Source organism: Niabella beijingensis (genome assembly GCF_020034665.1).
GTDB lineage: Bacteria > Bacteroidota > Bacteroidia > Chitinophagales > Chitinophagaceae > Niabella > Niabella beijingensis.
This window is the reverse complement of record NZ_JAIQDI010000001.1, coordinates 1,722,412-1,780,082: the sequence shown is the minus strand read 5'-3', so window position 1 is coordinate 1,780,082 and position 57,671 is coordinate 1,722,412. Positions and strand designations below refer to the sequence as shown.

The 57,671-nt window shown below is 48.3% G+C and carries 52 protein-coding genes (2 of these 52 only partly in view); 21 read left to right on the top strand and 31 right to left on the bottom strand.

Features of this window, described 5'->3' with window-relative positions; translation table 11 throughout:
- From K7B07_RS07465 to nadB, 4 genes are all read right to left on the bottom strand, one after another.
- A protein-coding gene (locus K7B07_RS07465) for a sensor histidine kinase (RefSeq protein WP_223708635.1) crosses the window boundary here: on the bottom strand, positions 1–577 show its start. 1,031 nt of this gene lie to the left of the window's left edge; 577 of the gene's 1,608 nt are visible here — the first part of the coding sequence; the start codon lies at positions 575–577; the stop codon falls past the left edge of the window.
- A gap of 4 nt (positions 578–581) precedes the next feature.
- Positions 582–1,721 carry a transglutaminase domain-containing protein gene (locus tag K7B07_RS07460; RefSeq protein ID WP_223708634.1) on the bottom strand — a complete coding sequence of 380 codons (1,140 nt, stop codon included), beginning with the start codon at positions 1,719–1,721 and terminating at the stop codon, positions 582–584.
- A gap of 91 nt (positions 1,722–1,812) precedes the next feature.
- The gene (locus K7B07_RS07455) at positions 1,813–2,691 is read right to left on the bottom strand and encodes a lysophospholipid acyltransferase family protein (protein WP_223708632.1); all 879 of its coding nucleotides are present in this window, start codon (positions 2,689–2,691) and stop codon (positions 1,813–1,815) included.
- A gap of 91 nt (positions 2,692–2,782) precedes the next feature.
- A complete protein-coding gene (gene nadB / locus K7B07_RS07450; RefSeq protein WP_223708630.1) occupies positions 2,783–4,399 on the bottom strand; it encodes an L-aspartate oxidase in 1,617 nt (538 codons plus the stop codon).
- A 138-nt stretch (positions 4,400–4,537) separates the two neighbouring features.
- Between nadB and K7B07_RS07445 the strand changes: the two genes are divergently transcribed.
- On the top strand, positions 4,538–5,428 hold the full coding sequence (locus K7B07_RS07445) for an alkaline phosphatase family protein (protein WP_223708628.1): 891 nt from the start codon (positions 4,538–4,540) through the stop codon (positions 5,426–5,428).
- 3 nt (positions 5,429–5,431) lie between these two features.
- Here the strand turns inward: K7B07_RS07445 and K7B07_RS07440 are convergent, their stop codons facing one another.
- Positions 5,432–5,839 (bottom strand): winged helix-turn-helix transcriptional regulator, encoded by a 408-nt coding sequence (locus tag K7B07_RS07440; RefSeq protein WP_223708626.1) that lies wholly within the window; start codon positions 5,837–5,839, stop codon positions 5,432–5,434.
- 97 nt (positions 5,840–5,936) lie between these two features.
- On the opposite strand from K7B07_RS07440, the gene K7B07_RS07435 reads away from it, so the two are divergent.
- The gene (locus K7B07_RS07435) at positions 5,937–6,317 is read left to right on the top strand and encodes a nuclear transport factor 2 family protein (protein WP_223708624.1); all 381 of its coding nucleotides are present in this window, start codon (positions 5,937–5,939) and stop codon (positions 6,315–6,317) included.
- Positions 6,318–6,328: 11 nt separating this feature from the next.
- Complete coding sequence (locus tag K7B07_RS07430) at positions 6,329–6,685, top strand: TfoX/Sxy family protein (RefSeq protein ID WP_223708623.1); 357 nt, start codon at positions 6,329–6,331, stop codon at positions 6,683–6,685.
- 658 nt (positions 6,686–7,343) lie between these two features.
- On the opposite strand, the gene K7B07_RS07425 is transcribed toward K7B07_RS07430, so the two are convergent.
- Both K7B07_RS07425 and K7B07_RS07420 read right to left on the bottom strand, forming a co-directional pair.
- Positions 7,344–7,724: a DoxX family membrane protein gene (locus K7B07_RS07425; protein WP_223708621.1), complete on the bottom strand. Its 381-nt coding sequence runs from the start codon at positions 7,722–7,724 to the stop codon at positions 7,344–7,346.
- A 27-nt stretch (positions 7,725–7,751) separates the two neighbouring features.
- Entirely contained in the window at positions 7,752–8,123 is a 372-nt protein-coding gene (locus tag K7B07_RS07420) for a nuclear transport factor 2 family protein (RefSeq protein ID WP_223708620.1), read from the bottom strand.
- Positions 8,124–8,148: 25 nt separating this feature from the next.
- On the opposite strand from K7B07_RS07420, the gene K7B07_RS27595 reads away from it, so the two are divergent.
- The 8 genes from K7B07_RS27595 (at position 8,149) to K7B07_RS07385 (ending at position 17,436) form a co-directional block, all read left to right on the top strand.
- Positions 8,149–8,277 carry a hypothetical protein gene (locus K7B07_RS27595; RefSeq protein ID WP_262903498.1) on the top strand — a complete coding sequence of 43 codons (129 nt, stop codon included), beginning with the start codon at positions 8,149–8,151 and terminating at the stop codon, positions 8,275–8,277.
- Positions 8,278–8,301: 24 nt separating this feature from the next.
- A complete protein-coding gene (locus K7B07_RS07415) occupies positions 8,302–8,691 on the top strand; it encodes a DUF1801 domain-containing protein (RefSeq protein WP_223708619.1) in 390 nt (129 codons plus the stop codon).
- Between the two features lie 52 nt (positions 8,692–8,743).
- Positions 8,744–9,310: a hypothetical protein gene (locus K7B07_RS07410; protein WP_223708618.1), complete on the top strand. Its 567-nt coding sequence runs from the start codon at positions 8,744–8,746 to the stop codon at positions 9,308–9,310.
- A gap of 239 nt (positions 9,311–9,549) precedes the next feature.
- Complete coding sequence (locus K7B07_RS07405) at positions 9,550–12,354, top strand: outer membrane beta-barrel protein (protein ID WP_223708617.1); 2,805 nt, start codon at positions 9,550–9,552, stop codon at positions 12,352–12,354.
- A gap of 53 nt (positions 12,355–12,407) precedes the next feature.
- Entirely contained in the window at positions 12,408–13,355 is a 948-nt protein-coding gene (locus K7B07_RS07400; RefSeq protein ID WP_223708616.1) for a helix-turn-helix domain-containing protein, read from the top strand.
- A 94-nt stretch (positions 13,356–13,449) separates the two neighbouring features.
- The gene (locus tag K7B07_RS07395; protein ID WP_223708615.1) at positions 13,450–14,214 is read left to right on the top strand and encodes an SDR family NAD(P)-dependent oxidoreductase; all 765 of its coding nucleotides are present in this window, start codon (positions 13,450–13,452) and stop codon (positions 14,212–14,214) included.
- A gap of 252 nt (positions 14,215–14,466) precedes the next feature.
- Positions 14,467–16,383: a RecQ family ATP-dependent DNA helicase gene (locus K7B07_RS07390; protein WP_223708614.1), complete on the top strand. Its 1,917-nt coding sequence runs from the start codon at positions 14,467–14,469 to the stop codon at positions 16,381–16,383.
- 354 nt (positions 16,384–16,737) lie between these two features.
- Positions 16,738–17,436 carry an SMI1/KNR4 family protein gene (locus tag K7B07_RS07385; RefSeq protein WP_223708613.1) on the top strand — a complete coding sequence of 233 codons (699 nt, stop codon included), beginning with the start codon at positions 16,738–16,740 and terminating at the stop codon, positions 17,434–17,436.
- On the opposite strand, the gene K7B07_RS07380 is transcribed toward K7B07_RS07385, so the two are convergent.
- The 6 genes from K7B07_RS07380 to K7B07_RS07355 form a co-directional block, all read right to left on the bottom strand.
- Positions 17,433–18,143, bottom strand: a complete 711-nt coding sequence (locus K7B07_RS07380; protein ID WP_223708612.1) for a lysoplasmalogenase — start codon at positions 18,141–18,143, stop codon at positions 17,433–17,435. The genes K7B07_RS07385 and K7B07_RS07380 overlap by 4 nt on opposite strands.
- 74 nt (positions 18,144–18,217) lie before the next feature.
- Positions 18,218–19,165 carry a 2-dehydro-3-deoxygalactonokinase gene (locus tag K7B07_RS07375; RefSeq protein ID WP_223708611.1) on the bottom strand — a complete coding sequence of 316 codons (948 nt, stop codon included), beginning with the start codon at positions 19,163–19,165 and terminating at the stop codon, positions 18,218–18,220.
- A gap of 12 nt (positions 19,166–19,177) precedes the next feature.
- Positions 19,178–20,485: an MFS transporter gene (locus tag K7B07_RS07370; protein ID WP_223708610.1), complete on the bottom strand. Its 1,308-nt coding sequence runs from the start codon at positions 20,483–20,485 to the stop codon at positions 19,178–19,180.
- A 10-nt stretch (positions 20,486–20,495) separates the two neighbouring features.
- Entirely contained in the window at positions 20,496–21,644 is a 1,149-nt protein-coding gene (gene dgoD / locus K7B07_RS07365; RefSeq protein WP_223708609.1) for a galactonate dehydratase, read from the bottom strand.
- Positions 21,645–21,654: 10 nt separating this feature from the next.
- Complete coding sequence (locus K7B07_RS07360) at positions 21,655–22,278, bottom strand: bifunctional 4-hydroxy-2-oxoglutarate aldolase/2-dehydro-3-deoxy-phosphogluconate aldolase (protein ID WP_223708608.1); 624 nt, start codon at positions 22,276–22,278, stop codon at positions 21,655–21,657.
- Between the two features lie 24 nt (positions 22,279–22,302).
- On the bottom strand, positions 22,303–23,280 hold the full coding sequence (locus tag K7B07_RS07355; protein ID WP_223708606.1) for an SMP-30/gluconolactonase/LRE family protein: 978 nt from the start codon (positions 23,278–23,280) through the stop codon (positions 22,303–22,305).
- Between the two features lie 251 nt (positions 23,281–23,531).
- Between K7B07_RS07355 and ispG the strand changes: the two genes are divergently transcribed.
- Entirely contained in the window at positions 23,532–25,553 is a 2,022-nt protein-coding gene (ispG, locus tag K7B07_RS07350; protein ID WP_223708605.1) for a (E)-4-hydroxy-3-methylbut-2-enyl-diphosphate synthase, read from the top strand.
- A 76-nt stretch (positions 25,554–25,629) separates the two neighbouring features.
- Here ispG and K7B07_RS07345 read toward each other — a convergent pair whose 3' ends face one another.
- Positions 25,630–27,789, bottom strand: coding sequence for a heavy metal translocating P-type ATPase (locus K7B07_RS07345; protein WP_223708603.1), 2,160 nt, complete (start codon positions 27,787–27,789; stop codon positions 25,630–25,632).
- A gap of 385 nt (positions 27,790–28,174) precedes the next feature.
- Between K7B07_RS07345 and K7B07_RS07340 the strand changes: the two genes are divergently transcribed.
- From K7B07_RS07340 to K7B07_RS07325, 4 genes are all read left to right on the top strand, one after another.
- Entirely contained in the window at positions 28,175–29,494 is a 1,320-nt protein-coding gene (locus K7B07_RS07340; RefSeq protein WP_223708602.1) for a hypothetical protein, read from the top strand.
- Between the two features lie 41 nt (positions 29,495–29,535).
- Complete coding sequence (locus K7B07_RS07335; protein WP_223708600.1) at positions 29,536–31,800, top strand: hypothetical protein; 2,265 nt, start codon at positions 29,536–29,538, stop codon at positions 31,798–31,800.
- Positions 31,801–31,813: 13 nt separating this feature from the next.
- Complete coding sequence (locus K7B07_RS07330; protein WP_223708598.1) at positions 31,814–32,110, top strand: DUF1360 domain-containing protein; 297 nt, start codon at positions 31,814–31,816, stop codon at positions 32,108–32,110.
- A 467-nt stretch (positions 32,111–32,577) separates the two neighbouring features.
- Positions 32,578–32,856, top strand: coding sequence for a CBU_0592 family membrane protein (locus K7B07_RS07325; RefSeq protein ID WP_223708597.1), 279 nt, complete (start codon positions 32,578–32,580; stop codon positions 32,854–32,856).
- On the opposite strand, the gene K7B07_RS07320 is transcribed toward K7B07_RS07325, so the two are convergent.
- Complete coding sequence (locus K7B07_RS07320) at positions 32,834–33,445, bottom strand: TetR/AcrR family transcriptional regulator (protein WP_223708596.1); 612 nt, start codon at positions 33,443–33,445, stop codon at positions 32,834–32,836. The two genes, K7B07_RS07325 and K7B07_RS07320, sit on opposite strands and share 23 nt — an antisense overlap.
- 313 nt (positions 33,446–33,758) lie before the next feature.
- Here K7B07_RS07320 and K7B07_RS07315 point away from each other — a divergent pair, with 313 nt between their 5' ends.
- The 4 genes from K7B07_RS07315 to K7B07_RS07300 all read left to right on the top strand — a co-directional run bounded on the left by K7B07_RS07315 (position 33,759) and on the right by K7B07_RS07300 (position 41,430).
- Positions 33,759–36,908: a SusC/RagA family TonB-linked outer membrane protein gene (locus tag K7B07_RS07315; protein ID WP_223708595.1), complete on the top strand. Its 3,150-nt coding sequence runs from the start codon at positions 33,759–33,761 to the stop codon at positions 36,906–36,908.
- 18 nt (positions 36,909–36,926) lie between these two features.
- The gene (locus K7B07_RS07310) at positions 36,927–38,450 is read left to right on the top strand and encodes a SusD/RagB family nutrient-binding outer membrane lipoprotein (protein ID WP_223708594.1); all 1,524 of its coding nucleotides are present in this window, start codon (positions 36,927–36,929) and stop codon (positions 38,448–38,450) included.
- Positions 38,451–38,516: 66 nt separating this feature from the next.
- On the top strand, positions 38,517–39,764 hold the full coding sequence (locus K7B07_RS07305) for an alkaline phosphatase family protein (protein WP_223708593.1): 1,248 nt from the start codon (positions 38,517–38,519) through the stop codon (positions 39,762–39,764).
- A 118-nt stretch (positions 39,765–39,882) separates the two neighbouring features.
- Entirely contained in the window at positions 39,883–41,430 is a 1,548-nt protein-coding gene (locus tag K7B07_RS07300; RefSeq protein WP_223708592.1) for a TPM domain-containing protein, read from the top strand.
- Between the two features lie 15 nt (positions 41,431–41,445).
- Here K7B07_RS07300 and K7B07_RS07295 read toward each other — a convergent pair whose 3' ends face one another.
- The 6 genes from K7B07_RS07295 to K7B07_RS07270 form a co-directional block, all read right to left on the bottom strand.
- A complete protein-coding gene (locus K7B07_RS07295; protein ID WP_223708591.1) occupies positions 41,446–41,919 on the bottom strand; it encodes an RDD family protein in 474 nt (157 codons plus the stop codon).
- A gap of 51 nt (positions 41,920–41,970) precedes the next feature.
- Complete coding sequence (locus tag K7B07_RS07290; RefSeq protein WP_223708590.1) at positions 41,971–42,447, bottom strand: hypothetical protein; 477 nt, start codon at positions 42,445–42,447, stop codon at positions 41,971–41,973.
- A gap of 160 nt (positions 42,448–42,607) precedes the next feature.
- Entirely contained in the window at positions 42,608–43,084 is a 477-nt protein-coding gene (locus K7B07_RS07285; RefSeq protein ID WP_223708588.1) for a hypothetical protein, read from the bottom strand.
- A 109-nt stretch (positions 43,085–43,193) separates the two neighbouring features.
- A complete protein-coding gene (gene flxB, locus K7B07_RS07280; RefSeq protein WP_223708587.1) occupies positions 43,194–43,922 on the bottom strand; it encodes a flexirubin biosynthesis SDR family reductase FlxB in 729 nt (242 codons plus the stop codon).
- Positions 43,923–43,986: 64 nt separating this feature from the next.
- The gene (gene flxA / locus K7B07_RS07275; protein WP_223708586.1) at positions 43,987–45,522 is read right to left on the bottom strand and encodes a flexirubin biosynthesis tyrosine ammonia-lyase FlxA; all 1,536 of its coding nucleotides are present in this window, start codon (positions 45,520–45,522) and stop codon (positions 43,987–43,989) included.
- Between the two features lie 228 nt (positions 45,523–45,750).
- Positions 45,751–46,248 carry a hypothetical protein gene (locus K7B07_RS07270; RefSeq protein ID WP_223708585.1) on the bottom strand — a complete coding sequence of 166 codons (498 nt, stop codon included), beginning with the start codon at positions 46,246–46,248 and terminating at the stop codon, positions 45,751–45,753.
- A gap of 243 nt (positions 46,249–46,491) precedes the next feature.
- Between K7B07_RS07270 and K7B07_RS07265 the strand changes: the two genes are divergently transcribed.
- Positions 46,492–46,893: an RDD family protein gene (locus K7B07_RS07265; RefSeq protein ID WP_223708584.1), complete on the top strand. Its 402-nt coding sequence runs from the start codon at positions 46,492–46,494 to the stop codon at positions 46,891–46,893.
- Between the two features lie 40 nt (positions 46,894–46,933).
- On the opposite strand, the gene flxY is transcribed toward K7B07_RS07265, so the two are convergent.
- From flxY to murA, 10 genes are all read right to left on the bottom strand, one after another.
- Entirely contained in the window at positions 46,934–48,229 is a 1,296-nt protein-coding gene (flxY, locus tag K7B07_RS07260) for a flexirubin biosynthesis putative acyl-CoA ligase FlxY (RefSeq protein WP_223708583.1), read from the bottom strand.
- Positions 48,230–48,404: 175 nt separating this feature from the next.
- Positions 48,405–50,315 carry a DUF5123 domain-containing protein gene (locus K7B07_RS07255; protein WP_223708582.1) on the bottom strand — a complete coding sequence of 637 codons (1,911 nt, stop codon included), beginning with the start codon at positions 50,313–50,315 and terminating at the stop codon, positions 48,405–48,407.
- A gap of 464 nt (positions 50,316–50,779) precedes the next feature.
- Positions 50,780–52,525, bottom strand: a complete 1,746-nt coding sequence (locus K7B07_RS07250; protein WP_223708581.1) for a tetratricopeptide repeat protein — start codon at positions 52,523–52,525, stop codon at positions 50,780–50,782.
- Positions 52,526–52,595: 70 nt separating this feature from the next.
- Positions 52,596–52,970 carry a holo-ACP synthase gene (gene acpS, locus K7B07_RS07245; protein WP_223708579.1) on the bottom strand — a complete coding sequence of 125 codons (375 nt, stop codon included), beginning with the start codon at positions 52,968–52,970 and terminating at the stop codon, positions 52,596–52,598.
- A gap of 58 nt (positions 52,971–53,028) precedes the next feature.
- Positions 53,029–53,259 (bottom strand): membrane protein insertion efficiency factor YidD, encoded by a 231-nt coding sequence (yidD, locus tag K7B07_RS07240; protein WP_223708578.1) that lies wholly within the window; start codon positions 53,257–53,259, stop codon positions 53,029–53,031.
- Complete coding sequence (gene rnpA / locus K7B07_RS07235) at positions 53,243–53,644, bottom strand: ribonuclease P protein component (RefSeq protein ID WP_223708576.1); 402 nt, start codon at positions 53,642–53,644, stop codon at positions 53,243–53,245. The genes yidD and rnpA overlap by 17 nt, the downstream gene beginning before the upstream one ends.
- A gap of 76 nt (positions 53,645–53,720) precedes the next feature.
- Positions 53,721–55,973, bottom strand: coding sequence for a glycosyl hydrolase family 95 catalytic domain-containing protein (locus K7B07_RS07230; RefSeq protein WP_223708575.1), 2,253 nt, complete (start codon positions 55,971–55,973; stop codon positions 53,721–53,723).
- 133 nt (positions 55,974–56,106) lie between these two features.
- On the bottom strand, positions 56,107–56,262 hold the full coding sequence (gene rpmH, locus K7B07_RS07225) for a 50S ribosomal protein L34 (RefSeq protein ID WP_026309617.1): 156 nt from the start codon (positions 56,260–56,262) through the stop codon (positions 56,107–56,109).
- Positions 56,263–56,464: 202 nt separating this feature from the next.
- Positions 56,465–57,370, bottom strand: a complete 906-nt coding sequence (gene murI / locus K7B07_RS07220) for a glutamate racemase (RefSeq protein ID WP_223708573.1) — start codon at positions 57,368–57,370, stop codon at positions 56,465–56,467.
- Positions 57,367–57,671, bottom strand: partial view of a UDP-N-acetylglucosamine 1-carboxyvinyltransferase gene (gene murA, locus K7B07_RS07215; RefSeq protein ID WP_223708572.1) — the final stretch only. 1,006 nt of this gene lie beyond the right edge of the window; 305 of the gene's 1,311 nt are visible here — the last part of the coding sequence; its start codon lies off the right edge, out of view — the gene reads right to left on this strand; it ends in the stop codon at positions 57,367–57,369. The genes murI and murA overlap by 4 nt, the downstream gene beginning before the upstream one ends.

Genomic DNA, 57,671 nt, shown 5'->3' with positions numbered 1-57,671 from the left:
GGAGGGTATCTGCTGTGGTGATGAATTTCAGAACAGGTTTGGGAAATGTGTAATTGAAAATAAATGTTCTTGCTTTTCTTCTGCCTCCCGGTGCTTCCAAACGAAACCGGACAAGAAAAGGATTGAGTAAATGCACCGTGGTGTATTTTATTTCTTCCTTTGTTGTAGTATAACTTACTAAAAATGGTGCTGTAACCATATTAGTAAATGCTGACGCAAAACCAATCAAATCCTTTCTTTCATAATCGAAATTAGTGCCATATCCATCTGCGATCTCCGTTCTTACCAGATATACGGCTTTTGCGGGATTATTAATAAAGATTTCATAAGTACTGTCGTTGATCTGTTTGTACGTATTGTCTAATGTGGTGTCTGCAAATTTGTTGAAACGAATGGCATTATAAGGGTCGGTATGCTTTGTTAAAAGAACATTGAAGTCACTGCCGTCTATTTTATCTTTTGCAACCCGGATGGCAGTAGATGAATCAAGCGTAATATTGTTCTGTGCTGCCGAATGGGGCGGCCCTGCAGCTGCACATAAGATGAGAAAAAGAATTATTACAGATTGACCCCGCATCTTTTTAGTTTGGCATTTTTTCAGGCCTGGCCCAGAATAAATCAGGGTTGTTGGTTTTGTAATGCGTAAAAGTAACACCGGTTACGTTATTGGTCGACTCTTTTTTTTGCGGGGATTGCTCAATCCCATCTAACGGGAGCAATTCCACATAGGCTACTGTTTTTCCTTTTTTCCAGGTTTCTGTATCATATTCGCTCACAAGCGGGGTTTCCAGCCGGTATAAATTTTTCGCCATATACCCTTCAAGATATCCTTCTTTGGTCTGTGTGTTTTTACGGTTCCAGTTGGCATCTGCATTCAGTACCAGAGGTTGTGCTTTCACCAACCGTTCCCTGACTTCCTGTATCCCCAAAAGGTTTCCGTTCTCATCCATCACGTACGCGTCGAAGGTGGGATCTATCCATATCCACTTATCCAGCTCCTTACTGTATACCATATTTATGACATGGCAATCATCAAAATTTGTTTCTTTGGGCATACAGGTTATATATCTCGACCTGATACCCATGGACAAATAACATTCATTGAGAATTGTTGCCAGCATTCTGCAATTCACGCCCCGGTTTTCGGCTTTACAGACTTTAATTAAATCAATTGCATTTTTCAGTGTGGGGTTATTGCTGCCGCCATCATGCCGGATAAGGTTGTGTACCCAGTGCAGGAGGTTGAATATTTGCGATAATTCAGTGCCTTTACCGGCTATAGAGTCCAGTTGCAGGTCTTCCCGGATCTTTTTTAAGTCGGGATTGTCTGCGGACTGATAGGTGAATTGAGGAATAAAACGATTGTCGCCGGCATTATATTTTCCGGCGCCTTTCAATATATCTAACCTGGAAGGCTGGTACCTGATCCGCGTTTTGGCTGAATCTTTTCCATTCAGGAGAATGATAAAATCGTATTGTTTCCGGGGATCAATTTTAAAAGAAATAGAATCGATGTCCGTATAAAAGGTCACTTTTTTGGCGGAAGTGGTGTATACATCTAGTTTTTCTTCAGGAACAATACGCCATACGTTCTTTGCCAGTTTATCATCATTTTTTATATCGACACTGGTGGAAGTGGCTTTTATTATTGGCAGTTTTTGTGCCGGAACAACCGAGCTCAGTAAAAGGGAACAGAGGAATACAAGCGTTTTTGTTTTCATTGTAGTTTTTTTTCTATAACAAATGTAGGCGCTTTGTATAACGGCAGGACCGGTTATTGTGTGGTTGGGTGCTTCTGTTGTGTAACCGGCATCATTCGCCCATTACATCACCTTCCTTCCATTCGTGTTTCCATCTGCGGTGGGTCCAGAGCCACATATCCGGGTTTTTGCGGATGGTGGTTTCCAGGAAGTGCACGAACTTTTGGGTGAGCCGGTGCTCGTCCGTATCGTTTTTCGGATGTTCTTCGGCCACGGTAAAAGTAACCTCATAATAGCCTCTTCTCCGGCGTTCGATGGCGGCAAATACCACCACGGCATCGTTGGTGATGGCGCCTTTTGCCGGCCCAACGGTAAAAGCAGTCCTGCGGTTGAAGAAATGGAACCACCGGGCTTTTTTTAGGTGCCCCGGACTTTGATCGGCCACCAGTCCCAGGCAATACAGTGTGCGGCGGTAGGGCAGGAATTCCCGGGTCATATGGTGTGCGCTCAACAGGACGGCCCCGCTGCGTGACCGCAGTTTTTTAAAGACCCGGTTGAGCGGTTTGCTGCTGATGGGCATATAGACGCCGAGGAACGTATGCCGGATCTTCCGGACGATCTGCACATTGCCCCATTCCCAGTTGAATGTATGTCCCAGGATCAGTTGTACACTGCGTCCCTGATCGTAATAGCGGTCTACCACCTCCCAGTTTCCGGTAAAGCGTTTTTCAAAAAAAGCATCGGAGGCTGAAAGCAGTTTGACCGTCTCTACAAATGAGTCGATGAATTTATGGTAAAAATCCCTGGCAATGCGCGTCCGCTCCCCGATCGTTTTTTCAGGAAATGCGATGGCCAGGTTGTCCATTACCACTTTTTTCCGGTACCCGATGCCATAATAAACTATTGCGTAAAAGAAATCGGACAGCAGGTAGAGCACCGGCAGCGGCAACAGGGAACAGAGGTATAAAAAAGCGTAAATGATGTAATACATTAAAATCTAAATAACAAATCTCAATTCTCAAATCTCGAGTCTGAATTCTCAAGTATCAATTCTGAATTCTCGAATCTCAATTCCCCAAATATTACAGCACCACATTCTGTACGAGCACACTCTTTTCAGGGTAATCGGTATTATAATTCAGCCCGCGGCTTTCCTTGCGGAATATGGCACCTTTTACGATGAGGTAACCGATGGTGATCAGGTTACGCAATTCCAGCAACTGGGGCGATACCTTACTCGACCGGTATAGCTGTTCTGTTTCTTCCCACAGGAGATCCAGGCGCTTTGAAGCCCGCTCCAGGCGGATGTTATTACGCACGATACCCACATAATCTGACATTACCTGCCGCAGCTCTTTCAGGCTTTGGGTGATTAGGATCATTTCCTTGGGCTGCATTGTGCCTTTGGCATTCCATTCCGGTATCTCACCCTCATAGTGATGTGCATTCAGTTCCCCGTTCAATGCTTTTTTTGATACCTGCTCAAAACAGCGGTGCGCAAATACCATCGCTTCCAGCAGGGAATTACTGGCCAGGCGGTTGGCGCCGTGTAACCCGGTGCTGCTGCACTCGCCCACGGCATAAAGGTTCCGTATGGAGGTCTGCCCCCATTCGTTGACCTTGATACCTCCGCAGCTGTAATGAGCGGCCGGTGAAACCGGGATCATGTTCCGGGTAATGTCAATACCGATGCTTTTACATTTTTCATAAATATTGGGGAAATGTTCCAGGAATTTTTCGAGCTCAAAATGCCGGCAGTCCAGCCACACATGTTCGGTACCCGTTCGTTTCATCTCGCTGTCGATGGCACGTGCCACAATATCCCGCGGCGCCAGATCTTTGCGCGCATCATATTTTTCCATGAATGCTTCTCCGTCCTTATTGCGCAGGATACCGCCATCGCCGCGTACCGCTTCTGTAATTAAAAACGCCTGGCCGGTAAGTCCGGCTTCGAACAGGGCCGTGGGATGAAACTGGATGAACTCCATATTTTCGATACGGCCTTTTGCGCGGTATACCATGGCCACGCCGTCGCCGGTGGCAATGCCGGGATTGGTAGTGGTGCGGTACACCTGTCCGTTTCCTCCGGAGGCCAGGTAAGTGGTTTTGGCAAGGATGGTCTCGATCCCGTTGGTGCGGAGGTTGAGCACGTACACCCCGTAACATTCAATATCGGGTGTGGCCTTGGTGACCAGATAGCCCAGGTGGTGCTGGGTAATCAGGTCAATAACAAAACAATGCTTGACGATCTCAATATTCGGGCAGGTGCCGACCGCTTCCAGCAGGGCCCGCTCCATTTCCCAGCCGGTAACGTCTTTATGGTGCAGGATGCGGAATTCGCTGTGTCCGCCTTCCTTACCCCGTTTGTAATCCCCATCGGCCTCTTTATCAAAGTTGGTCCCCAGAGCGATCAGTTCATTGATGCGGTCCGGTCCCTCCGTAACCACGATCTCAACGACCTTTTTATTACAAAGGCCATCTCCCGCGATCAATGTATCTTCTATATGTTTTTCAAAACTATCATGCTCCGTATCGTTCACTACGGCTACGCCGCCCTGTGCGTATTTGGTATTGGTTTCATCCGCTGCGGCCTTGGTCAGCACCAGTATCTTCCGTTCAGGAAACTGCTGTGCCATCTTATAAGCGTAGGTAAGGCCCGCGATACCCGTTCCGATCACCAGAAAATCTACCTGCTGCATGTACTCTGTTTAAACAGTAAAAATAGGATTTATTTGGTTCTGGGCATAACTGTGCAACCGGTTGTTCTGTTTCAGGAGGGTGCTGACAGGGCTTCTGGTGTATCTTCGTCGTTCCGGTCATTCAAAATAAAAACGATTATGAGCAATATGCGTAAAATGATCATTGCGTTGAGCATCTGGCTGCCGCTCGCAGCACTGGCACAACCTTCAAAAGTGAAACATGTCATCCTGATCGGGTGCGACGGGTTTGGCGCCTATGCCGTGCCGGATGCGGAAATGCCGCAGCTGAAAAAACTGATGCAGGACGGTGCCTGGTCGCTGACCGCCCGTTCAGTGCTGCCTTCATCCAGCGCGGTGAACTGGGCTTCGCTGCTGATGGGCGCCGGACCGACGGTACATGGCTATACCGAGTGGAACAGTGCGGTTCCGGAGATCCCTTCGGCCGATACCAGCCGCTTTGGATTGTTCCCTTCTGTTTTTTCATTGCTGAAGGAACAGCGGCCGGAAGCGGTATCCGCACTGATCTACAGCTGGCAGGGTATCGATCCGCTGGTGGAAAAAGCAGCAACCACCCTGCGTGTTGCTGCAAAGGACAACGATGATTTTTGTGTGGACACAGCGGTGGCGATCATCCGGTCGCAGAAACCGGTGCTTACCTTTATACACCTGGATCAGCCGGATGGGGTGGGCCATAACATCGGCCATCGCACACCCGAATACTATAAAGAACTGCAACAGGTGGATGCACGTATCGGAAAGATCGTGAAGGCCGTGGAGGATGCGGGCATTGCCGGCGAGTCGGTGATCCTGGTAACAGCGGATCATGGCGGAAAAGGAAAAGGGCATGGTGGTAAATCCCTGGACGAAGTACAGATCCCTTGGGTGGTATACGGAAGAGGTGTGCAGAAAGGGAAAGCGTTACAGCAGCCCATCATTACCTACGATACAGCTGCTACCATCGCCTGGCTGCTGAAACTGAAGATGCCGGCAAGCTGGCGGGGTATTCCGGTTAAAGAAGTATTCCGGTAACGGCTACCTGATTTCACTCTTAAGCCGCTGTGTATATTCTCTTATCACAGCGGCCTTATCTTTTTTGATCTTTTTACCCAGTTCCTTTCGGGGGCAATTGACATCATACCGGGCACCCCAGTCCATCAGTTCTACAATGATGGGCAGCAGGTCGATGCCTTTTTGTGTAAGGCGATAGATGAATTTTGACCGGTTGGCCGGGGAAACCGTTTTTGATACGATCTGCGCCTCTTCTAGAAGGGAAAGCCGGCTGGTAAGTATGTTGGTGGCTATTTTCTCTTCCGATTGCAAAAACTCACTGTAGGAGGATTTGCCGCGCAGCATTACATCGCGGATAATTAAAAGGGACCATTTGTCGCCAAAAATATCCAGCGAACAACTAATCGGACAATCTGATCTTCTTTTGTTCATAATTTTTTACTTGCAAATTGCAATAACTTTCCTAATTTAGTGCTTGCAAAATGCAAGTGCAAAGATACGGATTGCAATAACTTTAAAACGAAAAACGATGGCAAATACAGCTACTACAAAACAACTTTTGGAAAGTTATTATAAAGGATTTGCTCAAAAGGAAGGATGGGAGTCGGTCCTTGCCGAGGATTTTGTATTTACGGGCGGTGATATGACGCGGCCGGAACCAATTGTAGGGAAAGCGGCTTACCGGCAGGTGATCGACCGCTTTTCCCGGGTGTTCAATTCCATGCAGGTAAAGCAGATGATCGTGGAAGGAGACAAAGCCTGTGTGATCGGCAGGTACAGCTATACGTTTCCTAATGGTGCCGGCATGACGGGGGATGTTGCCGAAATATGGGAAGCGCGCAACGGGAAATTGCAGGCACTGACGATCTTCTTTGATACGCTGACCTTCCACAAAAATACACCTGCATAAATTTCAGTAACATGGCATATAATGACTTGCTCGCGCAGCGCATGCGCCAGGCCCTGACAGAGCTGCCGGACGTGACAGAGAAAAAAATGTTTGGAGGTCTGGCATTCATGGTCAACGGGAAAATGTGTCTTACGGTCGGAGCAGGAAGGATCATGTGCCGGATAGACCCTGGCATACACGATGCCCTTATTGCCCGGGAAGGATGCCACACGGTCGTTATGAAAGGGCGCGTTTACAAAGGCTATGTACATGTAGATGAGGACCGGCTCCATACCCCGGCAGCGCTTAACTACTGGATCAGCCTGGCCCTGGAGTTTAATAAAACGATAACGGGTGCCGGCAAAGCGAAGAAGACCCCGAGGGGCTGATGGATCATTACGCTGGTTTTGAGGGATACCTGTTGCAGTATTTTAAACCATTGAGTTAAGGATCGTTAAGGTTTTTTCTGCTTAATGTCCCTTAATGGCTTAATGGTTCTTATGGTTGTAGGGGCATCTGGTGAAGTGTTTTTGAACCATTAAGGAGTTAAGGATCATTAAGTTTTTTTCCGCTTAATGTCTCTTAACGGCTTAATGGTTCTTGTGATTGTAGCGGCATTTGGTGAAGTGTTTTTAAACCATTAAGGAGTTAAGGATCGTTCAGGTTTTTTCCGCTTAATGCCCCTTAATGGCTTAATGGTTCTTGTGATTGTAGCGGCATGTGGCGGAGTGTTTTTAAACCATTAAGGAGTTAAGGATCGTTAAGGTTTCTTCCGCTTAATGTCCCTTAATGGCTTAATGGTTCTTGTGATTGTAGCAACATGTGGTGAAGTGTTTTTAAACCATTAAGGAGTTAAGGATCGTTCAGGTTTTTTCCGCTTAATGCCCCTTAATGGCTTAATGGTTCTTGTGATTGTAGCGGCATGTGGCGGAGTGTTTTTAAACCATTAAGGAGTTAAGGATCGTTAAGGTTTTTTCCGCTTAATGCCCCTTAATGGTGGTTGTAACCGGCATGTTTTGCGTCACGACGGGCTGTATATACATGCTGCTAACGGGCGATAAGACCAAGATACTGCCGGCGTTGTTCAATAATGCTCCAGATCATTACAAACGTCATCAGCACGGGCATGAACCACCCTCCGGGGTTAACGCTGATATGCGTCAGAAGGATACCGGCCATCACAGGGGTCAGTATCAAGGCTCCCAGCGCCCGGTACCGGGGAATGATAAATAAAACACCTCCTGCAATCTCTGCAATGCCCACCAGCGACATCAGCCAGGGGATCTGCACCATTGCTGTAAATAATTTTAATGAAGCCTCCGGCATTTTTTCAGGCATGGGAAGGTAGTTCAAGAATTTGTTCAATCCGGCATTGATGAACAGAAGGCCTGTAAGCAGGCAGGCGGTAAAGAGTAGTTTCTTTTTCATATCGTATTTTTTTATAAAGTTGATCAATTAGTTCCCGCAGGCTGCTGCCACCCGCGGCTGTTCAAATACCATATAGCTTTTGAGACGGATGACCTTTCCGTTCTCCAGTTCATATACATCACAGAAAAAACTGTTTTTGAGGGAGCCATCCTTATCCCTGCTGGTAACAGTACCGGTACCGGCAACGGTGTTTCCTTCTGCAATCAGATCGATCACCTGACTGGATACCAGTTCGGGCACATTCGTAAAGAAGCTGCGTACGGCTTCTTTTCCCGCGGGCAGGTCAAAGAATCCGGGCCAGCCTATCTGAACGTCTTCGCTCATATAGGCCAGTGCCCGTTCTGTATCTTTGTTTAAAAAGGCGTCGATCACCTGTTGTACGATTTCTTTGTTGTTCATGATTATGATTGTTTTAGATTAAAAAATGATACCTGCAAGATACGTTGCCGCAAAAGCGGAATTAGATGTGGTTTGCGTCAATTCCTGGTGCGGATCGCGGCAGACCGTCAGCAACCGGGAATTAAAACGGAAGACAGATCAGAAAAAGAAATAGAGTATCTTCCAAAAAAAATCAACGATGAACCCGGATATCCAGGCGTATAACGATGCCCGCCCGCCCGCTGATAAGGCCATTTGTGATTTGCTGGCGCAACAGATCTGTCTCCAGCTTCCCGATGCGGAAAACAAGATCTGGCACGGACATCCGGTGTGGTTCCTGGAAGGCAATCCCATTGTGGGTTACAGTAAACTGAAAGACAGTGTGCGCCTGCTTTTCTGGAGCGGCCAGTCGTTTGATGAGCCGGATCTGCAGCCCGGGGGAAGCTTTAAAGCAGCAGAAATACGGTATACGGTTGTTACGGCTGTTGATATAAAAACATTGAAACGCTGGCTGAAAAAAGCAACGATCATCCAGTGGGATTACAAAAACATTGTAAAACGCAAAGGGATACTGGAGCGGCTCCGTTGACCTCATCAGTGTTGGCAGCGCATCAGGATCATCCCCTCTAAACCTTATAGCTATGGAGGAAACATTTACCCATGTACGGACGATGATCAGCATCATCCTGGGCTTTGGGATTGCACAGCTGTTAAAGAACGCTGTAAAGCTGATCGATCATAATAAGGGTGTAAAACCCTATCCGTTGCACCTCCTGTGGGTGTTTTATACTTTTATCCTGATCATTCATTTCTGGTGGTGGGAAGCCCGGCTAACCGGGGTGGGCAGCTGGAATTTCCTGGAATACGGATTTCTTATCTTCTATACGACGATGTATTATGCACTGACGGTATTAATATTCCCGGATGGTATCAATGACTACAAAAGCTTCCGGGATTATTTCTTTTCCCGGAAGAACTGGTTCTTTGCCTTCCTCATTGTGATCTTTGCGGCCGACTTCGCCGATACATTGCTGAAGGGGCGGCAATACTTCCGCTCCCTGCATTGGGAGTACCCGGTGCGCAACCTGGTGCATATTGTCTTATGCGTGCTGGGCATACGCATCAATAACCTGCGGTTCCAGTACATCCTGGCAGTCCTCTTCATCCTCTATGAAATTTCCTATATCCTCCGGCATTATTTTGTTTAGTACGGCCCGGCACAGCAATGATGATCGCCGCAGACCGGGTATGACGCATTTTTACCCGGATGGCCCCGTTTATCTCCTGTGAAGTTTTTTAAAAAAAACATTCTACGATTTTTTAGTACGAATAATATCGTATAATTTCGCCCAAAACTTTTCTCCTTTTATACCATTGTTTTATGGTTTCGTCACAGCGACCCGGCAGGAGCAATGTTTTTAAATCATCTTGCTTCAAAATAATGCTCATGAAGAAAATCGCAACGCTTGTCCTCTTATTGTTCTATACCGGTTGGGCGGGGGCGCAGGGAATGGTGAACGGAAAACTGCTGGATACCCAAACCAAAAAAGGGCTTTACCTGGCCACGGTTACGATCTACAAGGCTGCAGATACCAGTATCGTTACCTACCGGCTGTCGGCAGAAGACGGCACGTTTAAAATTCCCGGCCTGCCGCTGAACGTGCCGCTGCGGGCCATCGCCACGTTTACCGGTTATAAGGTGATGCGTACAGATTTTACGCTTACCCAGGCTGCACTGAACATGGATACGCTGTGGATGAGCCCGGACAGTACCTCCCTGGATGAAGTACTGGTGGTGGCGGAACGGCCGCCGATGACCGTCCGGAAGGATACGATTGAATTTAATGCAGCGGCATTCAAAACGCTGCCCAATGCCCTGGTGGAAGACCTGCTGAAGAAACTGCCGGGAGTACAGGTGGACCGCGACGGGAATATTACAGTAAACGGGAAACCGGTAAACCGCATCACCGTGGACGGAAAGGCGTTCTTCGGCGATGATCCGAAAATGGCCACACGCAATCTTCCTTCAAATGTGATCGACAAGGTTCAGGTAACCGATGACAAGGAAGAACTTCTGCGAAGGGGCGATGACAATCTTAACAATGTAGGGAAGGTCATCAATCTTACTTTTAAAAAAGGGGTGAAAAAAGGAATGTTCGGCAAAGCTTATGCAGGCGCCGGTACGGAAGGTACCTATGAAGCGGGGGCCATTGCCAATATATTCCGGGATACGCTGCAGGTAAGCGCCCTGGGCTATATCAATAACCTGAACCGCCCGGGATTCAGCTTTTCCGAACTGATGCAAACAGGCGGCATGCAGCGGAATACGGACGTGAACACGAACCGCAGTGTGAGTATCTGGCGCAACTCCTCCGGAGGTACCGGTATCCGGATCAACGATATCAATTTCGGCGGCATCACGGAGTATGGAGGCCTGAGCACCAGTTCAGGTCTGGGACTGAACATCAATCATTCGCCCAGCAGTAAGCAGTCCATCTTCGGACAGTACTTCTACGGCAATGTAAAGGTGGATGTAAAGAATGACGGATATACGACATACAATAATGCCGACACCCTGCTGCGGAGGAGTGAGAAGGAGACCGCCAAAATACTCATCAATGCTCATAACATTGGCCTGGGCGCAAAGCTTCGCCCGGATACCCTTACCAATATCCTGGCAGGAATCAACTATATGGCGGGAACTACTGTCGATGACCGGTTTACACTTGTGCAAAATACCAATTCCGTATTGGGGCCACTAAGTGACGGAGGTGTGGATCTTGATCGGGATAATGTGAGCCGGAATTACCGGCATTATATCAATTACAGCCGCTTGTCCCGGACCAAAAAGGGGAGGAGGCTGAACCTGAACCATCAGCTTAGCTGGCAGCTGCGCGACAATGAAGCGACGACGCATTCGCTGATCAATTATCAGTACCCGCAGCCCAAAGACAGCCTGTTCGACCAGCTGCGAAATGAAAAAGTACCTACCCTCAATGTCAGTATTTACGGCAATTACAGCGAACCGGTGATCAAAAATCTTTCCGTGCGTATGGACGCCCGGTATGAATATGAACAGCTGACCAACACCATTCGTACCTACGCCCGGGATGGCTCGGGCGGGTTTACTGTGCTGAACAATGCACTCAGCAACCGGTTCGAACGTACCAGCAATAGCTTTTCCACGGCGGCAGGACTGGAATACAAGAATAAAAAGCTGACCATAACACCCCGGGTGCGGTACCAGTCGCAGCGTTTTGTGAACCGGCTGGTCTCGCTTCCGCAGGATGTGGTACAGCAGCTGAATACCTTTTTGCCGGAACTGGGTATTGTATATGGAAAACTGAATATCGATTACCGCAAGGAAGTGATCCTGCCCGGTTACCGCTACCTGATCCCGGTTTTTGATAATACCAATCCCTACGTGATCAACAATGGCAACCCGGACCTGTTGCCGGCCATCCGGCACAGCCTCCAGCTGAATATGTATACCTATGATCCCAAACTCAGCCTGAATGTGTGGGGATGGGCCCGGGCGGCCACCATCAGGAACGATGTGATACAGAACATCCTGCAGCAGGACAATGGTACGCAGCTTGTATTGCCGGTAAATGCCGGTGAAGGGAAAAGCATTTCCGGTAACGGGGGGATCAACAAACAGAATAAATTCTCCCAGCGGTTTACGATGAATTCGAATATCGGGTTCTATTATGAGTACAATGAGAATTATTTCAGCTATAACAATCAGCTGAGTAAACAATACCGGAACAATGTCAACCTCTGGGCGGGTATTGGTCTTAACTGGAATGATGTGTTTGAATGGAATAATAATGCCAGCTATGGCGGCCAGAAAGTAAGGAACTCCAACAAGACCCTGTTCCAGTCCTACGATGTTACCAGCTACGAGATCAGCTCAGAACAAATACTCCGCTGGCCTAAACACATCATCCTGGAAAACAATATCGCATTTATCCGGAACAGTGCATTCGTGGACCCTTCATTGCGGGAATATGTACGGTGGAACGCTGCGGTGAACATTACGATGTTCAAAAATGAAGCAGGGGTACTGCGCCTGGGGGTGAATGATATTTTGAAAAAGATCAACAACACACAGGTCATTCTTTCGCAGAACATGCTGAAATACAGTAACGGAAATGTGCTGGGCAATTATTATATGGCTACCTTCACCTACAATATACGTCCCACGGGGGCGAAGAAGAAAGTAGGTGGGCAGTCACTGTTGCTGTTCTGAGCCGGCGGGCGTTTGATGGCAGATCCGTAACTTTGATTTTTGCAAGCATTGTTATGGAGCCTACAAAACGCATTAAAAGCACTTCGCTCGACGAGTTTTACCAGGAAGCATCCGGTTTTACGGGAAGAGATATCAGCCTGTTGTTACCGCCCGGTATTCATAAGGAGATCGGGCATTTTAATGTATTTGACCTTGCCGCCACTATCCGGGAGGTAAAACGCAGATCGGTGATGCCCTACAGCCGCAGGGCCTATTATAAGATCAGTCTTATCCGCGGAAGAAGCACTGCCGAGTATGCCGATAAAGTGATTGAAATAGAAAAGAATGCCCTCCTTTTTGCCACACCTCGGGTACCGTATCACTGGTTGCCAAAGGATGATGCGATGCATGGATATTTTTGCATTTTCACACATGAATTCCTGATGAAACAAAAAACCGGTGTGAATCCGGATGAGCTGCCGGTTTTTATGCCGGGCGGCTACCCGGTATTTGAGATCAGCGACAGGGAAGCGGATGCGGTTGCGCTGGTGTTCCGCAAGATGCAGGAAGAGATCGGTTCTGATTATGCCTACCGCTACGATCTGCTGCGCAACTATGTTATGGAGCTGATACATGCAGGACAAAAGCTGCAGCCCGCTGCTGTACAGCATTCGGGCGCTACCGCAGCGGTCCGTGCGGTCAGTTTGTTCGCGGAGCTGCTGGAACGCCAGTTCCCCATTGAGTCGCCCCTGCAGCGTTTACAGCTCCGCACGGCAAAGGATTATGCAGACCGGCTGGCCGTTCATGTAAACCACCTCAACAAGGTATTGAAGGAAGGTACCGGTAAGACCACTTCTCAGCTCATTCACCATCGCATCACACAGGAAGCGAAAATGCTGCTGAAGCAAACGGGCTGGAGCGTTTCTGAGATCGCCTATTCCCTGGGGTTTGAAGAAGTGGCGCATTTCTCCAATTTTTTTAAAAAGCAGACCTCCATGGCGCCGGCAGCATTCCGCGCCTGATCCCGCTTATTTGAATTTTGCAACAAATGGATTGATGCATGCAAACGGCTATCCGCCCTTTCAGCGGAACTTTGTGTAATAAAATTCAATGACCATGCGTTCAAAAACAACAGTTGCATTAATTACAGGCGGCAGCCGCGGACTGGGTCGGGATATGGCCCTGCGGCTTGCTGAAAAGGGGATCGATGTGATCCTTACCTATAACAGTAATAAAACAGAAGCCGATCATGTGGTTGCGGCTATAAAAGCTGCGGGACGGCAGGCTGCGGCCTTTCAGCTTGACACCGGCGATACCGCATCTTTTGATGCGTTTATCCGGCAGGTAACCGGTTATCTGGAACAGGAGACCGGCAGTCCGAACATTGATTTTCTGATCAATAATGCGGGTATTGGCCTGAATAAACCATTTGCAGAAACCTCCGAGGAAGCGTTTGATACCATTGTCAATATTCATTTTAAAGGCGTTTATTTCCTCACACAAAAGGCCCTGCCCTTTATCAATGACGGGGGACGCATTATCAATATTTCCTCGGGGCTCGCCCGTTTTTCGTTCCCCGGAAATTCCGTTTATGCTGCTGCGAAAGGAGCGGTGGAAGTGCTGACCCGTTATCTGGCGAAGGAGCTGGGCGCACGCCGGATTGCCGTAAATACGGTAGCCCCCGGCGCCATCGCTACGGATTTTGGAGGCGGACGTACCCGGGATAACAAAGAAGTGAATGCACAAATAGCGGGGGTTACCGCCCTGGGGCGTGCAGGCGAGGCAGAAGATATCGGCGGTGTAGTGGCTTTTTTGTGCAGTCCGGAAGCAGGGTGGATCAATGCCCAGCGGATCGAGGTGTCCGGTGGCATGATGATCTGATGTGGTCTGCCGTTGCAGCGAAGAAACCCCGTGATACCCTGTTACAGGTTTGCTGCCGGATAACGGCGGTAAGCCTGTAATTGCGGTAACGCCTGAAGGGTAAAAGATCCGGTGAAAAACAGCCCTGTACATTTTATAAAAATATTAAGGGGTGTCAGATAAGGGGACTTTTGCCATTTGAAAAATCCGTGTAACTTTGGATGACAAACGAACGGGGCTCATCAATAAAGGTTATACGGAGGTGAAAAATCTATGGAACAGGCGTTGCGGGAAACTTTAAAAGGGTATTTTGGTTTTGACCATTTTCGTCCGTTGCAGTCAGAAATCATACAGGCGGCCGTAGAGGGAAAAGATGTTCTGGCACTCATGCCCACCGGTGGTGGAAAATCACTTTGTTACCAGATCCCGGGATTGTATAAGAAAGGACTTTGCCTGGTCATCTCCCCGCTGATCGCATTGATGACCGACCAGGTGCAGCAGCTTCGTAAAAAGAACATTACCGCCTTTGCCATTCATACGGGAATGTCGCGCAAAGAGGTGGTCAATGTACTGAAAACAGCCACACACAGCAATTGCAAATTTCTATATGTATCTCCCGAGCGGCTTGAAACAAACCTGTTTAAAGAGTTCCTGCCGGCCCTTGGAGTGAATTTTATTGCAGTGGATGAAGCCCATTGCATTTCCCAGTGGGGTTATGATTTCCGGCCTCCCTATTTACGCATTGCCCGCCTGAGGGAAGAACTTCCCGGAGTGCCGGTGATCGCGCTTACTGCCTCCGCCACACCCAGGGTACAGGAAGATATCTGCGAAAAGCTCTCGGGGGAAGGAGAGAACCGGTTTACCGTCTTCCGTCAGTCCTTCGAAAGATCCAATCTTTCCTATAGCATCTTCAAGGTTGCCAGCCGCATTACCAAAATAACAGAGGTATTAAAAAATGTTCAGGGATCGGCGATCATTTATTGTAAAACCCGCAAGCACACAAAGGAATTGAAAGACCTGCTGCTGATGGAAGGAATAGCTGCGGATTATTATAATGCCGGTTTGCCTGCGGAGGAGCGTAACCGGAAGCAACAGGACTGGATTCGGAACAAGACCCGCGTTATTGTTTGTACCAATGCGTTCGGGATGGGGATCGACAAGCCGGATGTGCGTGTGGTAATCCATGCTGATGTACCGGACTGTCTTGAAAACTACTACCAGGAAGCAGGGCGTGCCGGACGCGACGGAGAAAAATCCTATGCGGTGCTCCTGTACAATGAAAATGACCTGACGGCCCTGGAACAATTGCCGGAGCAACGCTTTCCTTCCATGGAAACCATCCGCCAGGTATACGGCAGCGTGGTGCATTACCTGCAATTACCCGAAGGGGAAGTACCGGGGGAATATTATGATTTCGATCTGAAAGATTTTATAAAAAAATTCGGACTGGACATCACTACTGCGATCTACAGCCTGAAAGCGCTGGAACAGGATGGATGGCTCAGTTTTAATGAACAGGTCTTTGTGCCCGCCACCGTGCGTTTTACAGCCTACAAGGAAAGCCTGTATGAATATGAGGCCAGTCATGCAGACTCGGAGCCGCTGATCAAAACATTGCTCCGGACTTATGAGGGCATCTATGATTATCCCATTGGTATTTCCGAGAGCTATGTGGCTTACCTGATGAAAACGGAAGCGGCTCTTGTAAAGGAACAACTGTTCCGGCTACATGCGGATGGGATCATCGATTACCAGCCCCGCAAGGAGGATCCGCAACTGATGCTGACGCGAACCCGTATCCGTATCGCTGAACTGCAGATCAACATGAAAAATTATACGGCCCGTAAACGGCTCTTTACGGAGCGCGTGACGCAGATGAAAAATTACATTGCGGAGAATTACCAGTGCCGGAGCAAAATGATCGGCAATTACTTCGGGGATATCGAAATAAAGGATTGTGGTGTATGTGATAACTGCTTGAAAAGAAGAAATAACCAGCTTACACGGGAGTCCTTTGAAACCATCCGGCTGCGTATCCGGGACACACTTACCGAACCCTGTACCATTCCGCAATTGATGACGCAGCTGCAGGGAACAGACAAGGATCATGTCTGGACAGTGATCAATTTCCTTACCCGCGAAGAAAAGATACAGATGCAGGAAGACGGGAAGATCTGCTGGAAAAAATAATACCGGAAACCTCCCGGGAATAAGGTCCCGTGCACGCTGAAGCTCATCAAGAAGGTCTGAAGATTTTCTTAAAAAAAAGCCAAATCTTATGCGTTCCCTTTATATAAAATCCCCGGTTTGTTTCAGGGATGCGGCGGCCCCGTAAAAATGCGCCGGTTGTTTCCTTTGTGTTCTAGGCGATTAGCGCCTCCCGTAAACAATGATCCGGAAAACTGCGGTCGTAACAACGGTTCCGGGCGGTCCGGAGCCTGCGCCGGGGCAAATGCAACGGGTAAAAAGATACGGCAGTGGCCTGGTTCTTGATGGTTTTAAAGGGACAAGTATCCTCTATTATTTATAATGTCCTTCTATTACATGCAACAACAATTAGAGCGTATCCGTGCGAAGCTCGGTCGGCTCAGTGATTTAGATTCAAAACGACAATTATTCGGCGCAGCAGTACACAACTATCATATGAACCCGGTATTGAGACCCCAGCAGATACAGCTGTTTGAAGCAAAACACCGGGTGCAGCTGCCGGAAGAATACGTGGCCTTTCTTACGGTTATCGGCGACGGAGGTGCCGGCCCCTTTAATGGTCTGCACCGGCTGGAGCGGGGCAGGATCTGTTTTTTTGATCCCGGAGAAAAAGGGGCCCATATCTATTTCGATCTATCAAAACCGTTTCCGCATACAGAAAAATGGAATATGGATGCAGAGATGGAAGGGCTGGATGCCCGGCTGGAAGCGGCGTTGATGACGGGCGATGAAAACCTGGAGCAACAGCTTTTTGAAAAAAAATGGGAACTGATTGATGGCTCAGAACATGACCACGGCCGGCTTTTTATTGCAGACTATGGCGGCGGGGCACAGATCAGCCTGATCGTAAACGGCCAGGAAAAAGGAAATATATGGACCGATGACCGGATCAATAACAGAGGGATCTATCCTTCAATGGAGCTGGGAAACACGGGTACGATTTCTTTTCTGAACTGGTATGAATTGTGGCTGGACAAGGCGCTTACAAAAATGGAACATTCCACTCATTTATCGGGGCGGCGGGTGGCCGTTTAATCCGTTATCGTTGTGTGACCGTGATCACTGTTCTCCGTTGTGATCAACCGGACCATTCCCCTGATAAGCAGTAATTGTGCGGCCACATAGGTGATCATAATCGCCCACCCACCCCATTTCACCGGGTGGTAGAATTTATTGATGGCAAGTATTGAATCGGAAACCACAAAGCAGATGGCTCCGGTGAGGAGGTAGCGCGCAGTGGTATTGTCCCTGAGGTCATACAGCTGCATCGCCAGCAGCAGCATAAAACTGATCACGATTCCGTATACCAGTACCGGTATCTTTAAAGGGCCCAGGTGCGGAATTAAAAAACTCATTATAAAAAAATAATAAATGCCGACGATGATGGCCGTGTACCATTTTCCCGGAAGGGCGTTTTTTATTTTGATCTGATGAAAGCACAGGATATAAAAAATATGAGCGACCAGGAAAGCGACCAGGCCCAGTATAAAATACAGCTCCTTATTGTTGGCAAACAATAATAGGGTATCCCCGGCAATGGAAAAGAGCAGCGCACCGATGGTCCGTTTTCTAACGGATGCGGTTGCTTTCGTTGTTTTTGTTGCTGCAATAAAATAGGCCAGCAGGGAGCCGATCAGCAACGGTTTGAAAACAACCTGGAGCCAATCGTTTTGCAGCGCCATGCCGGTAAAATATACAATTGTAATGCAGCAAAAAATGCTGTACCCTGTTGCCGGTTTCATCAGCTATAAAAATAGCGAATAAGAAATCAGGAGCCGGTATTTTTTTGAATGCCCTGTAAAGAAGTGCCGGTAGCTTATCCCGGGTGGTTTAATAAAAGCCGCTGCTGGCCGGCTATTAAGGCCTCATCGGCATCCATCAATGCTACTGAAGGGAGTCCCAATGTTTCACAGGCCTGCAGGTACAGGGGCAGGTGTGCCGCGCCTCCCAGCAGGTATACCGGGACGCCGGGTGGTAAGGCCCTCAGTTCTTCACCGATAAGCAGGCCACTGAGGTAATAATAGTTCTGTTCCGGGGATACGTTATGGAGAAGTTGACTGGTACGCACCCTGAAAGCATGACGCAGGACCGAAATGCTGCGGCTTTGTTGTACCGCTTTTATGAAGTAGTCCCTGTTAACGGTGTCTGTAAAATCTGCACCGGTGGCAACGGATCCCGCGAGAACACTGTTACGGGATAAGAGCGCAAAAAACTCACCGGTCATAAAAGTTTGAAAAGAAATCACCTGCCGGTTGCAGATCCGCAGGTGTTTGGAATGGGTTCCGGGCAGCAGCAGCAGTAATTCCTGATCTGTTTCCGGCAGTATTCCGGCAACGCCAACGATCTTGGTTTCTTCCCCCCGCATCACATCAGTTGCAGAGCAGGCGCCGGAGACGATCCGTAATGGATGATGATCATCCGGAATCGACCGTACTATCAGATCGGTGCCATCAACAGCAAACGGAAGTTCTTTGTAGGGAAGTTCCAGGAATCCGATGGAAGAGGATGCCATACCGGACAGCACAACAGGAAGACCGTTTAATGGGTAACCAGACTGTTGCTGCAACAAATGGATCTGTTGTTTTAGAAACCCTGTGTAATATTCCATCCGGCTGATGCCGGAACCTGCTTGCTCCCAGGCGGTAAATGCCTGTGCAATCCCCTGCTGGTGTCGCACGGTTGCCAGCACCGCCAGGTCACTGATCCGCACCAGCCGCAACCGGAACGTACTGGTTCCCCAATCACAACTTAAAAAAGTATCCATACGTTTTAACAGTTATTGATCTATCGGTGTTCTTGAAGGAATGCGCTCTACATTGCCTACCAGGAAGAGGTAGGAGCAGGAGCCCAGTCCACCCAGTACCGCAATAAAAATAAGTGCCGGTGCAAAATTACCTCCGCTTGCAAGGAAGCCGATTGCGATCGGTACTACAATGCCGGAAAGCTGACCGATAAAATTAAAGACACCGCCGGTTACATCGATCAGGTGTTTGGGTGCGAGGGTGGATACAAAGATCCAGGTGATAGACGCAAAGCCCACTCCAAAAAATGATACGGACATGAACAATATGATCCATCCCGGAGTGTGCACATAGTTGGCCCCGATAATGCTTACGGAAAGCAGCAATCCGGCAATAATAGGCCGTTTGCGCGCCTTTGCAGCAGGGATACCCTTCCGGATGAGATGGTCGGAAAGGAAGCCGGAACAAAGCACACCCGCAAATGCCGCCAGGTAAGGTATGGAAGCCCAGTAACCCGACTGGATAAAATCCAGGCCTCTGTAGTCGACCAGGTATTTTGGAAACCAGGTAAGGAAGAACCACAATGCGCCGTTTACGGCAAATTGCCCCAGGTAAATGCCCCACAGTTTCCGGTGTGATAATACCTCGCTGAGATCGGCCCATCGAAACGCTTTTTTACCGGGGTCTTCAGCCGGGTTGTTCAGTAATCCGCCTCCTTTTTCAATGTGCTCCAGTTCGGCTTTGTTTGTTTTTTTATGCTGCAACGGATCACGGTAAAAAAAATACCATACGAGCCCCCAGATAATGCCGATCAGCCCGGTGATCACGAACAATCCTTTCCAGCCGGCCTGCAACTGGATCTTCGAAAGCACCGGCATCAGGAATGCCAGTCCGAGGAACTGCCCGGAAGTGTATACCGCAATGGCCGAGGCCCGCTCCTGGATCGGGAACCAGCTGCTGACCACGCGGTTGTTGATCGGGAAGGCAGGCGCTTCGAGCGCACCGGTGGCCATCCGCAACCCGAACAGGGAAACAAAGCCTCTGGCAAAACCCTGTAATACGGTGGCCAGCGACCAGGTTACCAGACTGACCGTATAGAGGATCCGTGGCGTGATCCGTTTTACCAGGATGCCGCCGGGGATCTGGAACAACAGGTAGGTCCAGCTGAATGCGGAAAAAATAAGCCCCATCTGCACGGAAGAGAACCGGAACTCCTTTCCGATTGCTGAAGCGGCCACTGCCAGATTGCTGCGGTCCATATAATTGATGACCACGTTCACAAACAGGAGGAATAACATCTGGTACCGGACCCGGGTAGGTGCCGCTGCGCTTTCTCGGTTCATATTTTTTGTTTTACCATTCAGCAATACTTCCGTCTTTGTGCCGCCACACCGGGTTGCGCCAGTTGTGGCCCTCAGCAGCCATTTTGCGCACATGTGCTTCGTTGATATCAATACCCAACCCCGGCTGGTCCGGTATAGTTACATACCCGTTGCTGTATTCGAACACTGTTTTATCATTGAGATAATCCAGCAGGTCACTGCCCTGGTTGTAATGAATGCCCAGGCTCTGCTCCTGTATGAAGGCATTGTGACAGGTAGCATCCACCTGCAGGCAGGCGGCCAGGGCAATGGGACCCAGCGGACAATGCGGCGCAGCGGCTACATCAAAGGCTTCTGCCATGGAGAGGATCTTTTTGCATTCCGTGATGCCCCCGGCATGTGACACATCCGGCTGGATGATATCTGCATAGCCGGCAGTCAGCAGGTTTTTGAATTGCCATTTGGAAAACATCCGTTCGCCGGTGGCAATGGGGATGGCTGTATGCCGGGCAATTTCCCGGAGAGCCTCATTATTTTCCGGCAACACCGGCTCTTCTATGAACATAGGCCGGAAAGGCTCCAGTTCCTTTGCCAGTATCTTCGCCATGGGTTTGTGTACGCGGCCGTGAAAGTCGATGCCAATACCAAAAGCCGGCCCTGTGGCCTCCCGGACGGCAGCAATACGCGCCACGGCCTGGTCGATCTTATCATAGCTGTCCACATATTGCAGTTCTTCCGTGGCATTCATTTTCACCGCAAGGAACCCCTGGCGGGCCAGTTGTTGTGCAGCGGCGCCCACTTCGGCCGGCCGGTCGCCACCGATCCAGGAATAGACTTTCATCGTATCCCGTGCTTTGCCTCCCAGCAGCTGATGCACAGGGGCATTGTAATATTTGCCTTTAATATCCCAGAGCGCCTGATCAATACCGGATATAGCACTCATAAGGACAGGCCCTCCGCGGTAAAATCCTGCCCGGTACATCGTGTTCCAATGATCTTCAACCGGCAATGGGTCCCTTCCCGTCAGGTATTCCATCAATTCCTCCACGGCGGTTTTCACCGTAGCGGCCTTGCCCTCAATCACCGGTTCGCCCCAGCCCGTGATCCCTTCATCGGTTTCGATCTTTAAAAAGAGCCAGCGCGGCGGCACCTGGAACAATTCATAACTTTTAATCTTCATAACGTGCTGTTTATTGTTGAATGGCGGCTACAAGTTGCCGGGCATTTTCTTTCAGTTTTTCCAGGTAGGCATCCGTTACCGGCTGTTTGGTATCTACCAGCGCACTTCCGATGCCAAATCCAACAGCACCTGTTTTAAGGTAGGCACCAATGTTCTCCAATGTGATGCCCCCCGTAGGCAATAGGGGAATATGCGGCAGGGGCGCCCTGAGTTCTTTAATATAAGCAGGAGAGTTGGCCGGAAACACCTTTACGATATCGGCACCGGCGCGATGTGCTGTAAAGATCTCGGTGGCCGTATAGGCACCGGGAATGCTTACCGCACCCAGTTTCTTTGTTTCTGCAATAACGCTTTCTTCCACCACGGGCGACAGGATAAAGCGGGCTCCGGCACTGACGGCGTCTGCAGCCATTGCCGTGCTGAGCACGGTTCCTGCCCCGATCACCATATGATCTCCCAGCTGAAGGGCCACCTGCTCTATGGCCTGTAATGGCGCGTCCGAATTCATGGTGATCTCCAGCAACCGGATGCCGCCTTTATATAATGCAGTAGCAATGCGGACCACATCCGTGGGATGGGCACCTCTTAAAATGGCAATGAGCTTGTTGTTGTTTATTTCCTGGTAAACTGACATATTGAATGTATAAAATTTGCTTCTTTATTTTAGTGCAACGCGTAATACGCAATGATCCGCAGTGATGAAGAGGGTGCGCTGATCGCCGGAAAAAGCACAATTGGAAGTGATGAGGGTTGTCTTTATCCGGCCCAGCGGCAGGCCGTCTTTGTTGAAGATCCATACACCGCCGGGACCTGGTGCAAAAACGATTCCTTTGTTGCTGATCTTGATGCCGTCCGGCGTACGGTGCTCTTTCCCGAAGATCGCAGCGCCGTCAAAGAAGATACGTCCATTGGCAAGAGCTCCTTTACCGGTCAGGTCATAAATATACCAGTGTGGCTTTTGCGGATCCGAATTGGCGATAAGGAGTTGTTTTTCTCCGGGGAAGAATGCGATGCCATTAGGGCGGGTCAAACTATCAGTAAGCAGGGATACCGTTCCGTCTCTTGCAATACGATACACGCCGTGAAAAGCTAATTCCCTGACCGGGTCTTCCGGTCCTTTTTCCAGGCCATAGGGAGGATCGGTGAAATAAATGTCACCATTGCTTTTAATGGCCAGGTCATTCGGACTGTTGAATTTTTTATTGGTATAACGGCCGGCGGCTGTAATAAATGCCGGGCGGGGATCTGAAAGAGACGCACTCATTACAGCGATGCGGCGATCGCCATGCTGGCAAATAACCAGTTGGCCCTGCGGATCAAGCGCCAGACCGTTGGAGCCCAGCTCCTTTCCCCGCGGCACGGCAGCGGTATAACCCGACGGCTCCAGGTAAACACTGGTGCCCTTTTCTGCGGTCCATTTATAGATCCTGTTTTTCATTACATCTGAGAACAGCAGCATTTTTTCCTGCTCCACCCACAGGGGACCCTCTACCCATTCGAAGCCATCGGCAATTACGTTTATAGCCGTATGCGCGTCAACGACCGCGTCCAGGTCCGGGTGCAGTTTTTCTATTACGGCTACCGGTGTGTCCGCAGGAGGAAACAAAAACATTAAAAGAGAAACAAGGGCAATCATGCTGAAAATTATTACAAACTGTAAGCATCGTAAACGAGGGGGAAAGATAAACAGAAAAGATGGAAATGCCAATGTACTGTTCCCGCGGATAAAAACGCGGCAGCTGCAATCAGGTGCATGACATGCTTCCGTTCCGATAACTATCGGAACGTGGGGAGAACCGGTGCTTTGCACCATCCCGGGCAAAAATGTTATGTACCTGCTGCAATCCCATAAATGATGCGCACCCAAACATTGGTTATCTTTGCAGTATGGAATTATACGCAGCAGCGCTCACTTCATATAAAAGACTGTTAACCAAAGAGGTAAAGATCGGAGATCTGTTATTAGGCAACAATCATCCCATCCGGGTACAAACCATGACCACCACGGATACGATGGATACGCTGGGGACGGTGGAACAATCGATCCGGTGTATTGAAGCAGGAGCCGAACTGGTACGCATTACGGCACCTTCCAAAAAGGAAGCTGAAAACCTGCTGAACATTAAGAATGAGCTGCACAAAAGAGGATATAACACCCCGCTGGTTGCTGATATTCATTTTACACCCAATGCTGCAGAAATTGCTGCACGCATCGTGGAAAAAGTACGGGTAAATCCAGGTAACTACGTTGACAAAAAGAAATTTGAACAGATCGAATACACCGATGCGGAATATGCAGAAGAAATTGAGCGCATCCGCGACCGTTTTACACCCCTGCTTAAAGTATGCAAGGAGTACGGTACTGCCATGCGCATCGGCACCAACCACGGCAGTCTCAGCGACCGGATCATGAGCCGTTACGGAGATACCCCGATGGGAATGGTGGAAAGCGCTATGGAGTTCCTGCGTATTGCAAGGGATGAGAACTACCATCAGATCGTACTAAGCATGAAGGCCAGTAACCCGATCGTTATGGTACAGGCCTATCGCCTGCTGATCAAAACCATGGACGACGAGTTCGGAGAAATTTACCCGCTGCACCTGGGAGTGACCGAAGCAGGTGACGGGGAAGATGGCCGGATCAAATCTGCCATCGGCATTGGTACTTTAATGGAAGACGGTATCGGCGATACGATCCGTGTTTCATTAACAGAGGATCCCGAGCTGGAGATCCCGGTGTGCCGGGACATTGTAAAGCGGTATGAAGGGGATCCGTTTACGGGTTTACAAGTGGATAAGGCTTCGTCCCTGTCAACCGATCAGCCGATCAATGTATCAGCTGCCGGATACAACCCCTTTCAATCGCAGAAAAATAAAACGGTCCCTGTCGGGAATATTGGCGGAGAGCATGTACCCGTGGTAGTGGCGGATCTTAGCAAGCTGGAGATCATCACGCCCGCATCATTAAAAGCAATCGGCTATACGTATGATGCGGATAATGATAAATGGCATATTGCCGATGCAGCTGCAGATTATATTTATACAGCTAAGCCCGAGCTTGATTTTCCCCTGCCCGGAACCCTGAAAGTGATCACCACCCCGGAATATTGGGCGGCTGCCGGCGACAAAACAAAATATTTTCCGATATATGAAGCTGCTGCATTCATCAGTGCTGCTCAAACAGGTGCTGTTATGAATTTTGTGATGCTGGATGCCGGCGATAGGGAATACCTTGATGCCCTGGCCGGGAAGAAAGATATCGTGCTTTGTCTGAGCAGTTCCCGGAAGAATGCCCTGCAGTCTGTACGCCGCATGTGTATTGAATTACAGGAGCGGAACATCCAACACCCGCTGCTTTTTATTACCGACAGTAACTGGAGCACAGCAGATGAGCACCTGATCCATTTTGCAACAGAAACCGGTGCCCTGTTCCTGGATGGTTATGGAAACGGCATCTGTCTGGGCATGAGCCCCCAGGCTTATACCGCGTTCAACGATGCGCAATTGAGCGGCCGCCGTTATACCTCCGCAACGGCTGCCGGCGCTGCGGAACAGTTCATGAATAACACGGCCTTTAGTATTTTGCAGGCTACCCGTACGCGTATTTCCAAAACGGAATATATTTCCTGTCCCTCCTGCGGGCGCACCCTGTTTGATCTCCAGGAAACCACCACGAAGATCCGTTCCGTTACCAATCATCTCAAAGGCGTAAAAATCGCCATTATGGGTTGTATTGTAAACGGACCGGGAGAGATGGCCGATGCCGATTTCGGATATGTAGGCAGCGGCCCCGGAAAGATCACCCTTTATAAGGGAAAAGAAGTGGTGAAACGGAATGTGAACAGCGATATCGCCGTGGAAGAGCTTATTAACCTGCTAAAAGAAAATGAGGTATGGATAGAGCCTTGAGGCGACGACTAATAAATGATAAGGAAAGCTGAAAGCTGACGGCTCAATTCTCAAATCCCGATTCTGAAGTCCCCCCCTAAACTACTTTCTTCACCGCCAGTCTTCCGCTGTTCAGTGCCAGCACTACGTCGCTAAAGGCCATGATCAATGCGCCGAACATGGGTGTGAGCAACCCGATAGCAGCTACCGGAATGGCTACAATATTATAGGAAAACGCCCAGAACAGGTTTTCCTTAATGGTTTTATAAGTATGATTGCCCAAACCCATAGCCAGGGGCAGGTTCTTTAAACCATGATTGGTGAGTACTACCTGCGCGGTCTGCATGGCGATCTGCGAAGCATCACTCATGCTGATACCGATGGTGGCCTTTGCGAGGGCCGGGGCATCATTGATGCCATCACCTACCATGGCGGTTGGCAGCTGCGCATTTTTTTCACCGATGATCTGTAGTTTTTCTTCCGGTGTTTTTTCCGCGATCACTTCATCAATGCCCAGTTCATCAGCGATCTGTTTGGCCTTTGAAAGCCGGTCCCCGCTCAGTAAAATGGTTTTGACATTCCTGCTATGGAAATAATCCACTACTGTTTTGGCTTCGGGTCTTAATTCATCTTTCAGATCGATAGTACCGATGAGCCGGTTGTTGCGGGTAATATAAATATTGTGATCTGCAGCGGTTGTTTGTCCGCTAACAATTTCATAGGAGCCTGCACGGTATTCCGTGCCTTCTTTATCTGTTGCAAACATGCCTTTTCCTTTTTCTTCGTTAATGCTTTTCCAGCGGATCTCATTTTTTGTTTTCCAGGCATTGGTAATACTTTTTGCAATGGGGTGGTTGGAATATTTTTCCAGCGAGTAAACGATGTTCCTGAACGTCTCTTCAGTAATACTGCTGTCAAGAATTTTAACATCCGCGATACTGAAATTCCCGGTGGTGAGGGTACCGGTCTTGTCAAATACAACCTGCCGGATGTCTTTAAAATTTTCCAGGCTGGTGGCATTGCGGAAGAGGACGCCATTGCGCGCTCCGCGGCCAAGCCCGACGGCAATGGCTGCCGGGGTAGCAAGTCCCATAGCACAGGGGCAGGCGATGACCAGCACAGCAATGGCCCGCATTAATGCAGGAGTAAAATCCTGAAGAATGAACCAGTTGATGATAAAAGTAAGCACCGCTATACCAATCACCAGGGGAACAAAAACGGCACTGATCCTGTCGGCCATCTGTTGTACCGGTGGTTTTTCCCCCTGTGCCTCATTCACCAGATTGATGATCCCGGCCATAACTGTATCATTCCCTACAGCGGTCACCTGTGCCTTCACCGTACCGTCCACCAGGATGCTGCCACCGATCAGTTTATCTTTTGACTGCTTTTTCACCGGTACGCTTTCACCTGTAATGATAGCCTCGTTCACATTCGCATCTCCCCATAATATTTTACAATCAGCAGGCACCTGCTCTCCGTTTTTGATGAGAATAAGATCGCCAGTTCGCAACGCGGTGCTTTCCACCTCAAAAATATTTTCGTTGTGCTCGTTGTCGTAAGCGATCATGTTGGCCATTACCACTTGCGTCTGTGCCAGTTTTTTTAACTGCGCTTGTGTGGAAGAAACGGTATGTTCCTCCATATAATTACCAAGGAACACCAGCGTGATCACGGTGGCAGCTGTTTCATAAAAAATATAGTCATGCTGTCCGGTTAATGTACCGTAGAGGCTGTAAACAAAAGCTGCCAGCGCGCCGATGGTGACCAGTACATTCATATTGGGCATGCGGTTCCGGATGCTTTTAATGGCGCTGACGCCAAAATAAGACATACCCACAGCAAGTACGGGCAGGGTCAACGCAAACTGTATCCAGGGTTGCATCAGCCACGAATGCCGGAATGCGGGTATCATATGCAGCATCAGTACCAGTGTAAAGGGAAGACAGAACCAGAAGCGCTGCATATTGGTCTTCAGCCAGCCGCCCTGTTTCCCATGATCATGACCGTGCGCATGCTCATGGACAGCTGCAGCCTCGTTTTTGTTTTCCATAACGCTGTAACCCAGTCCGGACAAGCCTTTGGACAGTGTCTCCTGCTTTTTTGCCCCTTTCAGATCAAAGGAAACATCGCCCGTGGCGAAATTCACCTTTACATTTTCCATTCCCTCTTTTTCCAGGTATTTGTTGATCGTTAAGGCACAGGTGGGGCAATCCATGCCCTGTACTTTCCATTTGATCTTTTCCGCTGTTTCCATAATGCAAAGGTACTGCAACAAAAAAAGGCAATCTGTCCCGCTCCGTATTATTATTAAAACCTTGTTGCAGAACTACTGCTTTTTATTGTAACAGGGTTTCAAAAGCAGGTTACAGCTGCCGTTCTCAGAACATATCCCCCTATTTGGCGATTGACTTGACAGCCGCCCGGAAGTAGTTTTGTGTTGAAGATAAGGGGAAGAAACGGATCATGAAAACAAAAGGACCTTACTGCAGCCGGTCTTGCCCGCTTCCGTTTCTGCAAACCTGTAAAGCAACAAAGACGCTGACAGACGCCGGATAGCCCATACCATTTTGACCAAGCGCTTCGCTGTTCCCATCTGCAGATCGATTTTTTATTGATATCATCTTTTAAAATTGTCAGAAATGTCAAAACATCTTTCGGACAAGGAAGTATCGATTCCCTGCTGTCCGCAACTGAGTGCTGATGATCATTGTGATGTGATCCGTTTCAGCCGTGTACTTACTTATCCCACCGCTACCCTGGTCGCCGGCAGAAGGAATGTGCTGGTTGAAGTGATCCTGCGGTTTAAGTTTTCAAGATGCACCGAAGGGTTGGTGCTTGGAGATCCCGTTTACAGCACTACGTTACTCCCGGGGGAAAAGGTACGGCTTACAACCACCGACCGGAGAAATACTTTTAGTTATGATAGTGAAACAAAGCTGAGTTACCGGAGCGAACAGATTTCTGAAGAACAGTATTATATGTCCGCAGTGCAAAAATATATGGCGGATGCCTCTGCGGCGCAGTCGGGTGAGGCAGAAAGTGCTTCGGAAGGAAAATGGGATTTTCACGGAGATGCCAGCGGCAGTGTCAATCCTTTCAGTCTGAGTGCCAGTGCAAGCACCAATGCGCGGGGCAGCCATAACAGTCATTCCGTTGCTGATTACCTGAACCAGCAACGGTCGCATATGGAAAGTGCAGCCTCCCAGGCCGTGGAGGCTTCCCGTAAAGCACATTCGGTATCCATTGGCGAAGTGAGCAGCCGCACGCATATAGAAGGGGAGTCCGAAGATCATTTTGAGGCTTCTTCCAGGGAGTTCATGAACCGGAACCAATGTCATGCGGTAACCTATATGTTCTACCGCCTTAATAAAAAGCAACGGATCAAATTTGAGCTGGAGGCTATTGAAAGAAGAGTGCTGGATGAAAATGCGCCGATAGCCGGTGTACTGAAGCCCGGAACTGCAAAATTGCCGGTGGCCCTGGTGCCACAGGATATACCGGCCACTGCTGTTTTAAACCGGGTGGCGGCAGTGAACATAGCGGCACGGGCGAATGTGCTGTCGCTGGCGGCGGATTTCAATTCATTGAGTGATGGTCCGAAAGCAACAGTAGTACCGTTGCCGGCCATCCGGGTGGATCAGGGGAATCCCATTGATGCTGCTGCCCGCCAGCAGGCACTTAAAGAAGTGGATGAGCAACTCGCAGCAAAAGGCCTTATCGACAAAAGTGGCAACGCAGGCAATGAGATCAAAAAGGTTATCGCGTTTGAAACCGAGTTTTCACTCCCTACTCCCGGTATTATTGTAAAAGGATGCCTGGATGAATGCGATGTTTGTGAGCCGTTGCTGAAAGAACGGCTGCAACTGGAAAATGACTTGCTGCGGAAACAAATAGAGCTGCTTGAAAAATCACAGGAATACCGGTGCTGCCCGGTGGAAAAGACTGATGCGGAAAACTAACCGGCCTCGTTTTAAATACAATCATCTTTTAAATCATTCTTATGGAAACAATAAAAAAATTATCACTGGCAGTCAACTATGAACAGCCACCGGAAAAGGAACTCTCTGTTTTTGGCTTTCTTTTTTACTGTAATGGGTTACTGCTTCAGGTACAGCCTGTTCGTAACAACCTGCTGGAATTCGATCTGAATAAAGCAGCTGCCCTGCGGGCCGACCAGTCAGCGTTTCGCGCTAACGAGTTGCGTGTATTTCTTGCGGCGGGTGCTGACAAAGAAGTTCAGAAAATCAGGGCCATTGCAGATCTTGAGCCATTACAACCTTATGAAGCGATCTTAAACAGCGGTACTGAAAAAGAGCCATTCTCTATTTTGCCGGTGCCGGCTGCTGTAAGCCGTTTCTGGCCGGTTTGCCAGTGCAGGGTCAGGGGAAAGGTGTCGAAGTGGATCAGCCAGGGTAGCGGCTGGGAAGACCGTCCTGTCTGTCGTGCCCGTGTACATATTTGTGAAATTGATCCCATTCTTTACTGGATCTACCGTATCCTGGATCCGGTCATAGCAAAGATCCCCGAGCTGTTTCTGAACCCGGTTGAGGTGATCCGGCATCCTGTTCCTGTTCCGGATCCGCCGCCGTTTTTGCAGGGCGCACGCGGCAGGGTGATTCCGGATCCGATGATTTTTAAAACAGCATCGGCCGAGCAACTGCAATTGCAGGCGGCTGAGAAGCTCCCGGATATTGGCGCGGATATCCGGCAAAATCTGTTATCGGGCAACCCGGATCTAATCCGGGAAACCATCCTGGCGAATTATAAGCTGCTGCATCCGTGGTTCTGCCTGCGGCCTTCCTGGTGGCCCTGGCTGTACCGCTGCACCGAACGGAAGGTGGTGTATACGGATGTTAACGGCCGCTTTGATGCAAATATTGCTTACCGGTGTTTTGGTGACCGGCCGGATGTATATATATGGGTGGAATATCTCGTGAATGACGTCTGGACTGTCGTGTACAATCCGCCAAAACCCTGTGCTACATATTGGAACTATAATTGTGGTACGGAATTGTCCATACACCTCACGGATCCGCGTGTTTCAGTTGATTGCTGCTGCAATTGCCCGTTGCCGGGTGACCTGGTAATGGTCCGCAGTATCGGGGGAACATCCGTATCACACATCAACCAGCAAAGCTTTTTGCAGGCACCGGCAGGACAGTCTGTACCGTATAACCGGATCGGTCTTACCGATGCGGCGGCTGTTGGTGACGGTTTTTTTGATACGGCTACCGGAGATTTCAAACGCCCTTTTGGCGGCAGTTTTCATTTTTATATGGGTTTCGGACAGGCACTGCCCCGAAACGATATTTACTACTACCGCTGGAGTTATCGCAAGGTAAATGCTGCTGACCTGACTCCGGTGAGCGGCAGCTGGGAGCAGATCGGTACACCGGAATATAAGAACTATGATTTTATTTTCACAGACGGCAACGGGGATCAGCAGATCGGTCATGATAAAGTAAAGCTGGGACCTTTTCCCGCGGGAAGTGAAAATAATTTATACATTATTCCACCGGAACACCCCAGCCAGGCGCCGTTTAATGTTCCACAAACAGCCCCGCAATGGTATGAACGGACACATAATACCCATACGATCGGTATTGACGCTGCGCAGCTGAGGAACGGCGCCGGTTTGGGAGGCGACGGTTTATATGAACTCCGGCTGGAGCTTTTCAACCAGGCGGGTGGGTTGATTACAAATCTTCCGAAAACGACGTTTAAGGTACCTCAATTTGATGATGCGAACACCAGTGTGAATGCTCCGGACGTATTGCTTGATGGGGTTACAGCTACCACGGCGGAAGCCTTTAAAATGCTGGTGAGAGTAGACAACAGTTCCTGCAACTCAGCAGTCTTTACCGTAAATGTAAATGGTATGCCCGCTGCTTCTGATTGCTGTGGGTTTGTAAAATATGGGCATGGTGCTACCGAAGCAGATCTGGAGCTCACCTTCCTGGCTACGCACCCCAATAATTTTGCGGTATTCAGCTTTGGCGTGTCTAAGGGCACCTGTGGCGGCGTGGCTCTTGCAGGTGCTTCAGGAATGGTTATCGATGCTGCTGCCGGGTATTCCTTATCCGGAGGAATCTACAGCAAGCATTTTACACCGGTGCAACTGCTGGATACCTGTTATGATTCCGGTAATGGCAAGGCCGCATTCGCGGAAACGCTTTCGGTGATTGCAACTGCAACGGATGGTACTTACCGGCAAAGCAGTAAGGACGCGCCTTACAGGGTGGCGGCCTTTGCACTCGAACCCTGACAACGCCGAGCAGATGCATTATTTTATAGTGTCCATATTAGCGGTCTGGAGGATCACCCATCTGATTGCCAGAGAAAACGGACCATTCGATGTGGTGCTCTTCCTTCGCAGGAAGGCCGGGCGTGGTTTTTGGGGAAAGCTGATGGATTGTTTCTACTGCCTGAGTATATGGATCTCTTTGCCTGCAGGATGGTGGCTGGGCGGGCATTGGTGGGAGCAGGTATTGTACTGGCTGGCTGTTTCAGGAGCTGCCTGTCTCCTGGAGAAAATAACGGAGGGAAATAATATCCCCTTTTATAAAGAAGACTGACAAAACTATGTGTAATTGCGGAGATCAGAGAAGCCTTTTTGCGCTCAGCGAAAGTCCGCCGGCAGCGACTAACGGTAAAGGGATGTGGGCCGATATCTGGTTCGAATATACCGGCCGGTCGTCGCTTTACCGTTAAGGGTTTTATTACCGGAAAATGGTATCGTTTTGAAGCGCCGGGAGCCGTTGTGCAGGTCGATTACCGGGATGCTGCAAAAATGCTATTGGTTCCGTTATTAAAACAAAAACAGCAGTAAACCATTGCCCGGGGCCCTGTGGCGGCAAAAAAAGCGTCTGCTTAAGACGCTTTTTTTGTTAGATACCTGTTGCGTAATTGTTTTAAAACAGAAGTTTTTAAATTCTTTACACAGAATTCGGACCAACAAAAAATGTTTCGGTTAATTTTACGATGTTCTGGGCGCGAAAGGCGCTGGTCTGGTCAACACTATAAAATAGTACAATAGAGGATCATGTGGCACTATTCTCTTTTTATTTCGGGTCATAACATGTCCTCGGTAATGGGATGGGTGGGCAGTATTGCCTACCTGCTGGCCTACTTGTTTTTAAGTCTGAATAAACTGAAACCGGAAAGACCCATGTATCATTTGCTGAACATGATCGGTGCGCTGGGACTGATCCTGCATGCGGCGCAGCTGAACGACTATCCGAACCTGGTGGTCAATGTGGCCTGGGGCATCATTGCCGTTATGGCCCTTGTATTTATTATCAGGAGGCAGCAGAACCCGTAAAGTTCAGCAGTCCTATGGCTCTTTTTTTATACGTGGTCAGCTTTTTTTCATATTCATTTTTATCGCTCACCAGGCTCAGGTAATAATAGGCGCCGTCTACCAGGATAAAAACAAGATCGGCCACGGCGGCTGTATTGCTGACCTCCAAATAACCGTTCTCTTTACACTCAATAATCAATGCCTCCAGGTTTTTCCGGAGGGTATCCAGCAGCATCTTGTATTTTTTCTTGATGGTTTTGTCCCGGAAGGCAAGGGCATAGCAGCTATAGGACACGCTGTCGTCAAAAAGCGTGTTCCATTTGTGGGAGAAGATGTTGTCGATAACGGCCAGCAGCTTTTTTTTGGAATTGCCCTGGACGACCTCCGGAACATCAAAGATCAGCAGGTACCGGTCGAGGATGTATTCCACAAGCCCGTACACGAGGTGCTCCTTGGTTTTAAAATAATGGATCACCAGACTGGGATTGATCTTTAACAGATCCGCCGTTTTTGCGATCGACGCATTTTCCAATCCTTCTTTTTTGGCAAGCTTATAGAAAGCTTTGATGATTTGTTTTTGCCGGGTCTCTTTCAGACTTTTTCGCCCCATACCATACGTTTTTGATTTTCCTTTAAGATAGTAAAAATCCGTTGTTTCTCAAAGATGGCAAAAAAATGGTAAAAAACGGAGACGTGCGCAAACGGTTGCATTTGGCTTCCGCTTAAATAAATTAATTAAATGTTCATTCAAAATATTTTTTTAGGTAAAATCCTTATATATATTTGTATCAGCGATGGGCTTGAGTTTGAGCGTATGGTCTTCCTTTTTTTGCCGGTTTTATTTTAAATCAAAAACGTAACATTAACATAATAATACCAAGGCGGTTAACTAAATATTTTTGCCAATCATAAAACAAATTGCAATGACCAGATCCATTTATCTTGTGCTGCTGCTCATCTTATTGCCTGCTGCATCGGCGCTGGCCCAGACAAAGAAAATAACCGGGACGGTACGTTCTGCGAAGGACAGTAGTTCTCTACCCGCAGTTTCCATAACAATAAAGGGAACGAATAAGGGTGTTATTACAACCACAACCGGGAATTATTCCATTACCTGCGCCCACGAGGATATACTCGTATTTTCCTCACTGGGTTATACAGCGATGGAATTGCCCGTAGGAAACCGCTCGGAATTGACGGTATACCTGGATCCGAGCGACCAGAATGACCTGAGCGAAGTGGTGGTTACCACAGCGTTGGGCATTAAGAAACAACAGAAGGCGATAGGCTATGCGGTACAGGAAGTCAGCGGACAATCGCTGGAAAAGACCAAGACCCCGACAGCTATGGGAGCCCTGGTGGGAAAGGTAGCCGGACTGAAGATAGCGAATACCACTGACTTATTCCGAAATCCGGGTATAGAATTGAGGGGTAAAGCTCCTCTTATCGTTATCGATGGTATACCTGACCCCAATGCCGATCCGTATAAAGTGAATGCCGATGATATCGAAAGCATCACCGTTCTTAAAGGAACGGCGGCAGGGGCCCTGTATGGTCAAATGGGAATTAATGGCGCGATACTTTATACCACAAAAAGGGGAAAGAAAGGTGTATTGAGTGTGGATGTGAATTCATCAACGATGTTTCAGACCGGATATACGGTCGTTCCCAAAGTGCAAACACAATACGGAGCGGGAGATGCAGGGAAGTATGCATATATCGATGGCTCGGGTGGTGGCGTGGAAGGCGCCGGCTGGATTTGGGGACCACGGCTGGATCAGCGAGATCCCAATACTCCCAGCGGGTTTGTTGAATTGCCCCAATACAACAGTCCGTATGATCCTGATCAAAATTATACGGTTACATTCGCAGATGGTACGACTGCTACAAGTCACTACAAACCAATACCATGGGTATCCAAGGGAAGTAATAATATAAAGAACTTCTTCCGGACCGGTATACTATCTACTAATTCGGTAGCTGCCTCAGCGGGTAGTGATAAAGGATCTTACCGTGTATCTGCCAATCATATCTATCAGAGAGGTGTTGTTCCGAATACAGAAGTTAATAATTCCAGCTTTTCTATTGGAGGAACATATGCACTTACAAAACAATTGAATGTAGATGCTAAACTGACCTACAATAAAGAATATTCTGCCAACTATCCCACGGTCGGTTATGGCCCTCCCAATATCCTTTATAATCTGTTGTTATGGATCGGGCCGGACATTGATATAACCGATCTGAAAAACTATTGGGTGAAAGGGAAGGAAGGGTTACAGCAACGAAACTACAATTTGTCCTGGTATAACAATCCTTATTTTGTTGCAAATGAATTGCTGAACGGCTATAAGAAGGATAACAGTTTTGGACAGGTTACTTTTGATTACCAGATCGGGCGAGACTTTTCTTTAAAATTCCGGAACGGATTTAATCAGTATTCAGAGGTTTCGGATCTTAAAGAACCCTATAGCTATATTGCTTACAGCTATATTTCGAAAGGTAACTACAGTGTAACAAACAGCACCTATTTCGATATTGCCAGTGATCTGATCTTAAATTATAAACACCGGTTCAGTGATAACTTTAATATTAATGCCACAGCCGGTGGCGCCAATACCTACAGGAATTTTAAATCGGCTTTCGCCACAACCGACGGGTTATCAATTCCAGGATTATACAATTTGAATAACTCGCAGAATCCGTTAAAGGGGTCGAATAACCTGCAGGAACGCCGGACAGCCAGCTTATATGCCACACTTGATATTGAAACTCTCAAATTCCTGTATTTTTCGTTTACCGGTCGGTATGATAAAGCATCCACTATGCCTGTTGATAATAACGCCTATTTCTACCCGTCGGCAGGTATTTCAGCGGTACTGTCCGACGCACTGAAATTACCGGATTTTATTTCCTTTTTAAAAACCCGGGCTTCATGGGCAAAGGTAAACACAGGATTCATCGATAAAAATGATGCTTATGCACACCTGCTTACCTATGGAATAGGCCCCAAGTGGAATAACGTCCCTTCCCTGGTATGGCCGAATACCTATATTTCAGCTGACCTGATCCCCTCAACAGTGGAATCCGGCGAGTATGGACTGGCATTGGGGCTGTTGAAAAACAGGATCAATATTGATGCTACTTTTTTCAGAAACAAGGAATACAATGGATTTACCACCGTTCGTCAATCCCTGGCAAGCGGTTATTCGGGTCTGTTCCAGAATGCGGATGTTTATGTACGCAAGGGATGGGAATTTGTAGTAAGCGGCAGCCCCGTCCAGAACGCTGCTTTCCGGTGGGAAACAACATTGAACTTTAGCAACAGTCATTTGTGGCTTAAAGATGCTACCTTAAATCCGGAAGGATTTGTGGGAAACATAAAAGAAGGAGACCGTACAGACAGGGTGTTTATTACCAATTCACAAACTCCCGATGGACAAGCGATCTATAAATCAAACGGATTTGAATCCTTTGATGCGAACCCGCATTTTTTTGGTAACAGTGATGCGAAGTGGATCTATGGATGGCAGAACACCTTCAGATATAAAGACGTGTCATTGAGCTTTTCTTTTGATGGAAGGCTGGGTGGTCTGATTTACTCCACTACCAATCAGAAAATGTGGTGGGGAGGTACTTCACCCGGTACGGTTAACCAGTACCGTGACGATGCCAACGCAGGTAAAGCAACTTACGTTGGCCCGGGAGTGGTAGTAACGGAGGGCGAAGTGACATATGACAGACGTGGACAAATTATTTCCGATACCAGGAAATATGCACCCAACACAACTGCTGTTAACTATATCACCTTTATGCAAAGTACCAGCGGCGGAATGTTGAATAACTATTTCTTTTATGAAGGCACCTATTTGAAAATGCGGGAGCTGGTCCTTACTTATAACCTGCCTGCAAACTGGATAAAGCGCGTCTTTAAATCGGCATCTGTTTCTCTGATCGGTAACAACCTGTTCATACTTTCCAAACTGCCTAATGTGGATCCTGATGCGGAGCGCGATGACTTACAAACACCTTCTATGAGAAGTATGGGTATTAACATTAATCTTAAATTTTAACCACACAAAATATAGACGATGAAATACATTAGCTATATATATATTGCGGCGCTCATTATAGCATTTGCCTCCTGTAAAAAGTTTGAATATTTTCAGACAAACCCCAATAATCCCGTGCTTGCTGATCCTGCATTGTTGCTGACCAACATTGAGTTGTCAAGTTTTGCTACGATCTCTCCGAGCGCTTCATTAAGCAGCCGGCACTTGGTGTATACCCAGGGTGCAAGTGGTGCTCAGTACTACGACTGGACGCGGGCTGATATGAGTTATCCGAACATAGCGCAGGTTGTCCGGATGGAACAGGAGGCCGCACGTGTTGGGAAACTTAATTACCGTTACATCGGAAAATTTTTTAGAGCCTATTATGTGATCAACATGACACAACGATTTGGTGATATTCCTTATTCCCAAATGATGCGATCGATAACGGATAATAATTTCACCGACTCGGCGGTGATAAGACCTGTTTATGACAAGCAACGGGATATCTACCTTGGAGTGTTGAATGATTTAAAGATCGCCAGCGATTCTTTGTCGGCCAATGGGATCGAAATCGGAGGGGATCTTATTTATAACGGCGATATTACCAAATGGAAAAAACTCATTAATTCATTTGCTTTGCGGGTTTTGATGAGCCTGTCTAGGAAGGAGGCCGATGCGGGGCTCGACATAAAACAACGTTTTAATGAGATCGTCTCCAATTCTTCAAAGTATCCCCTGTTTGGTTCTAATACCGATAACGGACAATTAAAATACTATGATATTACCGGTAACCGATATCCATATTATAATGATAATTCAATGAAGACGGACTATTACCTTGACAGCTCGTTTGTCAGGATTCTGAAACAACTGAAGGACCCCCGTCTTTTTGTGTATGGGCAACCGCTGACCACATCCCTTGCTATCAGAGAGTTTGATTCCTATGACGGATTGGTGGGTAGTGCGCCGCTTGCTTATAATACCGCCAAAAAAGGACAGGGCAAGGCGTCTCAGATAAACCGGCGTTTTGCTTATGAGGCAGTAAACGAACCCAGTGTATTAATGGCTTATTCAGAAGTACAGTTTCTTCTGGCAGAAGGAGCTGTCAGGGGCTGGATTAGTGGCAATGCCGATGAATATTACGAGAACGGAATAAAAGCAGCAATGCAATTTTCCAATTTTAATTATCCCTCCATACCGGGTGTTACATATGTTGGTCAGCAATACACAGATGCAGAGATAGAAAACTATCTGAAACAGACAGTGATCGGCCTGAAAGCCGGAACAGAGATCGAACAGATTATTACGCAAAAGTACATTAGTATGTTTATGAACACAGGTCTTCAGCCTTTTTATGAAAATCGCCGTACCGGATTCCCGTTGTTTGAGGTAAAAGGTGCAGGAATCGTAAATAAAGTAAATGGATCAAATGCAGTTCCCAAGCGCTGGATGTATCCTCTGGATGAGGTAAACAACAATGGTGCGAATCTTCAGAATGCAATTAAAAGCCAGTATCCCGATGGAGATAATATAAATGGGATCATGTGGTTGATACAATAAAAGCGAATATTATCCACATGGTTTTTAAGAAGTGAATCTTATTTTTAATATAGAAAAGATGATGCTATGAAAGTGAAGATTTTTATTATTATTGGAATGTTGATGTGTTCGGCAACGGTATTTGGGCAACGGGCAAAAAAAGTGGTGTTTGTGATCGCTGACGGAATCCCGGCAGATGTACTGGAATCGGTGGCCACACCGCATATGGATGCCATCGCCCGTTCCGGCCGCTATCTCAGAGCCTATGTGGGAGGTGGTAAAGGCACTTATTCCGAAACACCTACCATTTCTGCTGTTGGTTATAACAGCCTGCTTACAGGTACATGGGCTAATAAACACAATGTATGGGATAATGATATCGCAGCGCCCAATTATCACTATCCTACAATTTTCCGGTTGTTCAAAGATCAGTATCCGCAGAAAAAGATCGCCGTGTTTTCAAGCTGGCTGGATAATCGTACCAAGCTGGTGGGAGATGGGCTTCCGGAGACCAATAAGATACGCGTGGATATTGCTGCAGACGGTTATGAACATGATACAATACATTTTCCCAAGACAGGGCCGGTACACCGAATGCACCGGATCGACGAGGAGGTAACCGATAAGGCAGTGCAAAGCATCCGGAAGGAAGCCCCCGACCTTTCCTGGATCTACCTGGAATATACAGATGATATGGGGCATGCCCATGGCGACTCCCCACAGTTCTATGAGGCGGTGGAAATGCTGGACAAACAAATGGGCCGGGTATGGGACGCTATCCGGTACCGCCAGGATAAGTTTAAGGAAGACTGGATGATCATCATCACGACGGATCACGGGCGCTCGGAGGCAGATGGCAAAGGGCATGGCGGTCAGTCTGCCCGGCAGCGCAGCACCTGGATGATCACCAGTAATCCGGCATTAAATACGTATCCGGATCATTATATACCGGGTGTGGTAGATATTTTCCCGTCTGTTGCACGTTATATAAATATAACGATACCCCCGGCCGCAGGACGCGAACTGGACGGTGTGCCGATGATTGGAAAAGTATCCCTGGCAGATATGAAAGTGAATTATTTCCAGAACAAGCTGGACATTACCTGGATGCCTCTTGATCCGGCTGAGCAGGGCCAGGTGAAAGTGTGGATAACAACAACCAATAATGTAAAGACGGGAGGAGCCGATGACTACAAACTGGCCGGAGTGGCGGCCCTCGGGCAAAAGCACCTTACGGTTGATGTAAAAGACCTGCCTTCCGGTTTTTATAAGGTAGTACTGGAAGGTGCACACAATACTTTGAACCGGTGGGTAATGCCCGCTGAAAAAAAATAACAGGAATTACTATCCCGGACGAAGAGCCGGGTGTTCAGGGAATCGGGGTGTAGGTAAATACATTTCCGATTCCCTGATCTTTTTATTATTTTGGTGTTATTTAACTCCTGTTTCATTTATGATGCACCTGAGACGCTTTCTGTTTTATTTGCCGCTGTTATTATTATTAGGTGTGCCGGTTATGGCGCAAAAAAAATGGACCGTCAAAGAAGTGCCGGACCCAAAAGCACAACCCGGCTTTAATTATGTAAGTAACCCGGACGGTGTGCTGAGCAGCAGCACTGTTGATGTGATCAACACGACACTGAAGCGCCTGGAGGATGAGACCACTGACCAGGTAGCTGTAGTGGTGTTGAATTCGATCGGGAAAAAAGTACCACGGGATTTTGCAATCGAATTATTGCGGCTTTGGGGTGTTGGCCGGAAAGACAGGAACAACGGTGTATTGGTCCTTTTGGTAATGGATCAGCGGCGGATGGAATTTGAAGTAGGCTATGGCCTGGAGGGAAGACTGACGGATCTGACATCGAAGCAGATACAGGAAGACTACATGATTCCCTATGCAAAACAGGGCGATTATGATGCTGCATTGCTTCATGGAATAGAACAGGTATGCAGCGTCCTCTCCGGGCAGCCGGTAGAAACAGGATCCGGTGAAACGGATTTCCCGGTGGATGCTCCGGTTGTTGCGGCACCTTACAGCAGTTCGCCGAACCCGGGAAGCGGCGGATCTTCGGGAGATCTTTTCACACTTTACAAAAAACATGTGGGCTGGGGTGGCTTCTGGGTGTTATTGTTCTTTGTGATTTTTTTTGTGTCGGGATTTGCCGGTCTTTTTAAGAAAAGAGCCAAGAATGATTTCTTTTTTTCTGCGCGTCCCTGGTGGTTCCCGGTGCTGAAGCCTTTGTGTTGCTACGTAGGACCGGCTCTTCTCCTGTTTGTGGTGGCAGGTGTACCGATCAATATCTTTACAGGGCTGGCTTTTTTTTATTTATCAGGGCTTGCTGCGATCAGTTTTACCGTATTCTGGCTATTGCGTTGCCTGCGTCGTGAAGAGCAAAAAGGAACAGAAGATGACCTGTTGTATCTCTATGCACGCCAGCTGGATCAACGGTGGAAACAATCATCGGTTGCGGGTAAACTCTTTTCCTTTCCGCTCAACCGGTATCGCGCTGAAGTAAGGCAATACCTCGTGCGACTGAAGCAGGGGATGGTGATCAGCAATGCGGGTAAAGAGATGCGGTTATTGAGCGAAGTGCAGGATGATGCCTATCTTACTAAAGCACAGCAACTGGAGGAGCAGTTGAAATCAATGGACTACGATGTATGGGCGGAGAAAGACGGAAAGGATTTCAAACTTCATGGTGTTTTGCTCAGCAGCAAATACAGTAATTGTCCCAAATGCAATACCATGGCCTATTTTATGGCATCGGACAATACCATTGAGCCGGCCACTTATTCCAGCAGCGGGGTAGGTGTAAAGATCTACAATTGTAAATTTTGTCGTTACGAGCAGCGCAATGAATATACGATACCCAGAAAAAGCAGGGAATCTTCTTCATCCGGCAGTTCCGGTGGTTCATGGAGCAGCTCCGGCTCTTCCAGTTCCGGCAGCAGCTGGGGTGGAGGCAGTTCCGGTGGTGGCGGCGCCGGCAGCAGCTGGTAGCGTGCCTGTTGTTGTTTAGCTTCTGTTCTGATCAATTACCATGGTATTTGTCCACCGGTCCTGCCAGGGATCGCAGGGAGTGTCTAATGCACTGAACGCACAAAAAGGCACAGCCCTGCTGAATCCGCGTAAAAATGCAGTTCGCGCGGAAATGGGTGTTCCGTCGTTGTTAACCGCAAGGGTCCCTGTTATATATTTTCCAGGGGATTTGCCCTTTAAAACGGCTTCCATGGCGCCCATATAAAGCGCGTATATTGCGGAATAAATAAGGTTCATGAGTAAAAACGATCCAAGGTCATCGGATTGGAAAGAAATAGTGGTTTCCGGAGAAAGTGACACCATAAAAAGCGCCAGTATAAAGATCAGTGCATAGAAAACGATGATGTATATTACTAAATTCAGCAATCGCTTTCCCGAGCTGGCACGGGTATAGATGATTTCGTTCTCAAACAGAGATGATTCCTGGCTGGTTGTTGATTCCTGGTTCATATTTTCCGGCTGCTATAGGTTTAATTCAATGCGGCTACACGAATGGAGATCTTATTTATCAGTCTTTTTTGTTATAGTAAAACTTCCTCCCCAGCCCTGACTGCTGAGATCTTTCCATTCTCCATTGGTTATCTTCCCACTTTTTCTATCAAAAGAAGCTGTATGGAGTTGGCGAACTCCGATATTTGAATATTTGCCATAAATGCAAATCGTATTGCATATAAGTTTATCTCCGTCCATCTCCCAGGTTCCGTTTGCAATATGAAGCTGTCCTTCCCCTTGTGTTTCATTAATCAAAGTGCCGTCCGGTTTCAGTACCATACTATAATATTGTTCACCCAGGTCGGGAGACTGTTCAACCGTATAAGAACCTGTCCATATCCCTTCAATGCGGTTAATGGGCTCCGGAGGTGGAATATGGACAGTCTCTTTTTCTGTACTGTGAATGACTTCCTTTTTTGTACAACCGGTTATTCCTGATGTAAGCAACACCATTAAAGCGATTAGTTTTAAATACTTATTTTTCATATAATTATTAATTAGTAAGCAGTGGTATATATTAGTGGCGGATCTGTTTTTTCAAGTATAAGCAGTACTGGCTTTTGAAAGATTATTATGAACTGCCTGATTCTTCATCCGGCAGTTTGTTTCTTCGAAAGTGCGTATCCGGCAAGGATACAATCCCTGCTTAGTCTTCTTTTCGCATTATGAAAATATCGCCCTTACCCGTTTCAGGTGCAGGATTCTTCCATTTGCCTTTGCTCATTGTACCATTCTTCTTATCAAAAATTGCGGTATGGATTTCCCTAACGCCGATATTCACATAATACCCGTAAATGCAGGTGGTATTACAAATGAGCGTGTCACCTTTCATTGTCCAGGTACCAGTAGAAATATGTGTCTGTTCCGTCCATTTTGTTTCATTAATGGCCGTTCCATCCGGCTTCAGGATCAGGCTGTAATATTGTTTTCCCAATTCAGGATAAATGTCAACAGTATAATTTCCTACCCAGATTCCGTCAACCTTATAGACGGGGGCGGGGGGCTGGACAAAAATGATTTCTTTGTCCTTAATATAGGTAACTTCTTTTTTGCAACCAGTAATTGCCAGGACGGAACTAAGCAGCATAAACCCTGCGGTTAGTTTTAAAAATGTTTTTTTCATATAATTATTTGTTTTTAAGCAGTTATAACATCAGCAAGTAGTTTGGTTATGACTACAGGGATGATACCTCCGGTTGCAAAGATAGTTAAACTATCTTAATTTTAATGCATTAAGTATACAATCCCCCATTAATAGAAAGCACCTGCCCGGTAATATAAGCAGCTTCTTTGGTGGCAAAGAAACCGACAGCATGGGCCACTTCCTCTGGTATGCCAAAGCGGTTGGCAGGGATGAGCTGTTTCATCTGGCTTTCGTCGATGTCTTCTGTCATATCCGTTTTGATAAAGCCGGGAGCCACCGCATTTACGGTGATATTCCGTTTGCCGACTTCCTGGGCCAGTGCCTTGGTGGCGGCGATGACGCCCCCCTTAGCGGCGGAATAATTCGTCTGACCGGCTAATCCCTTTAAACCTGAAAGGGAAACCACATTGATAATGCGGCCGTAGCGCTGGCGCAGCATGCTGTTTACCACCAGCCGGGTAACATTAAAAAAGCCGCCGAGACTGGTATTCAGCACTCCATCCCATTGTTCGTCCTTCATCCACATCAACAACACATCGTCCTTAATACCGGCATTGTTCACCAGTACTTCAATGATGTTTTCCGGGTGTGCTTCCATCCAGCTCCCGAGTGCTTGCTGTACAGAAGCCCTGTCCGCTACATCAAAGGCCAGCAATTCTCCATTGCTCCCCGCTTTTTTAACTTCGGCCAGGGTGGCCGTTGCTTTTTCCTTATTGCCTTTGTAATTGATGAGTATATTAAAGCCCTGTTTGGCCAGCTGTATGCAGATCGCACTTCCTATGCCGCGGGAGCCGCCGGTTACTAATGCCCAGTTCATAATAGTTTATTGTTTCTCGTTTATGGTTTATAGTTTCAACGGACTACATCCCAAAAGTATAAATTTAAAACGGCTGATGTGCTTTCATGAAATCGCGTACCCTGGCGAGGTCTTTATAAAGCGGGTAATCCTTGCTGAATTTCGGAAATTCTTTTCGCAATAAGGTATAAATGGCGGTTGTTTTTGATGCCATCTGCTCCTGCCGGTCCAGGTAGTCAATAGCCTGGAGCAGGGTCATGGCCTGAATGGCCAGCACCTCGTATGCATTTTCGATCACTTTTTTAGCGATCTGTGCAGCATTAAAGCCCATACTCACAATATCCTGATTGTCATTGTTATTCGGAATGCTGTGCACATACATCGGGAAGGAAAGCGTCTGATTCTCAGCAGTTGTGGAGGTTGCTGTAAACTGTATCCCCTGCATGCCGAAATTCAGTCCGAGTATCCCATGATTTACAAAAGGCGGAAATTTCTGGTTCAGCCGTGCATTGAGCAGGTAATTCAGCTGCCGTTCACTCAGCATGGTTAATTTGGTGATGGCAATCTTCATTTTGTCCATTTCAAAAGAAACATAGTCGCCATGGAAATTGCCGCCATGGAAGATATTATGGTTCGCAACATCCACCACCGGGTTATCATTCACGGAATTCAATTCGTTCACTACCGTTTCTTCCGCATTTGCGAGTGTATCGTATACAGGGCCCAGCACCTGTGTAATGCAACGCAGGGAGTAATATTCCTGCACCTTGTCTTCAAATACATCGTGCTGGATATTCTCAGGGTTATACAGGTGTTCCGACCGGCTGCGGATGAGTTTGCTGTCTTCGAGGATGGTACGCATCTGACGGGCGATGTGCTGCTGGCCGGTATGGTGTTTTACAATGTTCAGTTCATGCGAATAGTGATCATCATAAACCTCCATGATCTCATTGGTAATGGCAGAAAGCATGATCGACCAGTTGAGCAGCTGCTGCGCCTGCAACAGGTTCAGCAGGCCGACCCCTGTCATGGCAGAAGTGCCGTTGATCAGTGCCAGCCCTTCACGTACCTGTACTTTCAGTGGTTCAAGCCCCGCCTTTTTAAAGGCTTCGGCAGCAGGCTGGATGGTGTTCTCATACCATACCTCACCTTCACCAATAATGCCGAGGGCCAGGTGCGCCAGTTGTACCAGGTCGCCGCTGGCACCTACACCACCATGTTCGTAAATGCAGGGAATCAGGTTGTTACTGATCATGCCGGCCAGCAGGGTCACCAGCCTGGGATCCACACCGGAATACCCCTGCATCAGGTTATTAAGCCGGGCCAGCATCACCGCCTTTCCCTGCAGCGGAGACAATACATTGCCACCCCCGCTGCTGTGGCTGCGGATCAGGTTGTACTGGAGTTCTAAAATATTTTCATCGCTGATCTTGTATTGCGCCATGGGGCCAAAACCCGTATTGATGCCATAGATCAGTTTATGACTGGAAAATTGTTTCAGAAATTCAAAACTGGTGTTTACACGTTGTAAGGCCGCTTCATCAAGTGTAACAGGTTGGCCATCAATTATAATTGCGTTAAAATCCTGCAATGAAAGCCGTTTTTCCCCTACTGTGATCATTTTTGTATTAAAAATTTATTAAACAAGGCGCAAAAAAACGAAATATATCACTCGTATCAAAAAATTTATTAGGGGGGTACACTTACAGGTGTTTGTCTGCAGACACTGGGAGGTTAAATCACAGCGGTACCCGGCACAGGTTTGGAACCGGTGTGTCCGGGTATGAAACGGTCTTTTATAATGAAATGCTGTCTTTGATCCTGAAAACAGGCGGAAAAAGGAGATGGTTTATTGCTTATTGTCATCACTCAGGCTGTATTCATTGTTCTCTTCGTCTTCCTCACCTTTTTCTTCATCTTTATCATCCAGTTCTTCACCAGGCACGTCCAGGTCTTTTCCTGAATTACCGGTATACTCATTCAGCGGATCTCCTTCGGCATCCTTGTTATCCGGGCGGGCATGGCGCAGGTTTTTGTCGTCCTCTGATCCGGTCTGATCCAGGGCTTCCACCTCTTCTTCCGATATTTCGTCCTTATCACCGATCTCATTTTGTTCCTGTGCGGCATCCCGCACCAGGCTTTCGCTGTCTGCTTCAAAAATGCCAACGCCTTCTTCATCATCAGAAGCGATAGTGGTATCGGCCATTTCGCGCAGGTCGGGCGGATGTATATTTTCCTGACCGGGAATGTCTTTTACTTCGGGCAGGTCCATGGTGGTTTTATCCGGCTGGAGTTTTGCTTCATCGCGTTCGGGATCCTGCAGATCCTTTGGGTGTTTGTTTTCCATCGCTTTTTCTTTAAGAGGGTCAAATACAGTGCCTGTACGCTATTCCATATAAAAACACTGGTTTTCAGGAGGTATGAAACCCTTGCAGGATAAGGCTTTGGCCTCTTTGTGCTGCCAGATTGGGCCGGCTCCGGGTTCTGTGTCATCCTGCCGGATGTGTATCAATGCAGATTTTTTTCCGGCAAAGGGGAATTAATCCTACATTTATTCATAAATCAATTGTTTAACAACCAAGTAACTGTTATGGAAGAACGGTATCCTCAGGTGGTCGACCGGATTCAATCCTCAATTATTGACCTGCTTTTCATTGTCCTTCTTATGTTTATTGCTGCTGGTATCCTGGACCGGTATCAGCAGGTGCCGGATTGGGTGCGGATGATGTTGTTTGTCAGCCTTTTTATATTGTATGAGCCGGTTTGCATAACGCTGGGGTGCACCCTGGGTAATTATATTAAGGGCATCCGGGTGCGCAGTTATGCAGATGTTTCAAAGCGGATCAACCTGTTCCGGTCCTTTATCCGGTATCCCGTTAAGTTACTGCTGGGATTGATCTCCTTCCTGACCATTGGTACAAATCCCAAAAGAAGGGCCATCCACGACCTGGTTTCGGGCAGCGTAATGATCCGGTTACAACCCGGCAGCTGAATGATTCCGTTTGTAATCGGGAGCAGTACGCTAAAAATAACTAGATCCTTTTGTCAATAAATTTTACCGGTTTCCGGGCACCTTCGGGAAACTGCATCCGCTGCATTTCCTCCCGGCTAAGATATTTTATATGCGGCATCACCCGTAAACGGGCCTGCAGGTAGGTTTTTATTTTGCCATCGGTCTCTTCGGACGTATTGGCGGGTAAAATATAGAGCAGTACCTCATCTGTTCCGATTTCATTACTGTAGACTTCTGCCACATATTCTTTAATGGCCTCCATTTTATGAATGATCTCGAACAGAGCCGGTGCAAACAGGGTGGTACCCTTGAATTTGATCATTTGTTTTTTGCGGCCGATGACCGGCGACAGGCGGGTCGTATGCCGGCCGCAGCCGCAGGGCTCATAAAAGGCCCGGCAAAGATCACCGGTCTTGTAACGCAGCAGCGGCATGCCTTCCACGCCGAGCGTGGTGATGGTAACCTCACCGATTTCGCCCGGAGCAACCGGCCGGCCGTTATCGTCAATAAGTTCCAGGATCACCAGTTCGGGATTTTGATGACCGCCTTTGCCCGCCGCACATTCTGTAAATGCCGTTTGCATTTCGGTGGATGCATAAGTGGAGTAAAGCCGGATGTTCCAGCTTTCGGTGATTTTGCTGCCCAGGATGTTCAGGTCCAGGTTTTCATTCCGCAGATTCTCTCCGATACAGATGGCTTTCTTTACAGAAGATCGGTTCAGGTCGATGCCGTTTTCCTTTGCATACTGGATGAGCTTTACAATGAAAGAAGGCACCGCCACAATGGCATTGGGCTTCAGCCGCTCGATCACTTCCCATTGCAGCGAAGGGACACCTGGTCCTACCCGTACCTGCCCGGCGCCCAGCTTCCGGATGCCCAGGTAATAGGCGATCCCCGCCATAAATTGCCGGTCGAGGGTGAGCATTAACTGGTAGATATCGGAGGCGCTCCCGTCGGCGCAGGCAAAGGAACTGTATTCGTTATAGGCCAGCCGTTGCAGGTCATTTTCGGTAAGGGCAATGGTTACCGGGCTGCCTACCGTACCAGAAGTAGCCATGTATTCTACGATCTGGTGCTGCGGTACACAAATAAATTCCCTGTTGTACAACTGCAGGTGTTCCTTTTCCGTGGGGGGAATAAGGGCCAGGTCTTCAATACACCGGATCCTATCCGGGTCAATATTGTGTTCCTGAAACTGTCTTTTGTAAAAAGGAGAGTTCACCTTAAGATACTGTATCAGGTTCACCAGTTTTTTTTCCTGGTATTGTTTGATCTGTTCTGCGGACTGAAAGGACAGGGATGGTAACTCGTTCATTGGATCAAAAGTAGGATTTATATGATTTCCTGCAGATATGCACTGTTATTTTCTGCATATCTGAATGATCCGGTCTATATATTCCGGGTAGCCGCATCCTGCAGACGGCCGGTATTGTCTTCCGAACGGGTCTGCGCACAATCAGCAGGTGTATTGTTCAGCACACCTGGCAGGATTATTCGCTTGCGGGCTGTATAATTTTGCTGTATTCCTTTTTGCCGTCTTTATCAACCTGTGCTATACGGATGTACAGTTTTGCATCGGTGGCCTCAATGGCAGCGGTTTCTTTTTTGGTGCAACCGTAAAAAACAATACCTGCGGCTAATGCGGTCAGCATCCAACCCTTTCTCCGGTTACCGGAAGGGAACATGAGGCATAAAACGGACATACCCACAATACCCAGTAATGGTACGGCTTCTGCGACGTTGATTTGGTACTCATAGTTGATCCCGGAGGAGGCATTACCGCCCTCGGCTTTGGAGGCAACAGTGGCGATCTTTTTAAAATGCTGCCCGTCGGCAGAAGCTTCTATTTCGAAATGATCGTTATTGGTTTCGGTTTGGGTGGTCCATTTAACCAACAGCATGTTGTTTCTGACCGCCGCTGTAATAGTGCCAAACAATACCGGCAGGACGGCGGAATTGGCTTCATATGCGCCCATATCAATAATACTGTTTGCAACACGGTTATAGCCGGCAAGATCCGCGTTGCCATAAATGCCGACGTTATATAAAGCGTTGTCGCCGGTATTGATCGCGGGGCTTGCGGCCTGCAATGTAAAGTCACCCGCCGCCGGATTGTTAAATAACGGATCACTGGTGGACGCGTTTTGAGCGGTAACGGTAATGGCCGGCGGGTAAGTGGCGGTATAAGTCGAATTGGTAAATGTTACCGCGGGTGATCCGCTGCCGGCCGTCATTACATCAGTGTTGGCAGCTCCTGTCCAGAAAATACTGTTCTCGATCGTATTCCCGGTGTTCGCGTTCATGTGTAAAACCGCCCCCTGTGCATTAAAAAGGGTGCTGTTGATGAGATGGGCGGTGCCCGCAGCATTATACAGCACCGGAAAGTTTTCTGATCCCGAATAATAAACCAGGCTGTTTACCAGTGTAAGAGCCGGTGCAGGTTTGCTGTTGCCTGTGCGGAGGCTTATGGCAGATCCTTTGTAAACAGCCTGGGTGCCGGCTTTGGTTATGGTATTATTGGAGAACACCGTACCGGTTACACGCAGTTGCCCATCGCCAAGGACATCAATGCCGCCCCCTGTGGCTCCCTGACTTTGTGATGCATTGTCTACGATATTGCCGTTAAAAGAACAATGGGAAACTGCGGTGTTATAAACACCCGGAACTCCATAATAAGCAGCGTCCAGTTGCATGATACTCAAACCACCACCGGCATAGCTTGCCCGGTTTTCCTGAAAAATACAGTTAAAAACCCTGAATGTATTGGATGCTGTGCTGATGCCGTAATAGGCAACTGCACCGCCTCCCTGGAAAGCATAATTGTTTTTAAAGGTACAGTTTTGAAGAACCGGCGTAATGTTTTGTGATACGCCGCTGCAGGAAATAAAAAGGGCCCCGCCTGCATATTGAGGATGATAATTGCCGGTAACGCCGCCCTTGTTTGCATTTCCGTTAATAAATGTAAACCCATCGATGAGGGTTGTATTGTCAATGGCCGGGGGATTGGCCAATGACGTATCCAGTTCAATGATCATGGTATGATAGGCAATGTTCCTGCCATCCAAAGTGGTAGTGTTTGCCGCAATATTACGCTGATCCGGGCTTGTTTCATTACCGGCAAAACCTCCGTAAAGTCTGAGGTTGTTCCTGTTTATATAAAAGCTGGAATCACGGTTGTTGGTACTTGCCGGGGAATAGGTGCCTTTGGCTACCCATATCTCAGTGACAGACGGATTTGTTTGCGCGGTTTGCAAGGCAAGGCTGAGGCTTTGGTAAGCATTCGTCCAGGAGGTTCCGTTATTGGCGCCGGTGGCTGCTGCATCTACAAATAATACCTGGGCATTCAGAGTGTATGCAGACAGTGCCAGGCACAGAAAAAGGAGCTGATATTGCTTTTTCATTTATTGGTTTTAAGATAACTAGTGCTTGTTTGCTGTTGGTTTCGGTTTCTATTGTAAAGATGTTATACGGAAGGAGCTCATCCAAAAACGGGACGGGACGAAAAACGGACAGGCAGCGGACAAAAGGCGGACAGGGCCGGGCCATGCTGATCCAGGCATTCCGCCGGAGGGAGACCGGTATCGGGTGGATCGGGCACAAAAAAAGACAGCCGTGCCGGAGACTGTCTTCTGAAGCATTGATTGTTTGGTTGCGACCCCTATGGTCATCTGCTAAAACGGATGGATCTTCCGCTCAAAGTAGATCCATACTGCCAGTATCAGCAATAATGCGATCAGGAGGATCAGGAGCGTAACATATAAATGTCTTCCGCGTTTCATACGGTAATAAAGATGTATTTAAAATTAAGGCGATTCCGGATGCGTGACCGGATTTGGCGCGGACAAAAAGCGGACAGCCCGTTTTTTCAGGAGCGGATATCGAGTACGGCGATCTCGTCTTCAAGTGCCTGGTCGGTTGCAAGGTTTAAACCGGTGCGCAGGCGCCGCTTGCTGCGGGCCACACTGTCCTTGCCGATACCAAGTGTATTGGCAATCTGGTAATTGGTCAGCTTCAGAAACAGGAGTGCCGCCAGCCGCTCCATTGCGGGCGTAAGGTTTTCCATCCGCCGGCGCAGGTTGTCGAAAAAGGCCGGATAAGCTTTTGAGAACTGTTCCCGGAATTTTTCCCAATCCTCTTCGGTGAGCAGCGGGTAAGAGCGCAACTGCTCCGACGCATCGGCCTCGGTTGTCCTGTCGCTCAATTGCTGTTGCAGCGAGTCAATGAGGTCATTCTTTTCAATGATATTGCGGGTGAACAGGCCGATCTTATCTTTTGCTTCCTGTACGTCCCGTTTGGCCGCAGCATGCCTCAGCTCCATCACCCGCATCCGGTATTGTTCTTTTACCCTTTTACGGTTGTATAACAAAAGGGCAATAATGGTCAGCAGTACAATTGCCGCTAGGATGGCATTACGGATGGTCTTTTCCTTATTGGCCAGGGATTGTGCCAATATCAGTGAATACTGCAGGTTGTCGAAGGCCAGCTGGGCCTTAATAACAGAAAACTCGCTTTTTTTATTCCGGTCCCGTTCTTCCTCCTGGTACCGGTTCTGCACATCGGCATAATAAAAGGCACTGTCGATATTGCGTGCCTGTTTATAGAGTGCGCGCATCCAGCCGGCAGCATTGATCATTTCCGGATAGATATTTCTGGACTGGGCGATCTGCCATGCCTGCCGTGCGGCAGCCAGGGCCGGTTCATATTGTTCCTGCCGGAAATACAGTGCTGCCAGCGCATTTTGTGCCATGGCAATATTTAACGAGTCCAAACAGGCACGACTGCTTTGCAGGTATTCGTTCAGAAGGGGTAATGCTTCGGAGCAACGGTCTTCTGCAGTAAGGGTCTGGCCGATATTGCCCCGGGCAATGCCCTGCCAGAGGAGCATCACCTGTGGATCGGTTTCTTTTTTTAATGCCAGGAGTATGCGGTTATAATACCACCGGGCACTGTCATAACGGTGCAGTTTTTTATAGGCAGCGCCCATAATGTCGCATTGAAAAACAAAGACCCTGGGATCACGGTGAATGGTGTCGATTTCCCACAGGTCGATGCATTGCTTCCCATAACGGATGGCCCGCTGATAATCCCCCTGTCCGTACAGGGAAGCACTGACACCAAAAAAACGGTTCTGTGTGTAAGGAAAATAGTGGTACCCGATCTTCTGCTGTATTTCGAGTGCTTTCAGGTTATAGAGCAGATGGGTTTCTGCGGAGGGAGGAATGTCTGCACGGATGCTGTATAGTTCGGCATTGAGCTGCTCATCCTGCAGCGGGTAGGCCAGTTTTATAGCCTCATCAATGGTTTTATAATATTTTCCGGCATAATTATATTCCCGCGCTGCCATGATCTCAAACATCAGCAGCCGCACTTCTAATCTCCTGTCGGGATGTTTCTCCACATAGCGTTTTAACCGGTCGATATGCCCCAGGTATCTTTTTTTGAAAGCAGGATCGTTCTTATGGATCAGCAGGGAATCAAAAAAGACCTGGGAACGGTAGCTTTGTGAGCGATCGGATACATTCCATGCTTTTATATAAGCCGCAATATCCGAATCCTGCGACAGAGAGGCCATACTGAACAAGACGCACCATAGGAAGAATATCAATTTCACCGCAATAATGTTGGTGCTGTAAATATAAGCAGAAAGCGGTACAAGCTTTTGCAAAACCTCTCCCGGGCGATCAGTTTTCAATAACGACCACGGCGGCAGCAATATTTTTCAAGTGGCTGATAGAGACGCTTATTTTCCCCGGGTCCAGGTGCTGAAGGGTGCGGGCGGTCTGGCCTTTAAACTGTAACTGCGGTTTCCCCCGTTCATTTCCCAGTATCACGATCTCATTGAAAGCGGTGCCTTCCGTCCAGCCGGTTCCCAGTGCCTTGAAAAAGGCTTCCTTGGCTGCAAAGCGGGCTGCATAGTGTTCATACTTATGTGTCTTCGGCTCGCAGTAACCGATCTCTTCCGGGGAGAAGACCAGCTCGCGAAAGCCCTGTTCCTTCTGGATTTTTTCCGCCACACGTTCGGTTTCTATTACATCGAGGCCAAGTCCGGTGATCATTGTTTTTGTTGGTGGTGGATAGTGAAAAGTAAAATATGAAATGTGAAACCCGCTGGGGCTACGGTACGGGGTCATATCCGCTTCCGCCCCAGGGATGACAGCGGGAGATGCGCTTTAATGAAAGCCAGAATCCTTTAAAGGGCCCATATTTTTTAAATGCCTCCAGCGCATAATGGCTGCAGGTAGGTGTATACCGGCATTTGGGCCCCATCCAGGGGGATATGACCAGCTGGTAGAACCGTATGAGCGCAATAAACGGCAGGCTTGCTATTTTAAGGAGCCACTTCATTGATCCTGGTGATTAATTTTTGTAATACATTTCCTGTTTGTTTATAAACAATATCAAAGGCAGGAAGTTCTTTACCTGTGAATAAAAGGAACAGGAATACCTGAGATCCGGTTTGCACGGCCAGTTGCTGCAGAGGGCCTTGCTGCAGCCGGTAGGCCTCCCGTAACAGGCGTTTGATGCGATTGCGGTCGACGGCTTTTTTAAAATAACGGCTGCTGGCTCCCACACCGCATTTTATGCCGGGTTGCCCTGCCCGCTCGGACAGGTATAATAATTTGACAAAACCGGAATGAAAACGACTCCCCGTGCTGAAGACTTCCTGCAATTTTTTGCGGCTCTTCAACCGGTCACTTTTGGAAAAGGGATATGTCTTTGTCTGCTGCAATAAAATAAAATGCAAAAATAGGACGATCCGGCCGCTTTTAAATGAAATTGAAAACCACTGCTCAGTTCCTTTAGCCTTATTCTGTCAGCAGAAGTATTCCGCCGGGTTTGCTGTTCAGTTCTATCAACCCGCTCCCGGAGCTCTTTACCTGCATGTTCTGTTGTGAATGGATCCTGCATGTTGCAGGAAGTTTGAATGTTGCCCGGCCTCCTTTTTCGGCCAGGATTCTGATCCGGCTTATTTTTCCGGCTTTCATCTCGCCGCTCACAAGAAAGGCCCCTTCTGCGCGCAGGTTGGTGAAACGGATGTCTTCCCAGTCTGAAGGAATGGACGGGAAGATCTGTATATATCCGTTTCTGCTTTGCAACAATAATTCCTGAACACCTTGTGCAAAGGCAAAGTTGCCTTCCAGTGTGAACGGACGGTAGGTGAACCCGGAATACTGACCGCCTTTTTGATCCCCGTTGAGGTGGAAACTATTGGGCGAACAGAAATTGGAGGCAAAGATCTGCAGCTGGCGCAGGGCACTGTCTGCCTGGTAGGCGCGGGCATACAGGGAGGCCATCCAGCTGAAGGAATACCCGCACCAGGCGCGGGTGCCTTTTTCCTGCAGATGCCGGAATGATTTTTCGATGATGGCTTTGTCCTCCGGTTTGTTGATGTCGAGTAATGCCAATGGATAAATGGCCATATACGGTGAAAAATGACGGTGGGAAGATTCCATGTTTTGTCCGGGTGCAACGGTGAGCCCGGTCTCGTTTACATTGTAGGCGGGGAGTTCCGAAAGTCTTTTTTTCCAGCGACCGGTTTCTGCAGGCAGGTGCATAGCTGTTGCTGTTGCTGCTGCAGCCGTGAACAGGAATTTCGCCAATGCCAGGTCATAATTGGTCCAGTTAAGAAACCAGGCATTTATGGAGTTGTCATGGTATTCCGGTGAGGAGCTGAGCGGCAGTTGACGTATCCCGTTTTTCAGCCGGGTGATGTTTTCGAGATAAACAGCCGCGTCATGGATATAAGGATAGGTGCGGGTCTTCAGGAACTGGTCGTCCATGGAATACCTCCATTGCCAGTAAAAGTGCTGGGCGCACCAGGCACCCACCGTGGGGGATAAAGAATACTGGATCCAGCCGCCCATAGGATCGCCGTTGAGGGTCACCACTCCGGGAACATTCAGTCCCTCCACTCCAAAATACTGGCGGGTGTACTGCTGGCTTTTTGTACGGATCTTCCAAAGCCAGTCGGTAAAGGTAATTGCCTCGTCAAGATGGTTTCCCGTATAGGCCGGCCAATAGCTGAGCTGGGTATTAAGATCATTATGAAAATCGCCTTTCCAGGGAGGCAGACTGCCATTGTCTGCGGTCCAGATGGCCTGCAGGGTAATGGCAGGTGCTCCTTTGCGGCTTACGGCACCCAGCTTATACAGCTCAAGGTAATATTGTTTTTCCACGGCGGCATCCGGCAATTGTATGGCAGATTGTTGCCAAAAGCGGGTCCACCACCGGATATGGCTGCTCCTGTCTGCTTTTGCATCGGTTTCCGGCAACCGGGCGGGCTGATCGCTGGAAATGGTCCATGTTCCGGTCAGGCGGTTCCCGGTTTTTGTCCAGCGTACCAGCACTTCAAAGTAATGCCGTTGATAGGTCGGCTGATGATAACGGATACTGTTGCCGTTAGCCGTTACGGTTCCTTTGGCATAGCCCAGTTTTTCCAGCCCTTCGCCGGCATGGCTGTTATCATTTTGCGCAGCCGTTTTCCCGGAATTGTAATTGTGGATCTCCAGTTCCGGCAGCAGCGGGCGGGTGGCGGAAGCCGGCAGTTTTTCAAATTCAAAATAACCGGCCTGCCTGGTGGCATGAATGTAGGAACGGAAAACAGCACCGGATTGAAAGATTACCGTATTTATTGCGGTAGCGATATCCAGTTTGTTTGATACCACCGGACCGAGTGCTTTCAGATCGAACTGCAGCGCAGCGGCGGGTAATTTGGTAGGGTAGGGAACATTGTCATAAGGCCAGTCGCCCAGTTGCTGAGCCGGTTTATAGTCTTTTTTCAATACCTGCTGCTCCACCCAGCTGAAGCTCAGTTTTGAAAGATCCAGGGCTTTCCGTTCATCCCAGAGATCGGCACGGTCCAGCGATAACCGGAGCCGGTCGCTCTTTTGCCAGACCAATGCACCCAGCATCCCATTGCCCAATGGCATGGCTTCATCCCAGCGCTGTGCCAGGTGATCAAATTTCAGATTGTGTTTGGCAGCAGGTTGCGCAAAAGCATGGAGGCCGGCAAGAAGGCAAAAAACGATTCCGGGCAAGCGGTTTACAAGCGACATCATTCCCGAACTTACAACTATTTTTTTACGATCTGCAGACTGGAACAGGAACAAACGTTTGCACAACCGGTGGCATACGGGGCAAAAAAATAGCCCCGTTACCGGAGCTACAATTTTTTCTAAGAGCTGTTACAGCTTACTTTAATTTCCTCTCGTCAGAAACCGTTAGTTTCTTACGTCCTTTCGCACGGCGGCTTGCCAGTACTTTACGGCCGTTAGCGGTTTGCATACGTTTACGAAAACCATGAACGGTTTTACGACGACGACGATGGGGTTGAAATGTACGCTTCATACTATCTTAATTTTTTCACTAGTTTTTGAATGCGCATGGGAGAACATGCTGATTTTCAAGTTTCAACCACAGGACACCACTCCCGTTGGCTTGTGAAAGGATGGCAAAGGTAGGGAAAAGTTTTTAGTTTTTGGAACTGAGGGCCAATATTTCAGTGATTATGTCCATTTGAGTTGCTGAATAATTGAATAGCTGAAAGCTATCAGCTCACAGTTTCTTTTCCCGGGCTCAGGTCCACAAACCGGCTCTTTACGGGTGCTCCAAAGAACAAAGTGGCGTGGTTGTCAAAATCTTCCGCGGCATCCGTAGTAAAAAAATGCTGTTGCCCGTTCCTGCTGCAACGCTGTTCTATTTCCGGGTGCCGGCTGAGATAATCCGCCAGGCTGTTTGCCACGAGCTCCCCCTGGGTGATCAGTTTTACATCGATCGGCAGGTGTTCCTGTATCTTATCTTTTAATAACGGGTAATGGGTACAGGCCAATAATACCACGTCTATTTTAGGACCTTTCTGAAACAAGGCATGCAGGTTCTTTTTTATAAAAAAGTCGGTTGCCGGCGTATTGATCTCATTGTTCTCAACCAGCGGTACCCACATGGGGCAGGCTTCCTGATAGACCCGGGTTTCGGGGAAGAACTTATGAATCTCAATGGGGTAGGATTCGGAATTGACAGTTCCTTTTGTGGCCAGGATACCGATCTCCCCGTTCTCCGAATAAGTACCGATCACCTCTGTAGTGGGCCGGATCACCCCCAGTACCCTTTTATCCGGTGCGATCTGCGGAAGATCGTTTTGCTGTATGCTGCGCAGGGCTTTGGCAGAGGCGGTATTGCAGGCCAGGATCACAAGGCTGCAACCCTGCTCAAAAAACCATTTCACGCATTCCAGGGTATAGTCGTATACGGTTTCAAAAGAGCGGTTGCCGTATGGAGCACGGCCATTATCCCCCAGGTACAGGTAGTCATAGTGCGGCAGGGTATTCACCAGTTCTTTAAGAACGGTCAACCCGCCATAGCCCGAATCGAAGACCCCGATAGGCGCTTTACCATCGCTGATCGCTGACGGCTGGTTCCGATAGCTATAGGGACTGACAGCTGACTCCTGACTCATTTCTGTGTTCTTTTTATATCTGCCCCAAGGGCCTGCAGCCGGGTATCGATCTGCTGATAGCCCCGGTCGATCTGCTCGATATTCTGAATAATACTTTTTCCTTCTGCGCTTAATGCTGCGATCAGAAGTGCCACGCCCGCACGGATATCCGGACTGCTCATGGTAATGCCGCGGAGCTTCTGTTCACGGCCAAGACCGATCACAACCGCACGATGCGGATCACAAAGAATGATCTGGGCCCCCATATCGATGAGTTTATCCACAAAGAAAAGGCGGCTTTCAAACATTTTCTGATGGATCA

What these genes read in the sequence shown, in the direction of transcription:
- nadB (WP_223708630.1), bottom strand. Translation starts at nt 4,399, where the DNA reads ATGCAGCAGGTAGATTTTCTGGTGATCGGAACGGGTATCGCGGGCCTT.
- K7B07_RS07270 (WP_223708585.1), bottom strand. Translation starts at nt 46,248, where the DNA reads ATGGAAAACAAACACCCAAAGGATCTGCAGGATCCCGAACGCGATGAA.
- flxA (WP_223708586.1), bottom strand. Translation starts at nt 45,522, where the DNA reads ATGATCACAGTAGGGGAAAAACGGCTTTCATTGCAGGATTTTAACGCA.
- rpmH (WP_026309617.1), bottom strand. Translation starts at nt 56,262, where the DNA reads ATGAAGCGTACATTTCAACCCCATCGTCGTCGTCGTAAAACCGTTCAT.
- K7B07_RS07340 (WP_223708602.1), top strand. Translation starts at nt 28,175, where the DNA reads ATGTCAAAACATCTTTCGGACAAGGAAGTATCGATTCCCTGCTGTCCG.
- flxB (WP_223708587.1), bottom strand. Translation starts at nt 43,922, where the DNA reads ATGAACTGGGCATTAGTAACCGGCGGCTCCCGCGGCATAGGAAGTGCG.
- K7B07_RS07395 (WP_223708615.1), top strand. Translation starts at nt 13,450, where the DNA reads ATGCGTTCAAAAACAACAGTTGCATTAATTACAGGCGGCAGCCGCGGA.
- K7B07_RS07370 (WP_223708610.1), bottom strand. Translation starts at nt 20,485, where the DNA reads ATGAACCGAGAAAGCGCAGCGGCACCTACCCGGGTCCGGTACCAGATG.
- flxY (WP_223708583.1), bottom strand. Translation starts at nt 48,229, where the DNA reads ATGAACGAGTTACCATCCCTGTCCTTTCAGTCCGCAGAACAGATCAAA.
- K7B07_RS07325 (WP_223708597.1), top strand. Translation starts at nt 32,578, where the DNA reads ATGTGGCACTATTCTCTTTTTATTTCGGGTCATAACATGTCCTCGGTA.
- K7B07_RS07380 (WP_223708612.1), bottom strand. Translation starts at nt 18,143, where the DNA reads ATGAAACCGGCAACAGGGTACAGCATTTTTTGCTGCATTACAATTGTA.
- K7B07_RS07265 (WP_223708584.1), top strand. Translation starts at nt 46,492, where the DNA reads ATGGAAGAACGGTATCCTCAGGTGGTCGACCGGATTCAATCCTCAATT.
- K7B07_RS07410 (WP_223708618.1), top strand. Translation starts at nt 8,744, where the DNA reads ATGGAGGAAACATTTACCCATGTACGGACGATGATCAGCATCATCCTG.
- K7B07_RS07345 (WP_223708603.1), bottom strand. Translation starts at nt 27,789, where the DNA reads ATGGAAACAGCGGAAAAGATCAAATGGAAAGTACAGGGCATGGATTGC.
- K7B07_RS07230 (WP_223708575.1), bottom strand. Translation starts at nt 55,973, where the DNA reads ATGATGTCGCTTGTAAACCGCTTGCCCGGAATCGTTTTTTGCCTTCTT.
- K7B07_RS07320 (WP_223708596.1), bottom strand. Translation starts at nt 33,445, where the DNA reads ATGGGGCGAAAAAGTCTGAAAGAGACCCGGCAAAAACAAATCATCAAA.
- K7B07_RS07440 (WP_223708626.1), bottom strand. Translation starts at nt 5,839, where the DNA reads ATGAACAAAAGAAGATCAGATTGTCCGATTAGTTGTTCGCTGGATATT.
- K7B07_RS07285 (WP_223708588.1), bottom strand. Translation starts at nt 43,084, where the DNA reads ATGAAAAAAACATTTTTAAAACTAACCGCAGGGTTTATGCTGCTTAGT.
- K7B07_RS07420 (WP_223708620.1), bottom strand. Translation starts at nt 8,123, where the DNA reads ATGAACAACAAAGAAATCGTACAACAGGTGATCGACGCCTTTTTAAAC.
- K7B07_RS07375 (WP_223708611.1), bottom strand. Translation starts at nt 19,165, where the DNA reads ATGGATACTTTTTTAAGTTGTGATTGGGGAACCAGTACGTTCCGGTTG.
- K7B07_RS07425 (WP_223708621.1), bottom strand. Translation starts at nt 7,724, where the DNA reads ATGAAAAAGAAACTACTCTTTACCGCCTGCCTGCTTACAGGCCTTCTG.
- K7B07_RS07415 (WP_223708619.1), top strand. Translation starts at nt 8,302, where the DNA reads ATGAACCCGGATATCCAGGCGTATAACGATGCCCGCCCGCCCGCTGAT.
- K7B07_RS07435 (WP_223708624.1), top strand. Translation starts at nt 5,937, where the DNA reads ATGGCAAATACAGCTACTACAAAACAACTTTTGGAAAGTTATTATAAA.
- K7B07_RS07400 (WP_223708616.1), top strand. Translation starts at nt 12,408, where the DNA reads ATGGAGCCTACAAAACGCATTAAAAGCACTTCGCTCGACGAGTTTTAC.
- murI (WP_223708573.1), bottom strand. Translation starts at nt 57,370, where the DNA reads ATGAGTCAGGAGTCAGCTGTCAGTCCCTATAGCTATCGGAACCAGCCG.
- K7B07_RS07430 (WP_223708623.1), top strand. Translation starts at nt 6,329, where the DNA reads ATGGCATATAATGACTTGCTCGCGCAGCGCATGCGCCAGGCCCTGACA.
- K7B07_RS07330 (WP_223708598.1), top strand. Translation starts at nt 31,814, where the DNA reads ATGCATTATTTTATAGTGTCCATATTAGCGGTCTGGAGGATCACCCAT.
- ispG (WP_223708605.1), top strand. Translation starts at nt 23,532, where the DNA reads ATGGAATTATACGCAGCAGCGCTCACTTCATATAAAAGACTGTTAACC.
- K7B07_RS07335 (WP_223708600.1), top strand. Translation starts at nt 29,536, where the DNA reads ATGGAAACAATAAAAAAATTATCACTGGCAGTCAACTATGAACAGCCA.
- K7B07_RS07290 (WP_223708590.1), bottom strand. Translation starts at nt 42,447, where the DNA reads ATGAAAAATAAGTATTTAAAACTAATCGCTTTAATGGTGTTGCTTACA.
- K7B07_RS07300 (WP_223708592.1), top strand. Translation starts at nt 39,883, where the DNA reads ATGATGCACCTGAGACGCTTTCTGTTTTATTTGCCGCTGTTATTATTA.
- K7B07_RS07295 (WP_223708591.1), bottom strand. Translation starts at nt 41,919, where the DNA reads ATGAACCAGGAATCAACAACCAGCCAGGAATCATCTCTGTTTGAGAAC.
- yidD (WP_223708578.1), bottom strand. Translation starts at nt 53,259, where the DNA reads ATGAAGTGGCTCCTTAAAATAGCAAGCCTGCCGTTTATTGCGCTCATA.
- K7B07_RS07310 (WP_223708594.1), top strand. Translation starts at nt 36,927, where the DNA reads ATGAAATACATTAGCTATATATATATTGCGGCGCTCATTATAGCATTT.
- K7B07_RS07360 (WP_223708608.1), bottom strand. Translation starts at nt 22,278, where the DNA reads ATGTCAGTTTACCAGGAAATAAACAACAACAAGCTCATTGCCATTTTA.
- dgoD (WP_223708609.1), bottom strand. Translation starts at nt 21,644, where the DNA reads ATGAAGATTAAAAGTTATGAATTGTTCCAGGTGCCGCCGCGCTGGCTC.
- K7B07_RS27595 (WP_262903498.1), top strand. Translation starts at nt 8,149, where the DNA reads ATGATACCTGCAAGATACGTTGCCGCAAAAGCGGAATTAGATGTGGTT.
- K7B07_RS07355 (WP_223708606.1), bottom strand. Translation starts at nt 23,280, where the DNA reads ATGATTGCCCTTGTTTCTCTTTTAATGTTTTTGTTTCCTCCTGCGGAC.
- K7B07_RS07405 (WP_223708617.1), top strand. Translation starts at nt 9,550, where the DNA reads ATGAAGAAAATCGCAACGCTTGTCCTCTTATTGTTCTATACCGGTTGG.
- K7B07_RS07385 (WP_223708613.1), top strand. Translation starts at nt 16,738, where the DNA reads ATGCAACAACAATTAGAGCGTATCCGTGCGAAGCTCGGTCGGCTCAGT.
- K7B07_RS07305 (WP_223708593.1), top strand. Translation starts at nt 38,517, where the DNA reads ATGAAAGTGAAGATTTTTATTATTATTGGAATGTTGATGTGTTCGGCA.
- acpS (WP_223708579.1), bottom strand. Translation starts at nt 52,970, where the DNA reads ATGATCACCGGACTTGGCCTCGATGTAATAGAAACCGAACGTGTGGCG.
- K7B07_RS07445 (WP_223708628.1), top strand. Translation starts at nt 4,538, where the DNA reads ATGAGCAATATGCGTAAAATGATCATTGCGTTGAGCATCTGGCTGCCG.
- K7B07_RS07390 (WP_223708614.1), top strand. Translation starts at nt 14,467, where the DNA reads ATGGAACAGGCGTTGCGGGAAACTTTAAAAGGGTATTTTGGTTTTGAC.
- K7B07_RS07455 (WP_223708632.1), bottom strand. Translation starts at nt 2,691, where the DNA reads ATGTATTACATCATTTACGCTTTTTTATACCTCTGTTCCCTGTTGCCG.
- K7B07_RS07460 (WP_223708634.1), bottom strand. Translation starts at nt 1,721, where the DNA reads ATGAAAACAAAAACGCTTGTATTCCTCTGTTCCCTTTTACTGAGCTCG.
- K7B07_RS07255 (WP_223708582.1), bottom strand. Translation starts at nt 50,315, where the DNA reads ATGAAAAAGCAATATCAGCTCCTTTTTCTGTGCCTGGCACTGTCTGCA.
- K7B07_RS07315 (WP_223708595.1), top strand. Translation starts at nt 33,759, where the DNA reads ATGACCAGATCCATTTATCTTGTGCTGCTGCTCATCTTATTGCCTGCT.